The sequence below is a fragment of the Mesorhizobium sp. LSJC280B00 genome (assembly GCF_000502835.1).
GTDB lineage: Bacteria > Pseudomonadota > Alphaproteobacteria > Rhizobiales > Rhizobiaceae > Mesorhizobium.
In genome coordinates this window covers 1-55752 of record NZ_AYVL01000010.1, presented here as the reverse complement: position 1 = coordinate 55752, position 55752 = coordinate 1, and the positions used below count along the sequence as shown (strand labels likewise).

The following is a 55752-nucleotide window of genomic DNA, read 5'->3' as shown; positions in this document are numbered from 1 at the left end:
TTTTCGTCGCGCTTTGCGTCATTGCGATCCTGCTGCGCGACCGCCGCTTTCACATCGCCTTTGTCGCCGGCGCGCTCGTCTATCAGATATCGTTCATCCTGCGGCTCTTCGACACGATCGTCTGAGCCCCATTGGGGCGGCGGACGCGATAGGCTAGGCTTTTTGGGAGAGGCAGTTTTTACATGAAGCTCGATATTCGCACCGACTTCACCAAATTCCCGCGCGCCGTCTCCGTCCTGGCCGCGGGCGAAGCCGGAACCACCACGCCATACGACAGTGCGGTGCTTGCCCATGACGAGCGGCATCTGCGCCGTCGCGCCATCGAAACGGCCCGTAGCGACAAGGTGCTGGTCGACCTGCCCGAACCGGTGACCTTGAACCATAGTGACCGGCTGGTGCTGGAGGATGGCCGCCACATCGAGATCATCGCGGCCGAGGAGGCGCTCTACGACGTCCGGGCCAGCGACCCTGTCCATCTGGCAGAGCTTGCCTGGCACATCGGCAACCGCCATCTCGCAGCCGCCATCGAAGCTGGGCGCATCCTCATTCTGCGCGACCATGTCATCAAGGCGATGCTGGAGGGATTGGGCGCCACCGTTAGCGACGTCTCCGAGCCGTTCAAGCCGGTGCGCGGCGCCTATTCCGGGCATGGCGGCCACGGCCACGCTCATGCCGAGGCGCATGCGCACAGCCACGCCGAAGCGCATTCCCATACCCATAGCGAATCGCATTCCCACAGCCATTCGCATGACCATGACCATGACTGACCAGCCTTCCAACGTTGCCCAGCCTTCCAATATTGCTTTGTTGCGGCTGATGGCGTGGCTGTCGCCTTCCTTCCCGGTCGGCGGCTTTTCCTACAGCCATGGTCTCGAGCAAGCCGTGCATGCCGGGCTGGTTGCCGACAGCAAAGAGCTCGCCGCGTGGCTGGAAACGCTGGTCGAGATGGGTTCGGGCTGGAATGATGCGGTGCTGTTTGCCGAAAGCTGGCGCAGGGGGCGCGAAACCGGCGATCTCGATGAAATCGTCGCCCTTGCCGAAGCTCTGGCAGGCTCGCGCGAGCGCCATGCCGAGACCATGCTGCAGGGCGCTGCTTTCCTGAAGGCGGCCTTCGCCTGGCCGTGCCAGGTGCTGGATCGCCTGCCGGCCGAATGTGCCTATTGCGTTGCCGTCGGCGCCGTTGCCGGCGATCACGGCATTGCGCTGCGGGACGCCCTGGCGGCCTTTCTGCAGGCCTTCTTCTCCAATCTCGTCCAGGCCGCGATCCGGCTCGGCATCGTTGGCCAGAGTGCCGCGATGACGCTACTGGCCGCCTTCGAACCGCTTGCCCTGGCCACGGCCGACCGCGCTGCCGGCTCGACCCTCGATGATCTCGGCGGCTGCGCTTTCATCTCCGACGTCACGGCGATGAAGCACGAAGCCCAGTATTCGCGGCTGTTCCGCTCATGATCGTCCTCGCTTTCGCGCTCTCGCTGGTCCTGCTGTTGATCACAGCACTGCATGTCTATTGGGGCATTGGCGGCATCTGGCCGGGCAGGGACGCCGCCTCCTGCGCTCGCGCGGTCATCGGCTTTCGCGGCGTCGACGAGATGCCGGCACCCTTCGCCAGCTTCGCCGTTGCCGCCTGCCTCGGCCTGGCGACGCTGTGGCCGATGGCGCTCGAAGGCGTGTTCGCCACGCCCTTTCCCAAGGCCGGGCTGGCCGCCACGGCGCTGCTCATCGCGCTGGTCTTCCTGGCGCGCGGCATTGCCGGCTTCACGCCGTGGTGGCGCCGGCTGGCGCCCGAACAGCCTTTCGCGCGGCTTGATGTCAGCTACTATTCGCCGCTCTGTCTGTTGATCGGGCTCGGCTTCGCCATTCTTGCCATCACGGAGTTCCCTAGATGACACAAGCCAACGGTCCTCTTCGCATCGGCATCGGCGGCCCGGTCGGCTCCGGCAAGACGACGCTCACCGAAAAGCTCTGCAAGGCGCTGCGTGACGAGTTCTCGATCGCCGTCGTCACCAACGACATCTACACCAAGGAAGATGCCATGATGCTGGCCCGGCTTCAGGCGCTGCCCGAGGATCGCATCATCGGCGTCGAGACCGGCGGCTGCCCGCACACCGCCATTCGCGAGGACGCCTCGATCAATCTGCAGGCGATCGCCGAGATGACCAAAAAATTCCCGGATCTCGACATCGTCTTCATCGAATCGGGCGGCGACAACCTCGCCGCCACCTTCTCGCCGGACCTTGCCGACCTGACGCTCTATGTCATCTCGGTTTGCCAGGGCGAGGAGATTCCGCGCAAGGGCGGACCGGCGATCACCCGGTCCGATTTCCTGGTCATCAACAAGAGCGACCTTGCGCCCTATGTGAACGTCAATCTCGACATCATGGAACGCGACGCTGCCCGCATGCGCGGCAAACGGCCGTTTGGCTTCACCGACCTGTCGCGCGGCAAGGGCCTGCAGGAGGTGATCGATTTCATCGTCGAGCATGGCGGGCTTCGGGTCGGCGCGGCCACCAGCACGGCGGCATAACGGCGCTCGCCTGTACCAAACGAAACCGGTTGCGCGTGTTCCAGCCGCGCGGCATCCTTGCTTCTTTCACGGAGGTTACGATGAGCATCACGCGCCTGCAGAAGGAAGTGCTGACCAACCTGCCGTTCTATGAGGAGCGCGTCGATCTGGCTTGCGCCTTCCGCTGGACGGCGCGGCTTAACATGCATGAGGCGGTGGCCAATCATTTTTCGCTGGCGGTCAACGACGATGGCTCGCAATTCCTGATGAACCCTAACCAGGTGCATTTCTCGCGTATCAAGGCGAGCGATCTGCTTCTGATCGACGCCAATGATCCCGACACGCTGGTCGGCCCGAATGCGCCCGACCCGACGGCGTGGGGCCTGCATGGTGCCATCCATCGCAACGTGCGTCATGCACGCTGCGTCATGCATGTCCACTCGATCCACGCCACCGTGCTTGCCTCGCTCGCTGACTCGACGTTGCCGCCGATCGACCAGAACTCGGCGATCTTCTTCAACCGCCATGTCGTCGACGCTCATTATGGCGGGCTGGCCTTCGAGGAAGAGGGCGAGCGCTGCTCGCAGCTTCTTGTCGACCCGAAGGTCAAGGTGATGGTGATGGGCAACCATGGCGTGCTGGTCATCGGCGACAGCGTCGCCGACACCTTCAACCGCATGTTCTATTTCGAGCGCGCCGCCGAAACCTATATCAAGGCGCTGTGGACCGGCCGGCCGCTGCGGGTACTGTCGGATGAGATCGCGGAGAAAGCGGCAAGGGAACAGGAAGACTATCCCGGCCAGGCCGAGCGCCACCTTTCCGAACTGAAGGCGATCCTCGACGAGCAGGAGCCTGCCTACCGGAGTTGAGCGCGGTCCCGCCGGGCCTGGCTTAAAGCCCGAGTTCGGCCCGCAATTCGCCGGCGCTGTTGATGACAATCGCCCCCGGCGGCCCCTCCATGGGCACCTCTGGCCAGAAAATCGTCTTCATTCCAGCTGCCAGCCCCGCCGTGGCGCCGGTCACGCTGTCGTCGACCGCCACGGCCTCGGCGGGATCGACGTCGGCCAACCAGGCGGCGCGCAGGAAAGGTTCGGCATGCGGCTTGCCTTCACGCACGTCGTTGCGGCTGACCGTCTTCATGCCGGGATATACGAGGCCTACGGCGCGCAGATTGGCATCGACGATCAGCCTGTCGGAGTTGGACACCACCGCTTGCGGCACGCCAAGCGCGAGCAGCTCATTGAAAATCTCGATCGCGCCGGTGCGTGGCGTCAGCGTTTCGGCCATCGGCAGATAGTGATCGTATTTGCGCACGATCCAGTCGTCGAAAGGCAGGTCGAGGCCGAACTCGTCGCGCAGCATTTCGTAGACCGGCCATGCGGCGATGCCGAGCACGCGCTCATGCAGGTCGGCCGGCGGCGCGATGCCGACGCTGTGCAGCGCCGCAATCAGCGCCGCCTCGTGCAGCGGCTCGCTGTCGACCAGCGTGCCGTCCATATCCCAGAAAACCGCTTTCGGCGTCATGCAAGGCTCCATTCTCAAAAAATTCCTTAAAGCGTTTAGCGCGCGAGATAAACCGCCGCGTCCCCGCTAATGCATGTCGCGCAAAGTGTGCAGCGGTTTTGCGATGACGACATGCATAAAAAGGAATCTAAAACGCGTCGCATGGGGCCGATCGAACGCAACGCGCTTTAGAACCGGGATTGGTGCGACCTCGACAGCCTTGCTGTTGCAACGAGACTGGGTCGACCTGTCACTTCGCTCCAAACACCACGTTTCATCACTAAGCAATTGCTCTTACAATAGGCAATTGCGCGCAAGTTCATTCCCTGCGAAACTACTGCGCTCCGCCTCTTATGCTCGGCGGGGTTGGGAGGCAGGAACTTGAATTCGCGGCAGGACAGCGGCGGCAACAGGCTGGACGACGCGGCGCGTGCCGGCTGGCTCTATTATGTCGCAGGCAACACCCAGGACCAGATCGCCGCCACGCTTGGCATCTCGCGGCAGACGGCGCAGCGGCTGGTGTCGCTCGCAGTCTCCGAAGGGCTGATCAAGGTGCGCGTCGACCATCCGATCGCCAATTGCCTCGACCTTGCGGCACGGCTGAAATCGCGCTTTGCGCTCGATCTGGTCGAGGTGGTGCCGAGCGACCCTTCTTCTTCCTCCACCGTCATCGGCGTCGCCGAAGCGGCGGCGGCCGAGATCGAACGGCGGCTGCGGTCGCCGGTGCCGATCGTCATGGCGATCGGCACCGGCCGCACGCTGAAGGCCGCGATCGAGCAACTGCCGCCGATGGAATGCCCGCAGCACAAAGTGGTGTCGCTGACCGGCAACATCTCGCCGGACGGCTCGGCGGCCTTCTACAACGTCATCTTCACCATGGCCGACAGGGTCAAGGCGCGTTCGTTTCCGATGCCTTTGCCGGTCATCGCTTCCTCGCCCGAGGAGCGCGAGATGCTGCTCAGCCAGCCGATGATCCAGCCGACGCTGGCGCTTGCGGCCGAGGCCGACGTCACCTTTGTCGGCATCGGCGATCTCGGCCCGAAGGCGCCGCTTTACGAGGACGGCTTCATTTCGGAGGGTGAATTAAAGGCGCTGCAGAAGGCCGGCGGCGTTGCCGAGATCGTCGGCTGGGTATTCGATCGTGACGGGCGCATGATCGAGGGCATCACCAATGATCGGGTGTCGTCGGCGCCGCTGCCGTCGCGCGAAAAGTCGCTGGTGATCGCGCTTGCCATGGGCGACCGCAAGCTGCCGGGCATCTTCGCCGCCGTCAACCGGCGGCTGGTCAACGGCCTCATCACCGATGAGCGGACCGCCGCCGCCTTGCTGGCGGGCGCATGATCTCCGAGCCGCTGGCGGTCGGAAACGATCATGTGAAGTCGAAACGCATCTGAATCCCCGATAAAACGAGCGTCACTACTGGTGCCGGCCGCAAGGATCGTTGCCGTCGAGAAAGCCCATGTCGCGCTGCAGATGCGGCGGCAGCTCCCGGACGTCGAGATAGGCCCGTTTCCGCGCCGCGTGCCTTGCCAATCCCCGCGCCAATTGTGAAAACCAGCCATGGGCTGGAGCAAGAAGCAGCTTTTCCTGTATTGTGGTCATGATCGTCAGCCTTCGCTATCTCTAGGCGTAATTGATCTTCAATACGAAATATCGGTAGGACCGGCCGGTGCCGCCAATCAAACGTCGATCACTGCCCATAAGGAGGGCTTATGCCGGAGCTCAATTCACGACAGCTGGTTTCGCAGCTTCCTCCGCTTCAGGCGATCCGGGTGTTCGAGGCGGTGGCGCGGCATCTCTCGTTCACCAAGGCCGCCCAGGAGCTTGGCATGACGCAGGCGGCGGCAAGCTATCAGATCAAGCTTCTGGAGGAGCGCATCGGCGCGCCCCTGTTCTTGCGCCAGCCAAAACAGATCGTGCTGACCGAACCCGGCCAGCGCCTGGCGCCCGCGGTCAGCGAGGCGTTCGCGCTGTTGAGCGGCGCCTATGCCGCCGCGCGCACCGGCGCCGACGGCGTGCTTTGCGTTTCGACGCTGCTGACATTTGCCTCCAATTGGCTGGCGCAGCATCTCGGTTCGTTCCAGGTCGCGCATCCGTCGCTGGCGGTGCGCGTCGATACTTCGAACAGGGTTGTCGACTTTGCCAGAGAGGATATCGACATCGCCATCCGCTCCGGCGGCGGCAACTGGCCGGGCGTCGAGACCCATATGCTTTTCAGGGCCGATTTCACGCCGGTCCTTAGTCCAAAGCTCGCGGCAAGCATCGGCGGCGTCAAGGAGCCGGCCGACCTGCTGCGGCTGCCGATCCTCGACCCGGGTGACATCTGGTGGCGGGACTGGTTTGCCGCCGCCGGCCTGCCGGTCGAGGAGCTGTCCAAGCGTCCCGGCACCAGCATGGGCGCGCAGGCCTACGAGGCCAATGCCGCGATTGCCGGCCACGGCGTGGCGATCGTTACCAAGGCGCTGTTCAAGACCGAACTTGCCGACGGCCGCCTGATCCAGCCCTTTGATCTGGTCGGTGACGACGGCCACGCCTATTGGCTGGTCTATCCGACGGCACGACGCAACGTGCCGAAGATCCGCGCCTTCCGCGATTGGATCCTGAGCGAGATCGCTTGCCAGTAGGCTGAATCCCAGCAAGCCCGAGCAAAGCGCCGGGCCCAATCAGCCCGGCCGAATCCTTCGTCAGACATGCCGCAAACGTCCCAGGCTTGCCGCTGCACGAGACCCGGCGTGCTGCGCTGCAGCAACGAATCCGTCTTGACATAATTCATCGCAAGTGAGTAATTGCTCACAGCCAAGGCAAATGCTCATCTTGGTTTATGGGAGGAATTTTGATGAAACTTCGCACGTTCACCCTAGGCCTGTTCTCGGCCAGCGCCCTCGCTTTCGCCGCGCATGCCGAATCCATCACCATCGCCACGGTCAACAATGGCGACATGGTCCGCATGCAGAAGCTGACCGACGACTTCACCGCCAAAAATCCCGACATTCAGCTGCAGTGGGTCACGCTCGAGGAAAACGTCCTGCGCGAGCGCGTCACCACCGACATCGCCACCAAGGGTGGCCAGTACGACGTGATGACTATCGGCACCTATGAAGTGCCGATCTGGGCCAAGCAGAACTGGCTTTTGCCGCTCGACAAACTCGGCGACGATTACGACGTCAAGGACATCATCCCGGCCATAGCCGGCGGCCTGTCGGTCGACGGCAAGCTCTACGCAGCCCCGTTCTACGGCGAAAGCTCCTTCGTCATGTACCGCAAGGACCTGATGGAAAAGGCCGGGCTCAAGATGCCCGATGCACCGACCTGGGACTTCATCAAGCAGGCCGCCGACAAGATGACCGACCGCGCCAACGGCGTGAACGGCGTCTGCCTGCGCGGCAAGGCCGGCTGGGGCGAGAACATGGCCTTCCTGACCGCCATGTCGAACTCGTTCGGCGCGCGCTGGTTCGACGAGAACTGGAAGCCGCAATTCGACCAGCCCGAATGGAAGAACACGCTGCAGTTCTATGTCGACCTGATGAAGGCCGACGGCCCCGAGGGCGCGTCGTCCAACGGCTTCAACGAAAACCTGGCGCTGTTCCAGCAGGGCAAATGCGGCATGTGGATCGACGCTACCGTCGCTGCCTCCTTCGTTTCCGACCCGAAGAACTCCACCGTCGCCGACAAGGTCGGCTATGCGCTGGCGCCGGACAATGGCCTCGGCAAGCGCGGCAATTGGCTGTGGGCATGGTCGCTAGCCATCCCCGCCGGCACGCAGAAGGCCGACGCCGCTCAAAAGTTCGTATCCTGGGCAACCAGCAAGCACTATGCCGAGCTCGTCGCCTCGAAGGAAGGCTGGGCCAACGTTCCGCCGGGAACGCGCTCGTCGCTCTATGCCAATCCCGAATACCAGAAGGCAGCACCTTTCGCCAAGATGACGCTGGACTCGATCAACTCCGCCGATCCGACGCACCCGACCGTCAAGCCGGTGCCTTATGTCGGCGTCCAGTTCGTCGCCATTCCTGAGTTCCAGGGTCTCGGCACCACCGTCGGCCAGCTCTTCTCGGCGGCACTTGCCGGCCAGTCGAGCGTCGACGATGCCTTGAAGCAGGCGCAGGACGCCGCCACCGCGACGATGACCGAGGGCGGTTACATCAAGTAAGCTCCTCCGGGTGCCGGTTGCCAATGGCGACCGGCAACGGCCGCCCGAATCCCAGTTCGGGCGGCCAGCTTTCACACCGCTGAAAAACTTGGCCGACCTCGAAGGGTGACCGTCATGGCTACTCAGCAGACCCGTTCGCTTGCCCGTTTCATGATGGCGCCATCCGTGGTGCTGCTGCTGGTCTGGATGATTGTGCCGCTGGCATTCACGCTGTGGTTTTCCTTCCAGCAATACAACCCGCTCAATCCGATGCGCGACGGCTTCGTCGGGTTTTCGAACTACGCGCTGTTCTATTCCAACCCGGCATTCCTGCAGTCGATCCTCAACACGCTCACCATCGTCGTCAGCGTGCTTTTGATCACGGTGATCGGCGGTATTCTGCTCGCCCTTCTGCTCGATCAGCCGATGTGGGGACAGGGCATCGTCCGCATCCTTGTCATCTCGCCGTTCTTCGTCATGCCACCGGTGGCAGCACTGGTCTGGAAGAACATGATCATGCATCCGCAGTACGGGGTTTTCGCCGATATTGCGCGCTTCTTCGGCGGGCAGCCGATCGATTGGTTCGGGCAGCACCCGCTCCTGGCGATCATCATCATCGTTGCCTGGCAATGGCTGCCGTTTGCTACGCTGATCCTGTTGACCGCGCTTCAGTCGCTCGACGTCGAGCAGAAGGAAGCCGCCGAAATGGACGGCGCCGGCTTCATCAGCCGCTTCATCTATTTGACGCTGCCTCATATGTCGCGCGCCATAACCGTCGTCATCCTGATCCAGACGATCTTCCTGCTGTCGGTCTATGCCGAGATCCTCGTCACCACCAATGGCGGCCCGGGTTACGCCTCCACCAACCTGCCCTTCCTCGTCTATCAGAAGGCATTGCTGGAGTTCAAAATCGGCCAGGCGTCCGCCGGCGGTATCATTGCCGTCATTCTCGCCAACATCGTTGCCTTCTTCGCCATGCGCGCTGTCGGCAAGAACCTGGATAAATAAGGGAGGATAAGATGGCACGTGCGCTGAACCACCCCCACTCCGTCCCGCTGCGCGGGACACCTCTCCCCCTGCCCGGGAGAGAGGAAAACGCCTGCATCGAAGCCGCGCCCTTCCTCTACCCCGTCGATCGGGGGAGAGGTGGTTTGCGCAGCAAACCGGAGTGGGGGTCGACCCTGCCGCCAACATCGCCGATAGGGAGGACCTGACCATGGCACGTGCAGTCACCACCCAGCACAAGACGATTGCTACCGCGGCCGCCTGGATCGTCGCGCTGCTGATCTTCTTCCCGATCCTCTATACGATCATCACCTCGTTCAAATCGGAGCAGGAGGCTATCCAGGGCTTCAACCTGTTCCCGTCGGGAACCACGGAGAGCTATTCCGAGGTCCAGGCGCAGAACGGCTATTTCAAATTCTTCCTGAACTCGGTGTTCCTGTCGGTCGGCTCGACCATCCTGGCTCTGCTCGTCGCCATACCGGCGGCATGGTCGATGGCGTTTTCGCCGGGCAAACGCACCAAGGACATCCTGATGTGGATGCTTTCCACCAAGATGATGCCGGCCGTCGCCGTGCTGTTTCCGATCTATCTGATCTTCCGCGATACCGGTCTGCTCGACAGCCGCATCGGCCTGATGGTCATGCTGATGCTGATCAACCTGCCGATCGTGGTCTGGATGCTTTACACCTATTTTCGCGAGATCCCGGGCGAGATCCTGGAAGCGGCGCGCATGGACGGCGCATCGCTCTGGAACGAGATCATCTACGTGCTGACGCCGATGGCGGTCCCCGGCATCGCCTCGACCATGCTGCTCAACATCATTCTCGCCTGGAACGAGGCGTTCTGGACGATCCGGCTGACCACCACCGAGGCCGCGCCGCTCACCGCTTTCATCAGCTCCTTCTCCAGCCCGCAGGGGCTGTTCTGGGCCAAGCTTTCGGCCGCCTCGACGCTGGCGATCGCGCCGATACTGATCATGGGCTGGTTCAGCCAGAAGCAGCTGGTCCGAGGCCTGACATTCGGCGCGGTAAAGTAGCGGGCATCGCCTGACGCAAAACGAAAAGATAGCCCTTCGGGGGAGGAAACCATGGGAAACATCACGCTCAAGAACGTCTCCAAATCCTTCGGGGCGACGTCCATCATCCCCGGCCTCGATCTGGTCATCGAGGACGGAGAGTTCGTCGTCTTCGTCGGCCCGTCGGGCTGCGGCAAATCCACCCTGTTGCGTCTGATCGCCGGTCTCGAGGATACCAGCGGCGGCACCATCATCATCGATGGTCGCGACGTCACCGGCGAGGCGCCGGCCAAGCGCAAGCTGGCTATGGTGTTCCAGTCCTATGCGCTCTACCCGCACATGACGGTGGCCAAGAACATCGCCTTCCCGCTGAAGATGGCGGGCGAAGACCAGGCGACCATCGACAAGAAGGTGAAGGACGCCGCGCGGATCCTGAACCTCACCAACTACCTCGACCGCCGCCCCGGCCAGCTCTCCGGCGGCCAGCGGCAACGCGTCGCCATCGGCCGCGCCATCGTGCGCCAGCCGTCGGCCTTCCTGTTCGACGAGCCTTTGTCCAATCTCGACGCGGCGCTGCGCGGCACCATGCGGCTGGAGATCAGCGAGCTGCATCACCAGCTCAAGACCACCATGGTCTACGTCACCCACGACCAGATCGAGGCGATGACCATGGCCGACAAGATCGTCGTGCTCAATGCCGGCAATATCGAGCAGGTCGGCTCGCCGATGGAGCTCTATAAGACACCGAAGAACCTGTTCGTCGCCGGCTTCATAGGTTCGCCGAAGATGAACCTGATCGAAGGCGCGCCGGCCGCCAAATATGGCGCCAAGACAGTCGGCATCCGCCCGGAGCATATGAACATTTCGAAGACGTCAGGCGACTGGAAGGCGACGGTCGGGGTTGCCGAGCATCTCGGCTCCGACACGTTTTTGCACGTCCAGGCGGATGGTGTCGGGCAGCTGACGGTGCGTGCCGACGGCGAGTTGGCCGCCCATCACGGCGACACGATCTACCTGACGCCGGAAAAGGCCAAGCTGCATCGTTTCGGCGCCGACGGGAAGGCGATGCTGCAATGAGGCTCCGGGGCAAATCGGCGCTGATTACCGGATCGGCGCGCGGCATCGGCAGGGCGTTTGCCGAAGCCTACATGCGCGAAGGGGCGACGGTCGCGATTGGCGACATCAATCTCGAAGCCGCCGAGAAGACGGCTTCGGAAATCGGCCGCAACGCCTACGCGGTAAAGCTCGACGTCACCGATCTCGCGTCTATCGATGAGGCCGTCAAGGCGGTCGAAGCCAGGGCCGGCGGCCTGGATATCTTGATCAACAACGCTGCTTTGTTCGACCTGGCGCCGATCGTCGAGATCACCAAGACAAGCTACGACAAATTGTTTTCGGTCAACGTCGCCGGCACGCTGTTTACGTTGCAGGCCGCCGCCCGTTCGATGATTGCCCGGGGCAAGGGCGGCAAGATCATCAACATGGCAAGCCAGGCCGGGCGCCGCGGCGAGGCGCTGGTCACCGTCTACTGCGCCACCAAGGCGGCGGTCATCTCGCTCACCCAGTCGGCAGGGCTCGACCTGATCAAACACCGCATCAACGTCAATGCCATCGCCCCGGGTGTCGTCGACGGCGAGCATTGGGACCATGTCGATGCCTTGTTCGCCAAGTTCGAGAACCGGCCGAGGGGCGAGAAGAAGAGGCTGGTCGGCGAAGCCGTGCCTTATGGCCGCATGGGCACGGCGCAAGACCTCACCGGCATGGCGGTGTTCCTGGCCAGCGATGAGGCCGAGTACATCGTCGCCCAGACCTATAATGTCGATGGCGGCCAGTGGATGAGTTGAGGGGGCGAAGGCGCTCTTCCCCCCGTCTCCTCCACGGGGGGAAGAGCCGTCCCGCTAAAGGGTAAAAGCAGATGACCGTGAAACTCTCTTCTTCCATCCTCGCCAAGCTGCCGCCCAAGGTCGCCGGCCCGAAATATGATCGCGCCGCGCTCAAGGCCGGCATCGTGCATTTCGGCGTCGGCAATTTCCATCGCTCGCACCAGGCCGTCTATCTCGACGACCTGTTCAATTCGGGTGTCGGCCACGACTGGGCCATTGTTGGCGCCGGCGTCTTCGAGGGCGAGAAGGTCGGCCGCGGCAAGTTGCAGGAGCAGGACTGGCTGACCACCGTGGTCGAGCAGGACAGCGGCCATATGAGCGCGCGCGTCACCGGCGTCATGATCGACTTCCTGGTGCCGGGCGATGCGGCCGCAATCGTCGAGCGGCTTGCCGATCCGGCGATCAAGATCGTCTCCCTGACCATTACCGAGGGCGGCTATTTCATCGATCCGGCATCCGGCGTCTTCAATCCGACACATCCCGACATCGTTGCCGACGCTGAGCCGGGGGCGACGCCGAAGACCGTCTTCGGCCTCGTCCTCGCCGGGCTGCTGCGCCGCCGCGCCGACGGTATCGTGCCCTTCACAATCATGTCCTGCGACAACATCCCCCATAACGGCCACGTCACCTCAGATGGCGTCATCGGCCTTGCGCGGCTGATCGACGAAGGTTTGGCAAACTGGGTGAGCGAGAACGTTGCCTTTCCCAATGGCATGGTCGACCGCATCACGCCGGCCACCACCGACCGCGAGCGCGGCATTCTCTCCAGCGAGTTCGGCCTCGACGACAATTGGCCGGTGTTTTGCGAACCGTTCAAGCAATGGGTGCTGGAGGACCGTTTCACCGACGGCCGCCCGCCGCTGGAAAAGGTCGGCGTGCAGTTCGTCAGCGAAGTCGCGCCCTATGAGCTGATGAAGATCCGCATCCTCAATGGCGGCCATGCGACCATCGCCTATCCGGCCGGGCTGATGGACATCCATTTCGTCCATGAGGCGATGCAGGAGCCGCTGGTACGCGGCTTCCTCGACAAGCTCGAGTATGACGAAATCATCCCGACCGTGCCGCCGGTTCCGGACACCGACCTCGAAGATTACTACCAGCTCATCGAGCACCGCTTCTCCAATCCGAAGATCGGCGACACCATACGCCGGCTTTGCCTCGACGGCTCCAACCGCCAGCCGAAATTCATCATCCCGACCATCGCCGACCGGCTGAAGGCTGGCAAAAGTGTCACCGGCCTTGCGCTGGAATCGGCGCTCTGGTGTCGCTACTGCTTCGGCACGACGGATTCCGGTGCCGTCACCGAGCCCAACGACCCGAACTGGGGCCGGTTGCAGGCGACGGCCAAGGCGGCCAGGGACATGCCTGCCGCCTGGCTTGCCATGGAGGACATCTATGGCGATGTCGGCCGCTCGCCGCCGTTCGCTGAAGCCTTCGGCCAAGCGCTGAGACTGCTGTGGGCGGACGGCGCGCGCGCGACACTGACGCGCTATCTCGCCGGCGACCTCTGAAGCCGATCCAGCGCGATGACGCCTGAACTGGTCATTTTCGACTGTGACGGCGTGCTGGTGGACAGTGAGATGCTGTCCGTCTCGGCATTGCTGGAGATGATCGCGCTTGCCGGCGGCAACGTCAGCGAGGACATTGCCTACGAGCACTTCCTCGGCAAGAGCATGAAGAGCGTCCGCGAAATCCTCGCAAGCGACTTCGGGCTCGATCTCACCGACCAGCATCTGACCGAGATGCGCTCCGAACTGATGCGCAGATTCCGCGAGGAGCTGAAACCGATGCCAGGTATCGCACAGGTCCTGCCGAGGCTCGGCGTACCGTGCTGCGTCGCCTCCTCCGGCACCCTGGAACGCATCCACTATGCGCTCGCCGTCACCGGGTTGCTTGGGCTGCTGGAGCCGCATTTGTTCAGCGCCGCCATGGTGGCGCGGGGCAAACCGGCGCCCGATCTCTTTCTCCACGCAGCAGATAAAATGAGAGCGGCCCCGCGAAACTGCCTCGTCGTCGAGGACAGCCCGGCCGGCATCGAAGCGGCGCGGGCGGCCGGCATGCGCGTCCTTGCCTTCACCGGCGGCTCGCACACCGGCAACCCGGCATTGAAAGCGCGGCTTGCGTCGAGTGAGCCGGACTTTATATTCGCTGACATGCTGCAATTGCCCGATCTGATTGCAGGCTTGGGAGCGAGAGCAAGAACACCTTGACCAACAGTTTCGTTTGCGCGGTCGATGTCGGCACCGGAAGCGCTCGTGCCGGCATTCTCGACACCAGTGGCGCCTTGCTCGGCCGCGCCGAGCACCCGATCGCAATGCAGCAGCCGAAGGCCGACCATGCCGAGCACGATTCGCAGGATATATGGTCGGCGGTGTGCATGGCCGTCCGCGCTGCCCGCGAAAAGGCGGGCGTGCGGGCCGAGGATATCGTCGGCATCTCCTTTGATGCCACCTGCTCGCTGGTGGTGCGAGACCGGCATGGCGGCCAGCTCAGCGTGTCCGTCACTGGTGAAAGGCGCTGGGACACCATTGTCTGGCTCGACCATCGCGCAATTGCCGAGGCCGACGAATGCACTGAAAGCGGCCACGCTGTGCTCGACTATATCGGCGGCGTCATGTCGCCGGAAATGGAGACGCCGAAGCTGATGTGGCTGAAGCGCAACCTGCCCGGAACATGGAACGAAGCCGGCTATCTATTCGACCTCACCGACTTCCTCACCTGGAAGGCAAGCGGCTCGCTCTCCCGTTCACAATGCACGCTGACCGCCAAATGGACCTATCTAGCCCATGAAGCGACCGGCTGGCGGCGCGACTTCTTCGAAGCCGTCGGGCTCGGCGATATCTTTGAGCACGGCAACCTGCCGGAAAAGGCAAGCCCGGTCGGTGCCGATATCGGCCCGCTCGGCGCGCAAGCCGCGACGGAGCTTGGCCTCACCGAAAAATGCCGGGTCGGCGCCGGCGTCATCGATGCCTATGCCGGCGCGCTTGGCGTGCTCGGCGGTTTCGCCGGTGACGCGACGAACATCGGCCGCCATCTGGCCCTGATTGCCGGTACGTCGAGTTGCGTCATGGCGATGTCGCCCGATCCGCAGCCTTTCGCCGGTGTCTGGGGCCCATATTATGGCGCAGCCCTTCCCGGCCTGTGGCTGTCGGAAGGTGGCCAGTCGGCCACCGGCGCGCTGCTCGACCACATCATCCGCTGGCATGGCGCCGGCGGCGAGCCGGATGCCGCCATGCATGCCAGGATTGCCCACCGCGTCGCCGAGCTGCGCGCCGCCGAGGGCGACAACCTCGCCGCAAGGCTGCACGTACTGCCCGATTTTCACGGCAACCGCTCGCCGCTCGCCGACCCGCATGCCGTCGGCGTCATCAGCGGGCTGACGCTGGATGCCTCCTTCGACAGTCTGTGCAAGCTCTACTGGCGCACCGCCGTCAGCATCGCGCTTGGCGTCCGTCACGTGCTGGAAGCGCTGAACGAGAACGGCTATCTGATCGACACACTGCACGTCACCGGCGGCCACACCAAGAACCCGCTGTTGATGGAGCTCTATGCCGATGCCACCGGCTGCACGGTGGTCGAGCCGCTGGCGGACGAGGCGGTGCTGCTCGGCACCGGCATGATTGCCGCCACCGCGGCCAGGCTTTTTCCCGATTTGAACGCTGCCTGCGTCGCCATGCAACAGGGCGGCAGGACGCGAGAGCCAAATCCGGCTGCCGCCGGCCGGTTCGATCGCGACTACCGCGTGTTTCTCGAAATGCACAGGCAAAGGCAGGCGCTGGACGCGATCCGATAAATCGGGATCGGTTGCTATCTCTGGTTCCAGCGCCGGATGACCGGCTCGTCAAGGTCGTGCTCATAACCGAGCCCGCTTATGCTGGCGGTATCCAGCACGAAAAACGTGCCGGCTTGCGGCGGCAGGCCGAGCCAGCGTGCGGCCAGCACCCTAAGGAAATGCGAGCTTGAGAAGACCAGGACATTGCTGTCGACCTCGCGCAACTGGCTGACGATCCGGTCCGCCCTCGAGCCGACATCCGTGGCGGACTCGCCGCTCGGGCAGCCGTCGCGAAAGAGACGCCAGCCGGGGCGCTCGGCGAGGATTTGCTTGGTGGTCAATCCCTCATAGGCACCATAATCCCACTCCGCCAGATCGTCCTTCTTCACGCCTGACGAGCCGAAGCCGGCCAGCGCACAGGTGTTGAAGGCGCGCTGCGACGGGCTCGACCACACCGCCGAGACGGAGAGGCCCTCGAGCCGCTCAGCGATTCGCCTTGCCGCTTCCTCGCCGGTCGGCGTCAGCGGTATGTCGGTTCGGCCGGTATGTTTTCCGGACGCACTCCATTCCGTCTCGCCATGCCGAACCAGATAGATTTCGGGAAACGCGCTCATCAGGCTGCCTTTCAAATGGATCTGCCGCGACCATAGCGGCTTCCATAGCCTCTCCAATAGCCTGCATTGAACCGACTGGCTTAACCCTTCCGCAAGTCAGCCTCTTGCCACCGGTGCCCATTTGATAGACAAACCCGTCGTAATGCGGAATCCGGCCGGTCTTGGCCATTTTCCGCGCTGAGACGCGGCTTCCGGCTCTTGCCGACGTGCCGCAATCGGATAGGCGGAAAACTAGAATGTCTGCGATCGAAGCCGACGCTCGCGCGCCGGAAAACCTTTGGCGTCGGGAAATCAGGGCGATGCTGGCGCTCGCCTGGCCGATGGTGCTGACCAATCTCGGCCAGACCGCGATGACCGCTACCGACGTCATGATGATGGGGCGGCTGGGGCCGGACACGCTGGCCAGCGGTGCGCTTGGTGCCAACCTCTACTTCATGCCGCTCATCTTCGGGCTCGGCCTGATGCTGGCGACCTCGCCGATGATGGCGACCGAGCTCGGCCGTCGCCGGCACTCGGTGCGCGACCTGCGCCGCACCGTGCGCCAGGGTCTGTGGCTGGCGATCCTCATTTGCATTCCGATATGGGCCCTTCTCTGGCACGGCGAGAGCGTGTTGCTGGCCATGGGTCAGGAACCGGCGCTGGCGCACCAGGCGGGCATCTATCTGCGCTGGCTCGAATGGGCGGTGCTGCCCTTTTTCGGCTACATCGTCCTGCGCTCGTTCATTTCGGCGCTGGAGCGGCCGGGCTGGGCGCTGATCATCGTCTTCGTTGCCGTCGCCTGCAATGCCTTCTTCAACTGGCTGTTCATGTTCGGTAATCTCGGCATCCAATCGATGGGCATCGCCGGCTCCGGCCTCGCCACCACTCTGTCCAGCACGTTGATGTTCGCCGGCATGGCGGCGGTGGTGATGCTTGAGAAGGAATTCCGGCGCTATCGTCTGTTCGGACGCTTCTGGCGCGCCGATTGGCCGCGCTTCAAGGGCCTGCTGCGGCTCGGCCTGCCGATCGCCGGCCTGCTGGCGTTCGAGGTGACGATCTTCAACGCGGCGGCCTTTCTCATGGGCCTGATCGATGCCGCTTCGCTTGCCGCCCATGCGATCGCCATCCAGATTGCCTCGATCACCTTCATGGTGCCGCTCGGCCTCAACCAGGCGGTGACTGTGCGCGTCGGACTTGCCCACGGCGCCGGCAATCCGGAAGGTGTCAGCCGGGCTGGCTGGACCGCCTATGTCGTCGGTGTCTCCTTCATGGCGCTGATGGGGCTGGTGATGATCCTGTGGCCGCATCTCTTGATCGGCGCCTTCATCGATCTGGGCAATCCGGCTAATGCCGAGGTGGTGGCGCTTGCCGTGTCGTTCCTCGCCTTTGCCGCGCTGTTCCAGGTTTTTGACGGTGCGCAGGCGGTCGCCAGCGGCATGCTGCGCGGCCTGCACGACACCAAGGTGCCGATGATCTATGCCGCGATCGGATATTGGGGCATCGGGCTGCCGCTCGGCGTGCTGCTGGCCTTCCGTTTCGGCTTCAACGGCGTCGGCATCTGGATCGGCCTGTCGTCGGGACTGGCGGTGGTTGCGGCGCTCTTGCTAGGGCGCTGGCTGCGGCGTGACAGGATCGCGCCGCCGCTGGTATTCGGGCGTTGAATTGCTGGTCGCCCGCTCAGCGGGCCGCCGCCCGCTGCTCGAGCAAACGTGCGTATTGCGTCAGCGGAAAGCACATGACGAAGAAGATCAGCGCTACCAGCCCATAGACTTTGAACGGTTCGAAGGTCGCATTGTTGATCGCGTTGGATGTCCTCACCAGCTCCTCGAAACCGATGATCGACGTCAGCGCGGTCGACTTGATCAGCTGCACCAGAAAGCCGACGGTCGGTGCGCGGGTGATCGAAAACGCCTGAGGCAAGATGATCAGCCGGAGTTCCTGCAGATAGTGCAGGCCGAGGCTGGCGCCGGCGTCCCACTGGCCGCGCGGCAGTGCATCGACGCCGCCGCGCCAGATCTCGGCGAGATAGGCGCTGGCAAAGAAGGTCAGGCCAAGCACCGCCGCGGTCCACGGCTCGATGCGCAGGCCCAGCATCGGCAAGCCGAAGAACATCAGGAAGAGCTGCATCAGCAGCGGCGTGCCCTGGAAAAGCGCGATGTAGCCGGAGGCAAACCGGCGCGCCCATTTATTCTTGGCGATCCGGAAGAACAACACGATCATGCCGACCACGGCCCCGCCGACAAAGGCGGCCAGCGACAAGAGCACCGTCCAGCGCGCCGCCAGCAGCAGGTTGCGCAGAATGTCCCAGAAGGTGAATTCGATCATGACACGCCGGCTCCGAGAAGCCGGCGCCCGCCGCCGACCAGCAGCCGGCGCAGCCCAATCGACAGGATGAGATAGACCATCGTCACGATGAAATAGGTCTCGAAAGCCCGGAACGTGCGCGCCTGCAGCATGTCGGCTTCATAGGTCAGCTCGCGAACGGCGATCTGCGATACCACGGCGGATTCCAGCATCATGATGACGATCTGGCTGGTCAGCGCCGGATAGATCACCTTGAGCGCCTGCGGCAGCACGATCTTGATGAAGACCTGGCGCGGCCTGAGCCCAAGCGCCAGTGCCGCTTCCGTCTGCCCGGGCGGCACCGCGTCGAGCCCGGCGCCAACGATCTCGATCGTATAGGCAGCCATGTTGAGCGTCATCGCCAGCATGGCTGCCAGCACCGGATCGAGCCTGACGCCGATGCTGGGCAGCCCGAAGAAGATGAAGAATAGCTGCACCAGGAACGGCGTGTTGCGGATCACCTCGACATAGACGCCGATCGCCCGCTTGAGCAGGAGCGGACCGTTCCGCCGCCCTGCGGCGCCGAGGATGCTGAGCAACGTTCCCGCCAGCGTGGTCACAGCGATCAACAGGATCGTCGTGGCCGCGCCGCGCGCGATCGCCCCTGTCGCCCCGGCAAGCCAGCCGAAGTCGAGGCTATAGGTCACCGGCGATCAATCCTTGAGATTGGCGGGATCGAGCGGCGTCTTCAGCCAGGCCTTCGAGCTTTCGTCCAGTCTGCCTTCGGCCAGCATCTTGGCAACCGCATCGTTGACCGCTTGCTTGAGGCGGTCTTCCTTCTTGTTGAGGCCGATATGCGAGGGCGAGGTGAGAAGCTGGAATTTCTGCTCCGGCTTCAGCGCCTCTTGGCGGGCGAGCACCTGGGCGCCGACATCGTTGCCGACCACCATCAGCTGGGTCTGGCCCGAAATGAAGGCCTGGATGACGGAATTATAGTTGTCGAAGCGGCGGATGTCGGCCGAGGCCGGTGCCGCCTCGGTCAGCGAGGTATCCTCCAGCGTGCCGCGATTGACGGCGATCGACTTGTCGGCGAGGTCTTCCTTGCCTTTGACCGCAAGAGCTGCCGGGCCGATGACGGCGATGTAATAGGGCGCGTAGGCGGCGGCGAAATCGATCACCTGCTCTCGCTCCTTGGAATAGCCGACGCTCATCAGCAGGTCGACGCGCTTGTCGGTAAGGTACGGGATGCGGTTCTGGCCGGTCACGCTGACCAGATTGAGCTTGACCTTGAGCTGGTCGGCGATGAACTGCGCCACGTCGATGTCGTAGCCCTTGATGCTCATGTCGGCGCTGGCCGAGGAGAAGGGCGGGAAGTCGGAAAAGATACCGACATTGATCGCGCCTGCCTTGGTGATGTCGTCGATCGCGTCTGCATTGGCGGCCTGAGTGAAACCGAAACTGGCCGCGCCGAACATCAGCATGGCGGCGAAGGTTGATTTTAGCTTGATGTGAAGTGTCTTCATGTGAAGCGTCATTGTCATTCCCCTGCTGGAAGCTTGTTTGTTTGAGTGCAACCGCCGGCTCCAGCGCGGCGGTCGCCTTTGGATTCTCTAGTGGACCATGATCTTCTCCGAAAACCGGTTCCCACTTTTCGGGCTCATGGTCGAGCGTGTCAGCCCGCCTTGCCGGTGATTGCCGGGCTGAAAACCATCAGGCTGAGGATCTCGAACAGCACCTGCGCGCCGGCATGCGCCGTGTTGGTGGTCGCGTCGTATTGCGGCGCCACCTCGACCACGTCGCCGCCGACGATGTTGAGTCCCTTCAGGCCGCGCAGCAGCTCGAGCACTTCGCGCGTCGTCAGCCCGCCGACTTCCGGTGTGCCGGTGCCCGGCGCGAAGGCCGGATCGATGCTGTCGATGTCGAAGGAGACATAGGTCGGGCCGTCGCCGACTATCCTGCGCGCCTTCTCGATAATGGCGGGAATGCCGAGGCCGGTCACCTCTTCGGCATGCACGACGGTCATGCCGGACTCATAGGTGAACTCCCACAGATATTCGGCCGAGCCACGAATGCCGATCTGGATGGTGCGGCTCGGATCGAGCACGCCGTCCAGCACCGCGTTGCGGAACGGCCCGCCATGGTGGAACTTGGTCATGTCGAAAAGGCCGCTGGTATCGCAGTGCGCGTCGATATGGATCATGCCCACCGGCGCCCTCTTGCCGACAGCCTTCAGGATCGGGTGGCTGATCGAATGGTCGCCGCCGACAGACAAGGGCAGGACGCCGGCGTCGACGATCTGGTTGGTGCGGCGTTCGATGTCGTCATGGCTGGTCTCCAGCCGGTAGCGGCTCTGGAACGGCACGTCGCCGATGTCGGCGACCTTCAGCTCATGCGTCGGCGCGCATTCCAGCACATGGTTGTAGGGGCCGATGCGCTCGATGGCGCGCAGCGCCCTTGGCCCGAAACGGGCGCCCGGCCGGTTGGTGACGCCCAGATCCATCGGCACACCGATCATCGCCACCTGCAGATCGCCGAAATCCGGATTGTCGGCGGCGATTTCACGATAGGGCGCCGCGAGGAAGGTCGGGATGCCGGAATAGGGCGCCAGTCGCGTGCCGGTCTTGGAGAAGATCTTGTCGGCGACACGCTGGAATTTCGGGTCGAACATTTCGCCGCCATGGCTCTCGCCGTATTTGCGGCGCAACGCTTCGAGCTTGCCGCGGTCGTAACCCATGTCGGTCCTCCATGGCTGGTGCGGCGCGCGGACAGCGGCCCCGATAGCCGCGGCCGTCGGCTGCCTGCAGATTTCACGTCTTGATGCAATGCCTGGGCAAAGTGTCCCGTAGCTGCATTGAAAAATCAATTGATATTGTTAGTGTGTTATCTGTGAGAAAATCTCACAGAGCCTAGGGTCCAAATGGCCAAGCGTTTGCCACCGCTCAACCCGCTGCGCGCCTTCGAGGCGACGGCGCGCCACGCCTCGCTGAGCAAGGCGGCGGCTGAGCTCAACGTCACCCACGGCGCCATCAGCCATCAGATCAAGGCGCTCGAGCAATCGTTGGGTGTCAAGCTGTTCGAGCGTGCCGGTCAGCGGGTGAAGCTGACGCCGCACGGCGCCGAGTTGCTGCCGGCGGTGTCGACCGCCTTCGACGGCATTGCCGCCGCCACGCAGCGCATGACGAGGCCGGCCAGCACCGGCGTTCTCTCTGTATCCTGCGTGCCGGCGCTACTGTTGCTGTGGATGATCCCGCGGCTGGGCAGCTTCACCTCGCAATATCCGGATATCAGGCTGACGCTGATCCCATCCAATGATGCCAAGGATGTCCGCGCACCGCATATCGATGTCTGCGTGCACTATGGTGACGGCAGCTGGACCGACTGCTGGATGCGCAAATGGTCGGGCCTCGAACTGTTCCCGGTGGTCAGCCCGACGCTGATCAACAACCGCCCGATCCGCACCGTCCGCGACCTCGCCGATCACGTCTTCCTGCATGGCGACGACGGCCGCGAATGGCATACCTGGCTGGCCGCCGCCGACGCGCTGGACCTGGAGCGCGGCCGCCGCCATCATCTCGGCGATGCGCGCATGGCGACCGAGGCGGCTGTCCACGGCCATGGCGTGGCGCTCGGCGATACGGTGACGGCAAGCGGACTGCTCGCCAGGGGCCTGCTTGTCGCCCCGTTCAGTCTTTCCGTGCCGGCCGTCGACGATTTCTACGTCGTCTGCCGCAACGAGATGCGGTCGGCGCCGATCGTGCAATTGTTCATCGACTGGCTGTTTGCCGAGAAAGAGCAGGCCGACCGCCGCGCCGACGCGCCGGTGGCAGGCCGCATCGGCATTCGCCGCAAGCGTCCAGCGCTCAAGGTGGTCGGCGCCAAGACCGCATCCTGAGGCCGAAACTGCCGTAGGCGCCGCTTGCCGCAGCGGCTTCTTTTTGTCGGGCCAGCCCGCAAAGCGGGAGGCGCGTTCAAAAATTCGATGCTAAGAGGCATTTGGAGCAATTCCAGGAAAAGTGCGCAGCGGTTTTCCGTCCGGAATTGCGCTAGACAAAAGCTAGAGCGAGCAGCGAAGGCGCATTGAGCGATGGCAAAGACCGATATAGCGCGGCGCGTCTACAATCACACCTGGAAGCTCGACCCGATCGTCCGCAGCTTGCTCGACACCGATTTCTACAAGCTTCTGATGCTGCAGATGATCTGGGGCATGTATCCCAAGGTCGACGCCACCTTCTCGCTGATCAACCGCACCACCTCGGTCCGCCTTGCCGAGGAGATCGATGAGACGGAGCTGCGCGAGCAGCTCGACCATGCCCGCACCTTGCGCTTCTCTAAGAAAGAGATGATCTGGCTCGGCGGCAACACCTTCTATGGCCGCAAGCAGATATTCGAACCGGAATTCCTCGCCTGGCTGGAAAATTTCCGGCTGCCCGAATACGAGCTTTCCAAGCGCGACGGCCAATACGAACTCGTCTTCAGCGGCCCGTGGATGTACACGACGCTGTGGGAGATCCCGGCGCTGGCAATTATCAATGAACTTCGATCTCGCGCGGCCATGCGGGCGTTCGGGCCGTTCGCGCTCGACGTGCTCTATGCCCGCGCCAAGGCCAAGATGTGGGCCAAGACCGAGCGGCTGAAGGCGCTGCCCGGCATCCGCATCTCGGATTTCGGCACCCGCCGCCGTCATTCTTTCCTGTGGCAGCGCTGGTGCGTCGAAGCGTTGAAGGAGGGCATCGGCGAGGCCTTCACTGGCACCTCCAACGTGCTGCTCGCCATGGACAACGATCTCGAGGCGCTCGGCACCAATGCGCATGAACTGCCGATGGTGTTCGCCGCGCTCACCAATTCGGAAAAGGAATTGAAACAGTCGCCCTACAACGTGCTGCAGGACTGGCAGCGCTACTACGGCGGCAACCTGCTGATCGTACTGCCGGACACCTTCGGCACCGCGGCGTTCCTGCGCGATGCACCGGACTGGGTCGCCGACTGGACCGGCTTCCGCCCCGATAGCGCGCCGCCGATCGAAGGCGGTGAGAAAATCATTTCCTGGTGGCGCGAAAAGGGCAAGGACCCCAAGCAGAAGCTGCTCATCTTCTCGGATGGGCTGGAGGTCGAGACCATCGAGGAAACCTACCGCCACTTCCGCGGCAAGGTGCGCATGTCCTTCGGCTGGGGCACCAACCTGACCAACGATTTCGAGGGCTGCGCGCCGACCGAGACCAACCGGCTAGACGCCATCTCGCTGGTCTGCAAGGTCACCGAAGCCAACGGCAGGCCGGCGGTCAAACTTTCCGACAATCCGGCCAAGTCGACAGGCGACGAGAAAGAGATCGAGCGCTATTTGCGCATCTTCGGCCAGAAGGACCGCGTGGAGCAGTTGGTGAAGGTGTGAGGTAGGGGAACTCTTGCGTAGTATGAGTTCCTTCGCGCCCCCCTCTGTCCTGCCGGACATCTCCCCCACGAGGGGGGAGATTGCGCCCTCATTGCTGCTTTCGCCAATCGCTAAAGTTGCAGAAGGAGAGCCGACGGCGGAACCGCCGATCTCCCCCCAAGTGGGGGAGATGTCCGGCAGGACAGAGGGGGGCGCCGTAGAGCGCCGTCGTTACAGTTTAGCTCTCGTCATTGTTGCCTTTGCATTCTTGCCCACGCCCGCCTTCGCCCACGCCTCCGACCGCGGCCACGTCCTGCTCCTTCCCACCCGCTACTACCTTGCCGGCGGCGCGCTCGCGGTTGCCGCCAGTTTCCTTGTCCTGGCGCTACTGCCGCCGGACTCCCTCGACCGCTTCTGGCGCAAACGCCTGCCGCTGTTCACCTTCGGTGACACCGCGCGGACTGCCGTCAGCCTGGTATCCTTTGCCGGCTTTGCAATTCTGATTGCCGCCGGCCTGTTCGGCAGCCGCGATCCGCTTTCCAATCCGATGCCGCTGACCGTATGGACGCTTCTCTGGGTTGGCCTGGCTCTGTTGCAGGGGCTCGCCGGCGATCTCTGGTCGTGGCTCAACCCCTGGTACGGGCCATGCCGCGTCGCCTCGCGCCTGTCCGGCAGAACGCAGCCGTATCTGCTCCCCCAACGGCTCGGCTATTGGCCGGCTTTCCTGCTGTTCTTCGCCTTCGCCTGGTTCGAGCTGATCGACCCTGCGCCCGACGATCCGGCGCGGCTGGCCTGGGCCGCCGGCCTCTACTGGCTGCTGAGCTTCGCCGCCATGCAGGTCTTCGGCTACCGCGACTGGACCCTGCGCGGTGAGTTCCTGACCGTGTTCTTTTCCATGGTGGCGCGCTTCGCCATCGTCGAACGTATTGCAGACGGCCGGCTAAAACTCTGCTGGCCGGGCGCCAAGCTGCTCGCTGCCGCGCCGCTACCGCTCAGCGGCGTCGCTTTCCTGCTGCTTGCGCTGTCGTCGGTGTCCTTCGACGGCCTGTCGAAAACCTTCTTCTGGCTAGGCTGGTTCGGCATCAATCCGGTGGAATTTCCGGGACGCACCGCTTTGATCGGCATCGGCAGCTTCGGCCTTGTGATGACCTTTGCCGTGCTTGCGGCCGTGTTCGAGCTCGCCGTCTTTCTTGGCCAGAACCTTGCCGGCAGCAAGCATTCGCTCGGTCACGCCGCCGGGCTTTTGGTCTGGTCGATCGTACCGATCGCGCTCGCCTACCACTTCGCGCATTATCTGACGGCGCTGCTGGTCGACGGCCAATATGCGATTGCCGCTCTCTCCGACCCGTTTGCGCTGGGCTGGAACCTGTTCGGTACCGCCGACATGTCAATTGAAGCCGGCGTCGTCGCCGGTGCCGGTTCGGCGTGGTGGCTGTGGAACCTCCAGGCCGGCGTCATCATAGCCGGCCACATGCTTGCTGTGCTTGTCGCCCATGGCTTGGCCTGGCGGCTGCACGCCATTCCGGCTCGCGCCGCGCTCAGCCAGTTCCCGCTCACCGTGCTGATGATCGCCTACACCGTCCTCGGCCTATGGCTGCTTGCGACGCCGAGCGCCGGATGAACGAGGTGTGCGATGCCCGTCAATCGAACCTTGGGGAAAGCTCGCTTGCCACGTCAGAGCTTTGGTGATTTAGTTTGTACACATGCAATTTTCGCCCCTCTTAACAAGAGTGGCCTGCCTGCTACAGCCATTGGTCAAAGCTCAAAAACAAGGGGAACTGCCGTGACTGACAAGAATGGGTTTTTCGATCTCTCCAGATCCGCTCTCACCCGCCGCACGGCGCTGAAGGGCCTTGCCGCCGGCGCCGGTCTTGCCGTCGCGCCGGGTTTCGTGCGTTACAGCCAGGCGCAGAGCTCGGCGCCGATCAAGATCGGCTTCCAGTCGCACCGCACCGGCATCGGCGCCGCCTATGGCCGCTGGTACGAGAAGACCACAGCGGCTGCCGTCAAGGCGATCAACGATTCCGGCGGCATCAACGGCCGGCCGGTCGACGTGATCATCGAGGATGACGGCACCGATCCCGGCCGGGGCGCCGAAGTCGTCGGCAAGTTCGCCTCCCAGCACAAGACCGACATCGTCTACGGCACGCTGTTTTCGCATGTCGTCATCGGCTCGGCGCCGGCCGCCGGCGAGGCCAAGATGCCCTATTTCGTTGTCAGCGAAGGCCACCACGTCGCCTCGACCAAATTGAACCGCTACATCTTCCAGCCCGGCATCACCGATGTGAAGAGCCAGATCCAGTCGATGGCACCGTGGATTGCCGCCAATGCCGGCAAGAAGGTGACGCAGATCTTCCCCGATTTCGCTTTCGGCTATGACCATCGCGACTACCTGCCGCCGGCGCTGAAGGCGCAAGGCGCCGAGGTCATTGCGCAGATCGCGATTCCGCCGACGGAATCCTCCTTCACCAAATATTTCCCGCAGATCCCCGCGGAGACCGAGGTGATCTACCACGTCATGGTCGGCCCGGCGGTGCTCACCTTCGTCAAGGAGCTCGGCGAGTTCTACGGCTCCAATCGGCCGCAATTGTTCGGCTTCATCGATTCGCTCGAAGCCACCGACATCAACAGCCCCGGCCTCGAATTCCTCGACGGTAGCCATTTCTGGGAAGGCTCGCCGCGCTACGCGCAGCCCGATGATTCCCCCGCACAGAAGGCCTACCGCGCCGCCGTCGGCATCGATGACAATGGTGCCGCCGTCGGCGACCCCAAGGACGTCTCCACCGCCGCGCACATGTTCGGCTGCTGGGAAACGCTCTACGTCGTCAAGAAGGCGATGGAGGATGCCGGCTACAAGGGCCCGGAAGACCGCGCCAAGCTGGTCGAGGCGACCGAGGCGTTGACCGAGTTCGCCGAGGGGCCCGAGCATCCGCAGGGACCGAAAACCTTCAACGGCAAGATCCACCAGTGCTTTGGTATCCAGAACATCTCCAAGGTCGAAGGCGGCCGGCTGAATGTCGTCCACAAGACCAAGATCGAGGACGGCCTCTATGAGCCTGAGGGGGATTACACGACGCAGACGCTGTGAGCTTGGTTTCATTAAGCACAGTGCGCTTCGGCCCACCCCCCTCTGTCCTGCCGGACATCTCCCCCTCAAGGGGGGAGATTGGCTGTCACCAGCGCTTTCGCCAATCGCAAAGGCCGGTAGGTGGCCGCCTTCGCGGGAACTGCCAATCTCCCCCCTTGAGGGGGAGATGTCCGGCAGGACAGAGGGGGGTGCGCCTCGCACCTGCGATGGGTGTGTAACCGATGCACTTCGGACCCCACCTGCTCCTCGCCGCCCTCGAAGGCCTCGTCACCTCCGCCGTGCTGGCGCTGACGGCGCTTGGCCTGTCGCTGGTGTTCGGCGTCATGCGCGTCGTCAATGTCGCGCATGGCGAGTTTTTCATGCTCGGCGCGGTGCTTGCCTGGGCGATCTCTACGGCGATATCCGGCCATCCGGCGCTCGGCTTCCTGGCCGCCCTGGTGCTGGCGCCGCTGATCGTCGGCCTGATCGCGCTGGTCGCCGAACGGCTGGTGCTGCGCCGGCTCAACTACAATCCGGAAGCCACCATCGTCGCCACCATCGGCATGCTCTACATCATCCAGCAATTGGCGCTGACCTTCTACGGCCCGGAGGCGCGGCCGGTGGAGCCGCCGTTCAGCTACCGCATCCTCCTGCCGTGGTTCGGCTATTCCGGCTACAAGCTGTCGATCATCGCCGCGTCGGCGCTGCTGCTGGTCGCGACCTGGCTGGTGCTGACGCGCACGAAAATCGGCCTCGTCATGCGCGCCACGCAATATGACAGCGAGACGGCGCAGGCCTTCGGCATCCCGGTGACGAGACTCTATGCCGGTGTTTTCGCGCTCGGCGCCATGCTGGCTGCTGTCGCCGCGGTGCTGATCGTGCCGATCAGCCAGGCCCACTATCTGATGGGACAGGACCCGCTGTTGCTGTCGTTCATCGTCGTCATCATCGGCGGCCTCGGCTCGCTGCGAGGCACGGTCGTCGCCGCGGTGCTGATCGGCCTTTCCGACGGCATCATCTCGGTGTTCTTCTCACCGACGCTGGCCAAGATCATCGCCACCTTGCTCGTCGCCATGGTGCTGGTGTTCCGGCCGCAGGGCCTGTTCGGGACGACATCGCGATGAAGGATGCTTCGCCGGCAAAGCCATATGCGCTGCACCTCGGCGTCATCGCCCTGCTTTTCGGGCTTAGCTTCGTCCTGCCGGAATACCATCACGGCCTGCTCGCCCGCATCATGGTGCTGGCGGTCTTCGCCATGGGCTACAATCTGCTGTTCGGCTATGTCGGGCTGCTTAGCCTCGGCCATGCCATGTTCTTTTCAGCCGGGCTCTATGGCGCCGGCCTTGCCGTCATCCATCTCGGCTGGAGCGTGCCGGCCGCCTTCGCAGCCGGGCTTGCCTGCGGCGCGCTTCTCGCGCTGGTGATCGGGCTGCTGGCGCTGCGCACCTCCGGCGTCGCCTTCATGATCGTCACTATGATGTTCGCGCAGGTATTCTATCTCGTCATCCTCTATTTCGCTGCCTGGACCGGTGGCGACCAGGGCATGGTCGTGCCGCAGCCGATGCGTGTCCTTGTCCTGGGCAGCACGTCGCTCGACCTCACCAACCCGACCGTGCGCTATATGAGCGCGCTGGCACTGTTCTCGATCGTGCTGCTCATAAGCCTGGCGATAGTCCGCTCCGGCTACGGTCGCGTGCTGGTCGCCATCCGCGAGAACGAAGAGCGGACCAAAATGCTTGGCTATGATACATTTTCCAACAAGCTCGCCGCCGTCGTCATCTCAGGCAGCATCTGCGCGGCTTCCGGCGCGGCCTATGCGCTGCTGTTCGGCTATGTCGGCTCGAGCTTCGCTTCGGTGCAATATTCCATCCTGCCGCTGCTCTGGGTGCTGCTGGGCGGTGCCGCTACCACGCTCGGTCCGCTGATCGGCACGCTGTTCATGTATTATGTCATCGATGTCGCCAGCGGCTACACCTCGGCCTATCTGCTGATCGTCGGCATAGCGCTCATCCTGCTGGTGCTGTTCTTCCCGAGAGGCATTCTCGGCAGCATCCGCCAGCGCTGGCTCGGGTGGTTGCCATGATGCCGCTGCTCACCACCAAAGGCCTGTCGCGCAGTTTCGGCGGCTTGCGCGCCGTCGACGGCGTCGACTTCGCGCTGATGCCGGGCGAGATCCGCGCTGTCATCGGCCCCAACGGTGCCGGCAAGACCACCTTCGTCAGCCTGGTCAGCGGCCGTATCCAGCCCTCGTCGGGCATGATCGTCTTCGACGGCGCGGACATCACCAATCTGCCGGCCTACGCCAGGGTTCGCCTTGGCGTCGCCTACACTTTCCAGATCACCAGCGTCTTTGCCAATCTCAGCGCCTACGACAATGTTGCCCTGCCGGTGCAGCGCACGCTGACCGACGGCCGCTCGAAGGGCGCGGTTCACACCGGCGTCATGGCCGCGCTCGAGCGTACCGGCCTTGCCGACCGCGCCGACATGCCGGCCGGGCAGCTGTCCTACGGTCACCAGCGGTTGCTGGAAGTGGCGATGGGACTGGCACTGAAGCCGCGGCTGCTGATCCTCGACGAACCGACGCAAGGGCTGGCCGACAGCGAGATCGATAATTTCATCGAGCTGGTGCGCGAGATCGCCGATAGCGCCACCGTGCTTTTGATCGAGCACAACATGCCGGTGGTCATGCGGCTCGCCGACCGCATCACCGTCTTCAACGCCGGCAGGATTTTGGCTGAAGGCACGCCCGAGCAGATCCGCGCCAATGCCGCGGTGCAGGACGCCTATCTGGGGACGACCCATGGCTGAGGCCCAGTCCAAGGCACTGACGATCTCCGGGGTCGACTGCTTCTATGGCGAGGTCCAGGTGCTCTATGGCCTCGATCTTGTCTTGAACGAGGGCGAAGTGCTCTGCCTGTTCGGCCGCAACGGCGCCGGCAAGACGACGACGCTGAAGGCAATCATGGGCCTGGTGCCGGTAAGCTCAGGCTCGATCCGGCTCGAAGGGCGGGAATTGACCGGCTTGCCGGCGCACGAGGTGCCCAAGGCCGGCCTCGCCTACGTGCCGCAGGGCCGGCGGCTGTTCGCCGAGATGACGGTGGCTGAAAACATCGAGATCGGCCTGATGGCCCGCAACAAGGGCAAGGCGACGCGCGAAAACGTGCTCGATCTTTTTCCGCTGCTGCGCCAGCGCCTCAGGCAGCGTTCCGGCACGCTGTCCGGCGGTGAGCAGCAGATGCTGGCCATGGCCCGCGCCCTGTGCCTGGAACCACAGGTGCTTCTGCTCGACGAGCCGACCGAAGGGCTGATGCCGTCGATGATCGCCAAGATCCGCGAAACGGTGTCGAAGCTGCGTGCGCTTGGCGTGTCGACAATTCTTGTCGAGCAGCGCGTCGATGCCGTGCTCTCGGTCGCAGACCGCGTTTGTTTCATCGAAAACGGCCGCAACCGCGAGACGGTCGACGTTGAGGAGCTGCGTGCCGATCCCTCGGCGGTCCGTCGCTATGTCGGCGTCGGATGATCAGGCAAAGAACAGCAAGCCGGCAAGCAGGAATGTCGGGATCAGCACCGCGCCCGACCATGCCATATAGCCAAAGAAGCTCGGCATCTTGATGCCGCGATGCCTGGCAATGGCATAGACCATGAAATTCGGCGCATTGCCGACATAGGTGTTGGCGCCCATGAACACCGCGCCTGCCGAGATCGCCGCCAGCGTCGAGGCGAACTCGGTCATCAGATGCTGCGCATCGCCGCCAGCCAGCTCGAAGAACACCAGATAGGTCGGCGCATTGTCGAGGAAGGACGACAGCGCTCCGGTCAGCCAGAAATAGGCAAGGTTGTCCGGCGCGCCGGTCGGCGAACTGACCAGCAGCACCAACGGCGCCAGCGCGCCGTCGAGCCCGGCCCGCAATATGGCGACGACCGGCACGATGCAGATGAAGATGCTGGCGAACAGCTTCGCCACCTCGGCAATCGGCCCCCAGTTGAAGGCGTTTGCGCCGCGAAACTCCTTCGGCGAGACGACAAGCGAAGTGAAGGCCAGTATCAGGATGGCGGCGTCGCGCACCAGATTCTGCAGCTCGAGGCTGACGCCCTGAAAAGAGAAACTCACTCCCGGCTTCCAGGCAGCGGAAATCAGGATCGCGGCGATTACGCCGGCCAGCAGCGGGATGTTGGCCAGGCCGCGAATGCGCACCTTGCTGTCGGGCGTCGGATCCTTGATCTTCGGCGCGCCTTCCTCCCGGCGATGCATGATGATGTCGATCGCCAGGAAAACAGCCAGCACCACGCCGGCGACGAACAGCGTCTCGGGCAGCAGGTGAACTGTCGTCCAGAAGAAATCGACGCCGCGCAGAAAGCCGACGAACAGCGGCGGATCGCCCAGCGGCGTTAGCGACCCGCCGATGTTGGAAACCAGGAAGATGAAAAAGATGACGACATGGGCGTTGAAGCGCCGGTTGTCGTTGGCGCGGATGAGCGGCCGGATCAGGATCATCGAGGCGCCGGTTGTGCCAATGATCGAGGCAAGCAGCGCCCCTCCCAGCAACAGCCCGGCATTGACCAGCGGCGTGCCGTGTATGTTGCCGGCAACGAAGATACCGCCCGAAATGGTGAACAGCGCAAACAGCAGGATGATGAACGACATGTATTCGGTGAGCAGCGCATGCAGCACCGCCTGCGTGGCGGACGGGATGCCGAAGGCGATGGCCAGCGGCCCGATCACCAACGCTGCCCAGAAGGCAGCGATCTTGCCGTAATGGTGCTCCCAAGCATGATGGAACAGCAGCGGGCCGGTCGCGATGCAAAGCAATAGCCCGGCAAACGGCAGCACCCACCAAAGCGACATGGCGGCGCCCGGCAATTCGTGCGCTTCGGCCGCGAGAACCGCTCTCGGAGAAAAGATTGCTGCAATAAGTGCAGCACTTGCCGTCAACGCCGCAAACCGCATGAAGCCCCTCAAAAGTCTGTCAGGTTCGGGTGGATGACGTTCAAATCAGTGTCACGCCGGCATCGCGCATCCGGCCCAGCATCCTCTCCACGGAGCCGTTGAGATCGATGCCGCGGCAGGCGTCGAGCCGCACGGACGTCTCAAAACCGAGCTTGACTGCGTCGAGCGCCGAAAAGGCGACGCAGAAATCCGTCGCCAGGCCGACCAGGGTCAGCGTCTCGATGTTCCGATCCCGGAGATAGCCGGCAAGGCCGGTCGGCGTCGTCCGGTCGTTCTCGAAGAATGCGGAATAGCTGTCGATCGCAGGACGGAACCCCTTGCGGATCACCAGCTCGGCCTTGCTCCAGGCGAGGCCCGAATGGAAATCCGATCCCAGGCTGCCCTGGATGCAGTGATCCGGCCACAGCGTCTGGTGGCCATAAGGCACGTCGATCGTTTCGAACGGGTGCTTGCCGGGGTGGCTGGAGGCAAAGCTCGAATGGCCGGCAGGGTGCCAGTCCTGCGTCAGCAGGACGTGCTCGGTCCGCCGGATCAGGTCATTGACCAACGGCACGATTTCGTCGCCACCGGCCACTTCAAGGGCGCCACCCGGGCAGAAATCGTTCTGCAGGTCGATAACGACAAGCGCTTCGTCGGCCATGGAGCCTCCTTATTTTCTTGGTCTTGAGCTTAGGCTCCAATGAAAACGCGACCGGACGCAGAAACTTGACCAGATGGCCGGCTGCGTCAACCTCTCATGGCATAACAAATGCGTTCCGGGTGCACCGGTGCCAACAGCCGTGCAAACTCTGGCTTTGACAATTCCTGCCGGCTTGATATCATTTGCATACGAATGAATTTCCTGCCTTGAATGCTCGGGAAAATCTTTCGGCAGGATCCCCTCTCGGGAAGCCCATTCTGGGAAGGCAAAGCGTGATCCGTTACGCAAAACCCACCACGGTCGACGACGCCCTCGCTTTGCTGGGCGAAGGGCAATGGCGCATCCTCGCCGGCGGCACCGACTTCTATCCGGCACAGGGCAGCAAGCCTTTCCGCGACAATGTCCTCGATATCAATGGCCTGGTGGCATTGCGCGGCATTGCCGAAGCCGAAAACCATTGGCTCGTCGGCGCGCGCACCACCTGGACCGATCTCGTCCGCCATCCTCTGCCGGCGGCTTTCGACGCGCTGAAGCAGGCGGCGCGGGAAGTCGGCTCGGTGCAGATCCAGAACGTTGCCTCGATTGCCGGCAATCTCTGCAACGCCTCGCCGGCCGCCGACGGCGTGCCGCCGCTGCTGGTGCTCGATGCCGAAGTCGAACTGCGTTCCGCTGTGGCGACCCGGCATCTGCCCCTTGCAGAATTCATCCTCGGCAACCGTCGCACCGCACTGCAGCCCGGCGAAATGGTCATGGCAATCCGCATTCCCAAACCCGCGACCGCCGGCAGCTCCGCCTTCGTGAAACTCGGCGCGCGGCGTTATCTCGTCATCTCCATCGCCATGGCCGCCGCACGCCTGGCCGTCGAAGATGGTAGGGTCAGGAACGCGGCCGTCGCCGTCGGTTCCTGCTCGGTTGTCGCCAGGCGCCTGGCGGGTGTCGAGGCGGCGCTACGCGGCCGGCCCGTCGGCCACGCGCTGGCCACTGCGATCCAATCCGCACCGATGGACGAGCTGTCGCCGATCGGCGACGTGCGCGGCAGCGCCGAATATCGGCTGGACGCTGCGCGCGAGATCGTCGCCCGCGCCGTGCTTGGTGCGATGGGCGCTGTTCCCGACGAAAGGGCGGCGGCCTGATGGACATGGAGCGCGCCGACATCGCCTTCGAAGTCAACGGCGCCGCCGTCAGCGTTTGCGTGCCGCCGGTGCGGCGGCTGTCCGCGGTGTTGCGCGACGAACTGCGGCTGACCGGCACCAAGATCGGCTGCGATGCCGGCGATTGCGGCGCCTGCACGGTGCTGGTCGACGGCGAGCCGGTCTGCGCCTGCCTGATGCCCGCGGCTTCCGCCTCCGGCACCGTGGTGACGACCGTCGAAGGCCTCGCCAATGGCCGGTTGTCGGCGCTGCAGGCTTCGTTCCTCAGCCATGGCGCAGCGCAATGCGGCGCCTGCACGCCCGGCCTGCTGGTCGCGGCAACGGCACTCCTGGACAGGACGCCTTGCCCGAGCGAGGCCGAAACGCAGGATGCACTGGGCGGCGTGCTCTGCCGCTGTACCGGCTACCGCAAGATCGTCGCCGCGGTGATGGATGCTTGGCGCCACGCCGACGGTCTCGATCAGCGCATGCCATCCTCTGGCCATGCCGTCGGCTCCTCCCCGATCCGCCTCGATGGCCTTCCGAAAGTCACTGGCGGCGAAAAATTCGGCGGTGATTCATTCCCGGCCGACGCATTGTCGGTGTTGGTGGTCCGCTCGCCGCATTATCATGCCGCTTTCACTTTTGGCGATCTCGGCAGCTGGGTGAAATCCCGTCCTGGCATTGCCGGCGTCTTCACCGCCGCCGACATTCCGGGAAAGAATTGTTTCGGCGTCATCGCGCCCTTCGCCGACCAGCCGGCGCTGGCCGAAGGGGTTTCGCGCTTTCGCGGTGAGGCGGTGGCGCTGGTCGCCGGCGAACGCGAGGCTATCCTCGATCTCGACCTAGCCGATTTCCCTGTCAGTTGGACCGAGTTGCCGCATTTTCTGGAAACTGGCGAAGCGCAGGCCGGCGGTGCGCAACTAGTCCATGAAAACCGGCCCTCGAACCTGCTCACCTCCGGCTTCGTGGAGCGTGGCGACCCCGAAGCCGCGCTCGCCGGTGCGGCTTTCGCCGTTTCCGGCGCCATCCACACTTCCTATGTCGAGCACGCCTATATCGAACCGGAAGCCGGCTATGCCTTCATGGACGGCGACACGCTGGTCGTCGTCGCCTGCACGCAGGCGCCCTATATGGACCGTGACGACACGGCAAAAGTGCTCGGCCTTGCCCCGGAACAGGTGCGCATCGTGCCGACCGCCACCGGCGGCGGCTTCGGCTCCAAGCTCGACGTCTCGCTGCAACCGCTCATCGGCCTCGTCGCCATGAAAACCGGCCGGCCGGCGGCGCTCGCCTACAGCCGCACCGAATCGATGATCTCGACCACCAAGCGCCATCCCGCTCAGATGAGAGCGAGCATCGGCGCCGATGCCGACGGCCGCATCACCGGCATGGTCTTCGCCGGCGATTTCAACACCGGCGCCTATGCCAGTTGGGGGCCGACGGTCGCCAACCGCGTGCCGGTGCACGCCTCCGGCCCCTATGCGACGCCGAACTATCGGGCCGAAGGCCGCGCCATCCACACCAATGGCCCGATTGCCGGCGCCTTTCGCGGTTTCGGCGTGCCGCAGGCGACGATCATGCAGGAGACCCTCTATGACGACCTGGCCGACAAGCTCGGCATGGATCGGCTCGACTTTCGCCTGAAGAACTGCCTTCGGAACGGATCCGAAACAGTCACCGGCCAGCGGCTCGAGTCGGGCGTCGGCATCGCCGACTGCCTCGAGGCCCTGCGCTCACATTGGCGGCGTGCCCTAACTGACGCCGACGCGTTCAACGCCCGTAGCAGCGGCGAAAAAAAACGCGGCGTCGGCGTCGCCTCTTGCTGGTACGGTTGCGGCAACACCTCGCTGCCCAATCCGTCGACTATCAAGGTCGGCATCTCGGCATCGGGCGAAGTCGTCCTGCATCAGGGGGCGGTCGATATCGGGCAAGGTTCGAACACTGTCATCGCGCAGATCTGCGCCGACGCGTTGGGTCTTCCGCTTGAAAAGCTGCGGCTGAAAGGCGCCGACACGGCGATCACCCCCGACGCCGGCAAGACGTCGGCCTCGCGCCAGACCTTCGTCACCGGCAAGGCCGCCGAAAAGGCCGGCCGCGCCTTGCGCGATGAGATCTTGCGTTTCGCCAATGTCTCGGAAAAGGCGGCGATTGCGCTGGACGGCACAAGTCTGAGCATCGGGGAAGGCGAAGCGACGCGCCGCATCGATCTTTCCTCGCTGAAGGCAGACGCCGAAGGCTTTGTCTTCCGTGCCGAGGAAAGCTATGACCCGCCGACGCTGCCGCTCGATGCCAAGGGCCAAGGCAAGCCTTATGCCGTCTATGGCTATGGCGCCCAGATCGCCGAACTGGAGGTCGACCTCAGGCTCGGCACCGTGAAGCTTATAAAAATCACCGCCGCGCACGATATCGGCAAGGCCATCAACCCTTTACTGGCAGAGGGCCAGATCGAGGGTGGCATCGCCCAGGGCATCGGCATGGCGCTGATGGAAGAATATATCCCCGGCCGCACCGAAAACCTGCACGACTATCTGATCCCGACGATCGGCGACGTGCCACCGATCGAGACCATCCTGATAGAAGTTCCGGATCCGGAAGGACCCTTCGGCGCCAAGGGTTTGGGCGAGCATGTGCTGATCCCGACGGCGCCGGCGATCCTCAACGCCATCCGCCACGCCACCGGTGTGCTGGTCACCAAAATTCCGGCGACGCCGACCCGCATTCGCGCCGCCATCCTCGACAAGGAGGCGCGCCGATGAGCGAGCTTGCCGAACGCTTCGAGACACACGATCCCGGCGAGAAGCTGGTGGCCGAGAAGATCCGCTGCGATGCCTGTCCGGTCATGTGCTACATCGCCGAAAGCCGCACCGGCGCCTGCGACCGCTACGGCAATGTTGGCGGCAGGATCGTGCGGATGGATCCACTGACCATCCTCGACCACGCGGCCGAGACCGGCGCCGCAATCGTACCCTTTGCCGAAGAAGGCGAGACATGGGACGGCGAACTGGTCAACACCGGCCGCCGCTTCGTCACCGCCATCGGCGCCGGCACCACCTATCCCGATTACAAGCCGGCGCCCTTCATCGTCAGCCAGGAGGTCGAGGGCGTCGATCTGGTCACCGTCGTCACCGAGGGCATCTTCTCCTATTGCGGCGTCAAGGTGAAGATCGACACCGACCGTCATATCGGCCCCGAAACGGCGACGGTCCGTGCCCAAGGCGAGGCGATCGGCCATGTCACGACCGGCGAATACGGCTCGCAGATGCTGTCGCTGGGCGGCGTACATCATTTGACCGGCGGCTCGAAGGCTGAAGGGCGCGCCACCTGCGACGCCATGCTCGCCCTGTGCAACCGCAAACCGGTTGAACTCGTCATCGACGGCGGCGCCACCGTCATCGTCGAAGCCGGCAAGCCGCCGGTCATCGACGGCAAGCTCGAGCAGCGCATGCGCGTCGGCTGCGGTTCGGCTACCATAGGCATGTTCGCGACCCAATGGCGCGGCCTTGTCGACGAGGTGGTGGTGGTCGATGACCACATCACCGGCGTCGTCTCCGAGCATCAGGCCGGCAAGGTGCTTGGCTGGCAGGATACCGGCATCAAGATCATCGGCCGCCGTTCGACGCCGGGCCGTTATTTCAAGGTGTCGGAGCCCGGCCTCGGCTGGGGCGGCACCAGCATTTCCGACCCGCTGTCGATCCTTGGTGAATGGAACGCCAAAAAGGGTGCGCGCCCCGGCATGTCGCTGCTGATGGTCTCGACCACCGGCGAGCAATTCGCCTATTACGAGCTCGACGACGAACTGAAGCCGGTCCAGAAACCGTTCCCGGAGCGGCTGCGGAAGTCGGTCGAACTGATCGAGGACAATTGCGAGCCGGCGCTCTGCACCGTGCTTTTCGTCGGCGGCGCCGGCGGCTCGCTGCGCGCCGGCGTCACCGAGAACCCGGTCAATCTGACCCGCTCGGTGCAGGGCTTGACGACCTATGTGACGGTCGGCGGCGCGCCGGTCTATGTCTGGCCGGGCGGCGGCATCACGCTGATGGTCGACGTCACCCGCGTGCCGGAAGGCGCCTTCGGCTATGTGCCGACCCCGGCGCTGGTGGCGCCGATCGAGTTCACCATGCGCCGCGACGATTATGTCAGGCTTGGCGGCTACGAAGGCGAAATCCGCAGCGTCGACGATATCCTGGCCAAGGGCGGCGAATATCTCAATCCGCGCCGCGGCACGGCCGCACCCCGTGACAATCCCTGGCCGCCGCTGGCGCAGTTGCGTCGCGCGGCCGCAAACGGGGCCGGGCGATGAACGGCCCGCAGGCGCATTGGCTCGAGGACGGCCGGAGGCTTCACCTCAATCATGGGCCGATCGACCTGATCGTCGAGGCATTCGGCGAGGCGAGTGAATGCAGCGCCGCATATCGTCAGGCAGTGGCGCGCTTCCAGACAATCCTGCCCGAACTGGTCGAAGAGTTGCCCGAACTGCGGCGCCCGGCCGCCTCGCGGCCACGTGCTTTCGCTGGCCCGACGGCGCGCCGCATGGAAGCGGCGGTCGTTCCGCTAGCGAAACAATTCATCACACCGATGGCGGCCGTCGCCGGCTCGGTAGCCGACGAAGTGCTTGGCGCGCTGCTTGCCGGCCGCCGGCTCGAGCGCGCCTATGTCAACAATGGCGGCGACAGCGCGATCTATCTCGGCCACGGGCAGTCGATGACGCTTGCCATTGCCGGGACAGGTCATGGGTTGGTAGATCGTCTCACGATCCGCCCCGAAGACGGGATCCGCGGTGTCGCGACAAGCGGCTGGCGCGGCCGCTCCTTTTCGCTGGGCATCGCCGACGCGGTCACGGTGCTGGCGCGAACGGGTGCTGAAGCCGATGCCGCCGCGACCTTGATCGCCAACGCCGTCGACCTGCCCGGTCATCCGGCCGTTAGGCGCGTACGGGCGCGCGATCTCGCACCTGACAGCGATCTCGGCGACCGTTTGGTGACGCAGGGCGTGGGGCTGCTTTCCGCCGCTGAAATCGCTATTGCGCTGGAAGGCGGATTTGCCGTTGCCGAGGAGTTTCGGCGGCGCGGCCTGATTGCCGCCGCGGCGCTTTTCCTCGGCGGTCAGGCGCGCATCGCAGGTCCGATGGCGCTCGCCAATAAAGTTTTAGAGAGGGAAATTGCTCATGCCTGAGTTTCCGATCCGCAAGATCGCCGTGCTGACCGAAGAGATTTTTCACGAAGGCGGGCCGGTGGCGAAGGTGCCGCGGCGCCGTGCCGCGGCAATGGCTGTGGTCAAGAACCCGTTCGCCGGCCGTTACGTCGAGGAACTGCAGAGCGCCATGGAGGATTTGAAGCCGCTCGGGCTGCTGCTCTCCGACAGGCTTATTGCCGCATTGGGCGGCGACGTCAAACAGATCGACGGTTACGGCAAGGGCGCCATCGTCGGCATGGCGGGCGAGCTGGAGCATGGCGCGCTGTGGCATGTGCCGGGCGGCTATGCCATGCGCGAACGGCTCGGCGACGCCAAGGCGATCGTGCCCTCGGCGAAGAAGGTCGGCGGCTTCGGCGCGCGGCTCGATGTGCCGCTCGGCCACATCAACGCCGCCTATGTGCGCAGCCATTTCGATGCCATGGAAATCGGCATTAGCGATGGCCCCCGTCCCGACGAGATCCTGTTTTGCCTCGCCATGACCTGCGGCCCGCGCGTGCACGACCGCATGGGTGGGCTGGCGGCCAAGGACATTAAGGCATGGGATGGGCTGCGGTGAGCGCCGAGGACAATCTGCTCGAGCTGGTCGAGGCCGAGGAGCCTGACGAAAACGACTATCGCTTGCAGGAGCAGGTCGGCTTCATCCTGCGCAAGGCGCATCAGCGCCATGTCTCGATCTTCGCCGCACACATCGCCGATCTGACGCCGCCGCAATTTGCAGCTTTGGCCAAATTGCGCGACGTCGGCGAGACCTCGCAGAACCAGCTTGGCAGCCTGATCGCCATGGATGCGGCCACCGTGAAGGGCGTCATCGACCGGCTGAAAGCGCGTGGCTTTGTCGAACTTAGCAAACACGAAATCGACAAACGGCGCCTGCTGGTCAATCTGACCGCCGAGGGGCGCGACGCGATCGAGCGGCTGATTCCGCTTGCCCGTGAGATTACGCAGGAAACGCTGGCGCCGCTTTCCGCCAAGGAAGCGGCCATTTTCATGAAGCTGCTGGCCAAGCTGGCTTAATCTGCTGCCTGCCGGCGTTTGGTTGTTGTTCCTGCCGGGCGCTGAACGCCCGGCAGGAAAGCCTCGTCTCAGAGGCCGTTGTCCTTCAGGATCTGGGCGGCATTTTCCTTGGTGATCTTCTGCGTCGGCAGGGTGATGGTCTTTTCCACCTTCTCCCCGTTCAGGAACTTGATCGCCTGCCGCAGCCCTTCGGCGCCCGGCGTCACATAAGTGAACGTCGCCGTCAGCTCGCCATTGGCGACCAGCTGCACGCCTTCATTGGGCAGGCCGTCGATGCCGATGAACTTGATGTCCTTCTCACGTCCGACGTCCTTGGCGGCAAGATAGGCGCCATAGGCCATCGGATCATTGTGGCCGTAGACAAGATCGATTTTCTCGTTGTTGCGCAACGCCGTCGCCATGATGTTGTAGGCCTGGTCCTGCTTCCAGTCGCCCGACTGCTGGTCGAGCAGGTATTTTATGCCTGGCTCCTTATCGGTGAATTCATGGAAGCCGTCATGGCGGTCGTGTGCCGGCTGGGTGCCCATGCCGCCCCAGATCTCGACGACGTTGCCGGCGGCCTTGCCCTTGCCGCCAAGCAGCTCGACGGCATATTCACCGGCAGCCCGGCCGATCAGCTTGTTGTCGCCGCCGACGAACTGCGTGTAGTCGTTGGTTTCGACGTTGCGGTCGAGCACGAAGACCGGGATCTTGGCATCGATCGCCTGCTGCACGACACCGGTCAGGCCGGCGGATTCTTTCGGTGATACCAAGAGCGCATCGACCTCCTGACGGATAAGGTTTTCGACATCGGCGACCTGCTTCTCGGTCTTGTCCTCGCCGTCGGTGATGATCAGCTCGAGTTCCGGATGCTTGGCCGCTTCGGCCAGGATGTCCTTGTTGAACTGGGCGCGCCAGGGTTCGATGGTCGTCACCTGCGAGAAGCCGATCTTCCACTTCTTGTCCTGCGCATGGGCGCCGCCGGCAAGCATGGCGGTCGTGGTCAGGAGTGCCGCTGTCAGCCCGGCGAGCTTCAACAATTCACGTCGTTTCATTTCTTGTTTCCTCCAATATTCAGAGACGCGGTCTCTTGCGACGGCCGCTTTGCCGCGGCCGTTTCCTTGTGCGCTTGCCCGCCGGGCAGTCGCAGATAGAAGAGAAGATCACCGGCACTGCGCTCCTGTACGAGCACGGTACCGATGATGATCATCCCCTTCAGCACCAGCTGAAGGTTCGAATTGATGTTGTGCAGTTGCAGGATGTTGGAGAGCAGCCCGAAGATCAGCACGCCGCAGAACGTCCCGGTGAGGCTGCCGCGTCCGCCCATCAGGCTGGTGCCGCCGATGACCACGGCGGCAATGGCGTCGAGCTCCAGCCCGGCGCCGGCGTCCGGCTTGCCTTGCCGGTACTGCGCGACATAGAGCACCGCCGCGATGCCGGCCAGCAGCCCTGACACGGCATAGGTGGCGATCTTCACGCGGCCTGCGGCGATGCCCGACAGCCGCGCCGCCTCCTCATTGCCGCCGATCGCATAGACATAGCGGCCGAACGGGGTGAAGCGCAGCACGGCGCCGTAGATCAGGATGGCGCCGAGGAAGAACAGGCCCGGCATCGGGATCACGCCGAATACCAGAGAGCGCAGCATTTCGAAATCGGCGGTGGCATTCGAGCCGGTGTAGACCGGCAGCACCGCATTGTTCTGGCCGGCTGTCAGCCGGGCGATGCCGAGCGCAGTGACCATCATCGCCAGCGTCACGATGAAGGGCTGCAGCCGCCCGGCGACGATGATGAAGCCGTTGAGCGCGCCGAACAGCAGGCCGACGCAAGGCGCCACCAGCAGCACGCCGAGCACGCCGAATTTTGAGCCCACCTGCGGCAGCAGGAACCACAGCACCAGACTGCACAGGATCACCCCGACAATGCCGGGCGTCACCAGCCCGCGAACGCTGTCCAACCTGATGTCGTGCGTGGCCTGCGCGCCGGCGCGGGATTTTTCGATGTTCAGCAGGATGAAACGAGTGACGAGAATGCCGAGGCAAAGGGCTGCCAGGGCAACTGTCGGCACCCCCAGCACCACCGCCGGCGTCACGCCGGGGACCGTCAGCAGCATGGCACAGACGACCGTGCAGATAGCCATCAGCGAGCCGACGGAAAGGTCGATACCGCCGGTGATGATCACCGCAGTCATGCCGGTGGCAATCAGCCCGGTGGTCGACACCTGGCGCAGCACATCGAGCAGGTTGCCGTAGGACAGGAAGATGTTGTTGCCCTTGGAGCTGATCGGCGAGCCGAGCACGCCGATCAGGAAGATGGCGATCAGGCCCCAATAGAGCTTCGTCCGGGACAGGATATGCAAAATGCTCATGCGGCAGGCCTCGTCATCGTCCGTCGCGGCGCCGCAAGCCGCATGATGGCCTCCTCGCTGGCTTGCGCGCGGGACAGGATTCCCGTCTGGCGGCCGTCGGCCATGACCAGGATACGGTCGGAAAGATGCAGCAGCTCCGGCAATTCCGAGCTGATGACGGCGATTGCCAGCCCGTCTCGCGCCAGCTTGAAGATGAGATCGTAGATTTCCCGCTTGGCACCGACATCGATGCCGCGCGTCGGCTCGTCGAGCAGCAGCACCCGCGGCCTCGTCGCCAGCCATTTACCGATGACGACCTTCTGCTGGTTGCCGCCGGACAGCGTGCCGGCCGGCTGCTCGACGGTCTCGCAGCGAATTCCGAGCGCCTTGACGGCGTCCCGTGCCAGCCCTTGCTCGCCGGCCAGCGAGCGCAGGCCGAACCGCGCCAGCGCGCCGACCAGCGGCAGTGCGACATTGTCGGTGATCGAGGCCTCGAGGTGCAGGCCTTGCGTCTTGCGGTCTTCGGTGACCAGGGCGATGCCGAGCCGGCGTGCGTCGCGCGGCGAACGGATTTCTACTGCCTCGCCATCGAGCCAGATCTCACCGCCGGCACGGCCGCCGCTGGACCCGAAGATGGTTTCCAGGATTTCGGTACGGCCCGAGCCCAGCAATCCGCCGATACCGAGAATTTCTCCGGCGGCAAGATCGAAGCTGACGCCGTCGAGCACGGTGCGCCAGCCATGGCGATTGGGCTTCGACAGCGACAGCTCGCTTACGGAAAGGACGGTGTTGCCACCGGGAATGCGGTGTTCCTGGGAGGAAGCAAGCAGGTTTCGCCCGACCATCGCCGAAATTATGGCGTCTTCGTCGAGCTTGTCCATCGCCTGCGTCAGGACGTGGCGTCCATCGCGAAACACGGTGACGCGGCTGGCCAGATGCATAACCTCGTCGATGCGGTGCGAAATGTAGACGATCGCCACGCCGCTGTCGGCGAGCTGGCGGATGATGCGGAACAGCCGCTGGCATTCGGCCGGCGAAAGCGCCGAGGTCGGCTCGTCCATGATCAGAATGCGCGCCGACATCGACAGCGCCTTGGCGATCTCGACCAGCTGCTGTTCGCCGACGCGCAAGGCACCGACGCGCGCATCCGGGTCGAGCTGGATGCCGAGCCTTTGCAAGAGCGTTCCGGCGGCGCGGCTGCTCGCCTTGCGGTCGACGATCAGTCCGGCGATCAGCTTCTCGCGGCCGAGAAAAATGTTGTCGGCGACGCTGAGTTCGGGGACGAGGTTCAGCTCCTGGTGGATGATGGCGATGCCGGCGCGCTCGGCTTCGCGGACGCCGGTAAAGCGCACCGGGTGGCCATCGATACTGACCGTTCCGTTATAATCCGTGTAGACGCCGGACAGGATCTTCATCAGCGTCGACTTGCCGGCGCCGTTCTCGCCCATCAGCGCATGGACCTCGCCGCGCCGCAGTTCGAAGCCGACATCGACAAGCGCGGCGATACCGCCGAAGGACTTGGAGATGTGCTCGGCGCTCAGTACGACAGCCGAGCCGTCCGCCATAACGCCTTGCGCAGGGATGGAATTGCCGTGCTGCATGACAAGGACGGCCTCCCTCCGTCGTCACCGAACACCTCAAACGCTAATCTAAACGTTTCGATCATGTCAAGGCAATATCTGGAGCCTGAGATTGTTCCATTTCAATTCTTGCGCAAAATCATAAGATTCCGTACGTATTGCTACCGTGGAGTGGTGAAACGTTTCGAAAATGACAGCGTCAGGACGAAAAAAGCAGCGCAAATTCACTGCTCCGACTATGCTTCATGTGGCCGAGGCCGCGCGTGTTTCCGTGGCCACCGTATCGGCGCTGATCAACGGCACCGCGACCGTCAGCCCCGAGCTCAGCCAGCGCATCGAACAGGCGATCCGCGACATCGGCTACAAGCGCAACGCCATTGCCCGCAGCCTGAAGATGGGCACCACACGCACCATCGGGCTCACCGTCCCACACATCACCAATCCGTTCTTTACCGACGTCGTTTCGGTCATCCAGCAGGCTTTCGACAGGGCCGGCTACGCCGTCATGCTGTGCTGCACCGACGAGCACCTGAACACGCAGGACGACCAGATCAGGCTGCTGCTCGACCGCATGGTCGACGGACTGATCGTCGCGCGTGTCGGTGACGGCGCGATCCTCAAACGGATTGTCGACGACGCCAATGTGCCGGTCGTGCTGCTCGACCGTGTTTGCCAGGGTGTCGACACCGATGCCGTCGTTCTCGACAATCAGCGCGCGGTGTTCGACGCCATCACTTACCTGATCGATCTCGGCCATCGGCGCATCGGCTACATCTCCGGCTCGTTCGATATCTCGCCGATGCATGACCGCATGGCGGGATACCGCGAGGCCCTCCAGGCCGCCGGCCTGCCGGCCGAGACCGAACTCGTCCGCTTCGGCAACTTCCACGAAGTCGATGGCTACAACGCAACCATGCAGCTGCTTTCGCTGCACGACCGGCCGAGCGCCATCTTTTCGGCCAACAACCCGATGGTGATCGGCACCATGAAGGCCATTCGCGATATCGGCCTGTCCTGTCCGGAGGATATTTCGGTCGCCTGCTTCGACGATTTTCCGTGGTCGGATGTGTTCCGGCCGCAATTGACCACGGTCGCCCAGCCGGTGCAGGCGATTGGCGAACAGGCGGCCAATCTGCTGCTCGACCGGCTCGCCGGAAACAGGGATGCGCCGCCGCGCAAACTGACGCTCAAGGGACGCTTGATGATCCGCAATTCATGCCGTCCGCCAGGTGCGATCGCGCAGAGCGTCAGCGCGTAGCGCTTGGGCTCTGTTCAGAAACTTTGCAATGCCGGACGGACAGCGCTCCCTCTGTCCTGCCGACCCCGGGCCTTCGCAGCCACTACGGGCGTTCGTCTTTCGAAAACCGAGCAATTGAAGGACGCGGCGCCGATCGAGCCAAGTGGCCAACAATCAGCCAGCCGACAGTCAGGAAAATCTTGGCAATCGAAGCATGTCGGTTTAGGAATATGACGAGATGCGGCTGATCGCCCACACGGGCGCCGGCTTGAGTCATGCGCGTGAGATCGATCCTAATCGGGCTGGTACTTGCTGGGATGGCCGCATTCTTCGGCTGCACCACCGGCGGCGCATTAAAGACTTTCCCCTCGGCCTATGGCGGCCTCACCGACGCCGGTTTTCGCGTTCCGCCGGTTCCGATCTACAAGGTTGACCAAAAGTTCCGTCGGCAGACAGTGCCTTATGCGACTGAAGAGGCGCCGGGCACCATCATTGTCGATACAGGAGCGAAGTTCCTCTACTACGTGTTAGGAGACGGTCAGGCACTGCGCTACGGCATCGGCGTCGGCAAGGCGGGCTTCGAGTGGCATGGCACTGCTCACGTTGCGAGGAAGCGCGAATGGCCGGATTGGAGCGCGCCGTCCGCCATGATTGTACGCGAGCAGAAGCGAGGCCGCATCATACCGGCCCATATGGAGGGCGGACTCGTGAACCCGCTCGGTGCGCGGGCGCTTTATCTTTTCAACGAGAAGGGTGACACTGGATATCGCCTGCACGGTAGCCCCGAATGGTGGTCCATCGGCAAAGCCGTGTCTGCGGGCTGCATTCGCCTCATGAACCAGGACATCATCGATCTCTATGACCGCGCCACAATCGGCACCAAGGTGATCGTCATTTAGTGGACGCCGCGTTTCCCGCTAACGGACGAGCATGACGGATCGAAAACCTCCGCGTAAAACGCGCGAAATGTTCGCTATGTCTTCGCACACCTGTTCGCGATGTTCCCTGCCTAAGGCCGGCCTTGCCCGCAACAGTGGCAAGTGGCGAACCAACTCTCAGGCAGCTTCCGACAGCGATTTGTGAGCGTCGGCCAGGATCTCGAACGAGCGCACCCGCGCCGCATGGTCGAAAATCTGCGCTGTGACCATCAGCTCGTCGGCCCCTGTGCGGCGCACAAACGCCTCGATGCCTTGCCTGACCGTTTCCGGGGAGCCGACGACGGCGCAGGAAAGCGCTTGGCCGAGCATGGTCTTGGCCATTGGATCGAGGTCGCGCTCATATCCTTCGACCGGCGGCGGCAATCGGCCGGGCCGGCCGGTGCGCAGATTGACGAAGGCCTGCTGCAGCGAGGTGAACAACAGCCGCGCCTCGGCATCGGAAGGAGCGGCGAAGACGTTGAGGCCGAGCATCACATAAGGCTTGTCGAGCTGCTCCGAAGGCTGGAAACGCGAGCGGTAGATCTCCAGAGCATGGTCAAGCTCGGCCGGCGCAAAATGCGAAGCGAAGGCGTAGGGCAGGCCGAGCATGGCGGCAAGCTGCGCGCCGTAGAGGCTGGAACCGAGAATCCAGATCGGCACCTTTTCGCCTTCGCCGGGCACCGCGCGGATGCGTTGGCCGTCTTCGGCCGGCTGCAAGTAACCCATCAGCTCGACGACGTCCTGCGGGAAATTGTCGGCGCCAGCGTCGAGGTTACGGCGCAGCGCCCGTGCCGTGGCCATGTCGGTGCCGGGCGCCCGCCCGAGGCCGAGATCGATGCGACCAGGATGCAGAGCGTTGAGCGTACCGAACTGCTCGGCGATGACCAGCGGCGAATGATTGGGCAGCATGATGCCGCCGGCGCCGACGCGTATCGTATTGGTGCCGCCGGCCACATGGGCAATGACCACCGAGGTGGCGGCGCTGGCGATGCCCGGCATATTGTGGTGCTCTGCCAGCCAATAGCGCCGGTAGCCCAGCCGCTCGGCATGACGGGCGAGATCGAGCGAATTGGCGAGTGACTGTGAAGCGTTGCTGCCTTCGACGATCGGCGACAGGTCGAGAACGGAAAGAACGGTCATCGGCGCGGGTTTCCTGTGGGCCGAAGGGATGTAGGAAGCCGTTGCCGAGGCGGCAAATTCAAAATGTTGATGGAGCGCTGGGGGAAACGGACGTGCGACCGATGCAAGGTCGTGATCTGCCCCATCGGGGGGACGCTTTTGACCCTTTAAGCCGCTACTTTTTCACCTCGGGAATCTCTTCGTCCTCGATCGCTGCCGTGTGTTGCGCCGCCAGGAAATTGCCGACATGGCTGAGACCGTCGAAATGATCGCAGAACACCTTGATGACGACCAGCAGAGGCACCGCCAGCAGCGCGCCGACAAAACCCCACAGCCATGACCAGAAGGCGATGGCGATGAGGATCGCCACTGCGTTGATTTCGAGACGGCGGCCGACCACCGTCGGCGTCACGAACTGGCCTTCGACGACATCGCACATAAGGACGAAGGCCGGCGCCAGCAGCGCATAGGAAATCGTGTCGAAGCTTATCAGCGCGATGATCGTAACCAGCGTGATGGTGGTCAGCGCCCCGATATAGGGCAGGAAATTGAGCAGAGCCGCTGCCGCGCCCCAGACCTGCGCGTTGGGCACGCCGAGCGCCCACAGGCCGAGCCCGATGACCACGCCGAGACATGTATTGATGACCGTGACAGTAAGCAGATAATGCGAGATTTCACGTTCTACGTCGTAGACGACGCGCAGCGCCCGCTTCTTTTCGCTGAGACTGGGGAAGGACTGGACGATCTTTTCATAGAACATCGTGCCCGAGGCGAGCAGGAACAGCGACAGGACGAAGACGATGGTAACGCTGGCGCCGGCCGACAGCACATTGCCGGCGGCCTGCGAGAGAATACCGGATGGCGCCGTCGCCACCCTCTGAACGCCTGGCTCCTGGGATGTCTGTGTCAGGCCCTCGATCTGGCGCGAAATCTCCACGATCCGTTCGAACGGACGGCGCAGTTGTGCCAAACGTTCGGTAAGCTGCTGGCCGATCGTCGAGGTGTTGTTGATGAGGTCGATGACCGGGCCGCTGAGCAGATATCCCGCGACGGCGACGAGGCAGAACGAAAGCAGCACCAACAGTGTCGCTGAAATGACATCGGGCATGCCATGCTTGCGCAGGAAGCGAACGATCGGCGTCAGCGTCAGCGCCAGCAGGAAAGCCAGAATGACCGGCATGAAGAAGGCGCGGGCGAAGTAAAGCGCGTAGATCGCCATGAGAATGAAGATGCCGACGAGCAGCGAACGCATCAGATGCGCATCCGCCCGCGCCTCGACGCGCGGATCCGGGCTTTCGGCAGCGCTTGCGCCCGAAGCGTCGGGTTCGGCTTTCATTCTGACCCTCGGCGGCACACCGCGATTGGTGCAGACCGTTGGCGAAAACGCCTCTGTCGCTTCAAGGTTCCGTTAGCCGGCGTCACCGGCAAGGCCGCCTCGCGGCCTTGCCAATAAATCAGGTGACTGGGAATCAGGCAACCGGCGCCGCCACGGCGGGAACGGCCTTCGCAGTTTCCCGGCGCACGATCGGCGCCACTTTGGTGCCGTAGAGTTCGATGGCCTTCATCACCTTGGCGTGCGGCATGGTGCCGATCGCCATTTGCAGCAGGAAGCGGTCGTTGCCGAATATCCTGTGCTGGGCAATGATCTTCTCGGCCACCTGTTCTGGATTGCCGACGAACAGCGCGCCGTTTGGGCCGCGCGATTGGTCGAAATGCGCCCGCGATGTCGGCCCCCAGCCGCGCTCGCGGCCGATGCGGTTCATCACCTCGGCCTGCGGCCCGTAAAAATCGTCGGCTGCCTGGTCCGTGGTGTCGGCAATGAAGCCGTGCACGTTGAGACTGGTGGCAAGGCTTGCCGGATCGTTGCCGGCGCGCCTGGCTGCATCCCTGTAGATGTCGAACAGCGGTGCGAACCGCGCCGGCTCGCCACCGATGATCGCCAGTGCCAGCGGCAACCCGAGCACGCCCGCGCGGGCGACGGATTGCGGTGTTCCACCGACGGCGATCCAGATCGGCAATTTGTCCTGCAAGGGCCGCGGATAGACGCCGCGGTCGTTGATCGGCGCGCGCAGACTGCCCGACCAGGTCACCTTGACATGATCGCGGATGGCGAGCAGCAGGTCGAGCTTCTCGGCGAAGAGCTCGTCATAATCTTCGAGATTGTAGCCGAACAGCGGAAAGGACTCGATGAACGAGCCGCGCCCGGCCATGATCTCGGCACGGCCGCCGGACAGAAGATCGAGGGTGGCAAACTGCTGGAAGACGCGCACCGGATCGTCGGACGACAGCACGGTGACAGCGCTGGTCAGCCTTATGCGCTTGGTCCGTTCGGCCGCCGCCGCCAGCGCCACCACCGGAGCCGAGGCAGCATAGTCGGGACGGTGGTGCTCGCCGAGACCAAAGACGTCCAGCCCGACCTGGTCGGCGAGCTCGATCTCCTCGATCAGGTTGCGCATCCGCTCATGCGCACCGATCGCACCGGGACCTGGTTCCGGGCTGACGTCGGCGAAGGTGTAGAGACCGAGTTCCATAGTGTGTCATCTCAGCGTTTTGTCTTGGCGCTACACGTAGCGATCAGTCCGCCGCCCCGCCAGATGCCTGGATGGTGAACAGTGCGGGTGCCTTTCAGCCGAATTCAATCGAAATGGCGTCTCCCGGCTGCAACAGATCAGAATTTCATGGCTGGCATACCGTTTTGGCGCTTGAACTCTCGGTTTTCGCGCGTATGTAAGCCTCGCAAATTGACTTCAGGGAAGTGGACTTGGCTATCTATAGGGAAAAAGACGTTTTCGAGCGGCGCAATGCCGCAAACGAGGCAAAGAAGGCGCTTCTGGAGCGCTTCAAGGCAAAGCCGGCGCCAGATGATCCAGCGGTGCTGGCACGACAGGCCGAGCGCAAGGCGATCCTCGAGGCCCGCGCGATACGCGAGGCCGAAAAGGCCAGGCTGAAGCAGGAAAAGCTGGCGCGCGAAGCGGCCGAAAAGGCCGAGCGCGAGGCAGCTGCCGAAGCGGCACGCATCGCCGCGGAAGAAGCCGCACAGGCCGAAGCGAAGATCCGGGAAGCTGAAGAGAACGAGCGGATCGCCCGTTTTCTTGCCGACGAGGCCGAACGCAAGGCCAAGCGTGACGCACGCTATGCCGCGCGCAAGCAGCGCACCGGCAGGACGCCGCCCGGCTTCTCCGCGCGATAGCGCCTTTCGGCACTGATCAGCCGAATTCAAGAATCAGGGCCGCCTTGCAGGGGCCCTGAACGCGTTCGTCTGTCAGAATCGGCTAAGCCGCGAGCTTCAGTCCCATGATGCCGCAGACGATTAGCGCGATGCAGGCCAGCCTGATCGCGGTCGCTGGTTCCCCGAGCAGCCAGATCCCCAGCAGCGCCGTGCCGACGGTGCCGATGCCGGTCCACACCGCGTAAGCGGTGCCGACCGGCAACGCCTTCAGCGCCAGGCCGAGCAAGGTTAGGCTGACGATCATCGAGGCTACCGTCAGGACGGTCGGCAGCGGCTTCGAGAATCCGTCGGTGTATTTGAGGCCGATCGCCCAGCCGATCTCGAACAGTCCGGCGAACAACAGGAAGATCCACGACATCGGAACGCTCCGTTTCGATGGCTTCCGGCCGATTTCTTGAAAAGCGCAAAAATTGCCTTCGCCGCATCCATAGGGGATGCGCGTGAGCTTAGTGAACAATCATACCGGCCGCGTTTGCGGCCGGTCGAGATAAGCCGAAACGGTAGCTGCGGCCCTACTTGTCCTTCAGCTTCATCGCCTTCACCGGCGGTGCCTTCAGGGCCGGCGCCGGAGCCGGTTTCTTCGCGTCCTTCTTCGGCTTGCGGGCCTCCTTGCCTGCCTTCATCGCACCCTTAGCCATGATTCGTTCCTCCAGTTGATGTCTGGCGAAGTGAAACAAGAGAAAACGCTCGACTGCAAGAGGCCGCTGCCGTGCAGTCGCCCTGGCCGATGGCTGTCAACTGGTTTCTAATTCCCTCGTAAACCGCAGCGGTCCGTGCCATGGTCTTCTTCGCACTGCAGCATCAGCCCTTGCGTTTCGCCGGCTGATGATCAGGCAGGCCGGTCAGGACGACAATGCGGATCCACATCGGTTGCCAGATGAGCTTCGACTTCCCGCAGGAAACACCGCTGATCGCGATGCTAAACGTCCATTATTCGCGCGCATCCGATCTTGAGCGGCCGGACTTCCTGACGTCGAACCCGCCGGTGCCGATCGAAAGCTACCGCGACAGTTTCGGCAATTGGTGCAACCGTTTCGTTGCGCCGGCCGGGCGCTTTGCGTTCGGCACGGACGCGGTGATCCGCGACCCCGGCTCCTTCGAGACGCGCGAGCTGACGGCGTGGCAGCACGAGGTGCGCGATCTGCCGTCGGAGACGCTGCTGTTCCTGCTGCCCAGCCGTTATTGCGAGAGCGACGTGCTGTCGAATGAAGCGTGGCGGCTGTTCGGCAACACCCCGCTCGGCATTCCGCGCGTCCAGGCGGTCTGCGACTTCGTCCATAACCACATCGTCTTCAACTATTTCAATGCACGGCCGACGCGCACCGCCGCCGAGGCCTATCGCGAGCAGAGTGGTGTATGCCGCGACTTTGCTCACCTCGCTGTTGCCTTCTGCCGCGCCCTGAACATTCCGACCCGCTACTGCACCGGCTATATCAGTGATATCGGCCTGCCAAAGCCGTGGTCGGACATGGATTTCGCCGCTTGGATGGAGGTCTATCTCGGCGGCCGCTGGCATGCGTTCGACCCGCGCAATAACGCGCCGCGCATCGGCCGCATCCTGATTGCCTCCGGACGCGATGCCGCCGATGTGCCGCTGACCCACATTTTTGGGCCGGGCGCGCTGGCTGGCTTCAAGGTCTGGACGGACGAGGTCGTCGAATAGCCCCGCGCCGCCCTTTTGAACAACTGACCTTGTGAACAACTGGGCACTTCGGGCGTTGTGGGGACTGTGGAGCGTGGGCGGGCGCTCCGCCAATCTCGGTGCATCAACCAAGGCAGCACACCATGGCGGCGCATGGCGGGTCGAAAAAAGTGATCTATGCGGCGCTCGCCGGAAATCTTGCGATCGCACTGACCAAATTTGCCGCTGCCTTGTTCACGGGCAGCTCGGCAATGCTCTCGGAAGGCGTCCACTCGCTCGTCGATACCGGCAATGGCAGCCTGCTGCTTTACGGCATGCACCGTGCCGCCCGGCCGGCCGACCGCACGCATCCGCTCGGCCATGGCCGCGAGCTGTACTTCTGGAGCTTCATCGTTGCGCTCCTCGTCTTTGCACTGGGTGCCGGCATATCGTTCTACGAAGGCGTGACGCACATCATGGCGCCGGAGCCGATTGCCAACGCCAAGGTGAACTACGCTGTCCTTGGCCTTTCCTTCCTCTTCGAAGGCACCTCTTGGCTGGTGGCGCTGAAGGAGTTCCGCCACCAAAAAGGCAGCCACGGCTGGCTCGAGGCGGTGCAGCTCAGCAAGGATCCGAGTGTCTACACCGTACTCTTCGAGGACAGCGCGGCACTTCTCGGCCTCGTTGTCGCCTTCGCCGGCATATTGGCGGCGGAATTGCTGGACATGCCGAAGCTCGACGGCGCCGCGTCGATCGGCATCGCGCTCATCCTGGGCGGGACCGCGATCTTCCTGGCGCGCGAAAGCAAGAGCCTGCTGCTCGGCGAGCCGGCCTCGCCCGAGGTGCAAACAGAGGTGCTGGCCATCGTCCAGCAGGACCCGGCGGTGCAACGGGCAAATGGCGTGCTGACGCTGCATATGGGTCCGCAGGAGATCGTCGCCGCTTTGAGCATCGAGTTCGAGGATCATTTGTCGGCGCCGGAGATAGAGACCTGTGTCGAGCGCCTCGAGACGCGGCTGAAGGCGGAGATGCCGGAGGTGACGCGGCTCTTCGTCAAGCCGCAGACCACCGGCACCTGGGAACGCCGGAGCAAGACCTTGGCGGCGTCCGGAGGGGAACCGGCCTGAGGAAAATGGCTGCGCCATCGGGCAGTCCCGGTTATGATCGCGGGCAAAAGCTCCAGGAGGAACGAAGATGAAAATCGACGGCGCGTGTCATTGTGGCGCTATCACTTACGAGGCCGAAGTCGATCCGGAAAAGACCACCATTTGTCACTGCATCGATTGTCAGAAGCTAACCGGAACGGCCTTTCGCGTCACCGTGCCGGCGTCCGAGGACAATTACAGGATCACCAAGGGCACGCCGAAGATCTACATCAAGACCGGTTCGAGCGGCGCCAAGCGCGCCCAGGCATTTTGCGGTGAGTGCGGCTCGCATCTCTACGCCACGTCGGCGGGCGAGGGACCGAAGGTTTACGGTATCAGGGTCGGCACGGCACGGCAGCGCGAGCAACTGGTGCCGAGAAAGCAGATCTGGCACCGCTCGGCGCTGCATTGGCTGCCGGAATTCGAAGGCACAACCATCATCGAGGAGCAGTAGCGCCAGACCCGGGCGAAGCCTCCGGTTCCGGCGTAGCTCTCAATCGTCGCCTTCGACGACCCTTAGCCTCAACTGCCCGGTTTTCGAATCGGCGACGCGCGGGCTGATTTCCGCTTTTGCTCCGCTGCCATTCGAACCAGCGGTGTCCTCCGCCGGCTGCACGCCAAACTCCAGCGCCTCGATCTTTTGTCCGCGCCTGGTCACCTTCGATGTCGAGACAAGGATGTCCTCGATATCCTTGGCCGATTGACCGAAATGCGTCTGCAATTTGCGCACCCGCTCGTCGAGCCGGGAGACGTCTTCCATCAGCCGGATAACCTCGCCCTGGATCAGGTGTGCCTGCTCGCGCATGCGGGCATCCTTGAGGATCGCCTGGATGACCTGGATCGACAGCATCAAAAGCGATGGCGAGACGATGACGATCCGCGATCGATGCGCCTTCTGGACAACGGCCTCGAAATTCTCGTGGATTTCGGCGAACACCGATTCTGAGGGCACGAACATGAAGGCGGTGTCCTGCGTCTCGCCCTGGATCAGGTATTTTTCGGAAATATCCCGGACATGCACCTCGATGTCGCGGCGGAAAGCCTGTGCGGCGGACTTCTGCAGGTCGGCGCCTTCGGCGGCACGGATGGCATTCCACGCCTCGAGCGGAAACTTTGCGTCGATGGCAAGCGACGGTGCGCCGTTCGGCATCTTCACCAGGCAGTCGGGCCGGCTGCCATTCGACAAGGTCGCCTGGAATTCATAGGCGCCGTGCGGCAATCCGTCGGCGACGATGGCTTCCATGCGCGACTGGCCGAAGGCGCCGCGCGTCTGCTTGTTGGAAAGGATCGCCTGCAATTGCACGACCTGGCCGGCCAGCGACTGGATGTTGCCTTGCGCGATATCGATGACCGCCAGCCGTTCCTGCAGCTTGGCGAGGCTCTCATGCGTCGATCTCGTCTGCTCGGTCATGGTCTGGCCCAGGCGGCCGGTCATGGCATCGAGACGCTGGCCGATCGACTGTGTCAGTTCCGCCTGGCGCGCCCCGAACACTTCGGCGATGGCGCCCATGCGGCCCTGCATTTCCGCCTGGCTTGCCAAGATACCAGCCATCCGCCCCTCGGCGTCGCGGGCGTGGTCGGCGGCTTCGGCGGCCGCCACTGCACGCGCCTTGGCCGATCGCCAGAGCGCAACGACGAGCGCCACGAACAGGCCGAGGAACAGCATTGCGCCGAAACCCAGGGCTTGGCCGAGCGTGATCGTGGTGGCGCCGAGGCGGGCGACAGGTTCGGACAGGATGGTGGCCAGATCGTTCATGTCGACAGCATAGATGATTCGGTCTGCCGGCACAGATCAAAACGTGAACGACCCGAAGGCGCCCCGGTTGACGCTTTTCCTGCGAGGTCTTAGGTGAGACGCCATGTCGATCAAGCCGCTTATCATCCTCCCCGATCCCGTCCTGCGCCAGGTTTCAAAACCGGTCGAGCGTGTCGACGGCGATCTGCGCAAACTGGCCGGCGACATGCTGGACACCATGTATGACGCGCCCGGCATCGGCCTCGCAGCGATCCAGGTCGGCGAACCCTTGCGCATGCTGGTGATCGACCTGGCCAAAGAGGACGAGACGCCGGCACCGCACGTCTTCATCAATCCCGAAATCCTCGAAAGCTCCGACCAGCGTTCGGTCTACGAGGAAGGCTGCCTGTCGATCCCGGATTACTATGCCGAGGTCGAGCGTCCGGCGGCGGTGCGGGTGAAGTTTCTCGACCGCGACGGCAAGCTGCAGGAGATCGAGGCCGAGGGGCTGATGGCGACCTGCCTGCAGCATGAAATCGACCACCTCAACGGCGTGCTGTTCATCGATCACATCTCCAAGCTGAAGCGCGACATGGTGGTCAAGAAATTCAAGAAGCTCGCCAGGGACAAGGCGCCGGGCAAGATGGTGGGGTAGGCGTCGACGAAATGCCCCTGCGTGTCATCTTCATGGGTACGCCTGAATTCTCCGTGCCGACGCTGCGGGCGATTGCCGGGGCCGGGCACGGGTTGACGGCCGTCTACACGCAGCCGCCGCGCGCCGGCGGCCGGCGCGGGCTCGAACT

56 protein-coding genes and 1 pseudogene (1 of these 57 only partly in view) are annotated in these 55752 nt (G+C 63.6%); 39 read left to right on the top strand and 18 right to left on the bottom strand.

The genetic code is table 11. The features are described 5' to 3' along the window. The 6 genes from X773_RS55405 to X773_RS55380 all read left to right on the top strand — a co-directional run. Positions 1–125 carry the end of a hypothetical protein gene (locus tag X773_RS55405; protein WP_023677004.1) on the top strand. It extends 469 nt beyond the left edge of the window, so only the last 125 of its 594 coding nucleotides appear in the window; its start codon lies off the left edge, out of view; the stop codon is at positions 123–125. A 57-nt stretch (positions 126–182) separates the two neighbouring features. Then, positions 183–767: an urease accessory protein UreE gene (locus X773_RS55400; protein WP_023677003.1), complete on the top strand. Its 585-nt coding sequence runs from the start codon at positions 183–185 to the stop codon at positions 765–767. Further along, entirely contained in the window at positions 760–1449 is a 690-nt protein-coding gene (locus X773_RS55395) for an urease accessory protein UreF (RefSeq protein WP_023677002.1), read from the top strand. Before X773_RS55400 ends, X773_RS55395 begins: the two co-directional genes overlap by 8 nt. Next, on the top strand, positions 1446–1886 hold the full coding sequence (locus X773_RS55390; RefSeq protein ID WP_023677001.1) for a DUF3995 domain-containing protein: 441 nt from the start codon (positions 1446–1448) through the stop codon (positions 1884–1886). Before X773_RS55395 ends, X773_RS55390 begins: the two co-directional genes overlap by 4 nt. Then, positions 1883–2524, top strand: coding sequence for an urease accessory protein UreG (gene ureG / locus X773_RS55385; protein WP_023677000.1), 642 nt, complete (start codon positions 1883–1885; stop codon positions 2522–2524). Before X773_RS55390 ends, ureG begins: the two co-directional genes overlap by 4 nt. Before the next feature lie 80 nt (positions 2525–2604). Continuing rightward, positions 2605–3372, top strand: a complete 768-nt coding sequence (locus X773_RS55380) for a class II aldolase and adducin N-terminal domain-containing protein (protein WP_023676999.1) — start codon at positions 2605–2607, stop codon at positions 3370–3372. 22 nt (positions 3373–3394) lie between these two features. Here X773_RS55380 and X773_RS55375 read toward each other — a convergent pair whose 3' ends face one another. Beyond that, entirely contained in the window at positions 3395–4027 is a 633-nt protein-coding gene (locus tag X773_RS55375) for an HAD family phosphatase (RefSeq protein WP_023676998.1), read from the bottom strand. Between the two features lie 360 nt (positions 4028–4387). Here X773_RS55375 and X773_RS55370 point away from each other — a divergent pair, with 360 nt between their 5' ends. Beyond that, positions 4388–5347, top strand: coding sequence for a sugar-binding transcriptional regulator (locus tag X773_RS55370; protein ID WP_023676997.1), 960 nt, complete (start codon positions 4388–4390; stop codon positions 5345–5347). A gap of 75 nt (positions 5348–5422) precedes the next feature. On the opposite strand, the gene X773_RS55365 is transcribed toward X773_RS55370, so the two are convergent. Further along, positions 5423–5608, bottom strand: a complete 186-nt coding sequence (locus X773_RS55365) for a hypothetical protein (RefSeq protein WP_023676996.1) — start codon at positions 5606–5608, stop codon at positions 5423–5425. 110 nt (positions 5609–5718) lie between these two features. Between X773_RS55365 and gcvA (X773_RS55360) the strand changes: the two genes are divergently transcribed. From gcvA (X773_RS55360) to X773_RS55320, 9 genes are all read left to right on the top strand, one after another. Beyond that, positions 5719–6630 carry a transcriptional regulator GcvA gene (gene gcvA, locus X773_RS55360; RefSeq protein ID WP_023676995.1) on the top strand — a complete coding sequence of 304 codons (912 nt, stop codon included), beginning with the start codon at positions 5719–5721 and terminating at the stop codon, positions 6628–6630. Between the two features lie 212 nt (positions 6631–6842). Beyond that, complete coding sequence (locus tag X773_RS55355; RefSeq protein ID WP_023676994.1) at positions 6843–8153, top strand: sugar ABC transporter substrate-binding protein; 1311 nt, start codon at positions 6843–6845, stop codon at positions 8151–8153. A gap of 114 nt (positions 8154–8267) precedes the next feature. Beyond that, a complete protein-coding gene (locus tag X773_RS55350; RefSeq protein WP_023676993.1) occupies positions 8268–9140 on the top strand; it encodes a sugar ABC transporter permease in 873 nt (290 codons plus the stop codon). A gap of 208 nt (positions 9141–9348) precedes the next feature. Continuing rightward, positions 9349–10173, top strand: coding sequence for a carbohydrate ABC transporter permease (locus X773_RS55345; RefSeq protein ID WP_023676992.1), 825 nt, complete (start codon positions 9349–9351; stop codon positions 10171–10173). 51 nt (positions 10174–10224) lie between these two features. Continuing rightward, entirely contained in the window at positions 10225–11229 is a 1005-nt protein-coding gene (locus X773_RS55340; RefSeq protein ID WP_023676991.1) for an ABC transporter ATP-binding protein, read from the top strand. After that, positions 11226–11996 carry an L-iditol 2-dehydrogenase gene (locus X773_RS55335; protein WP_023676990.1) on the top strand — a complete coding sequence of 257 codons (771 nt, stop codon included), beginning with the start codon at positions 11226–11228 and terminating at the stop codon, positions 11994–11996. The genes X773_RS55340 and X773_RS55335 overlap by 4 nt, the downstream gene beginning before the upstream one ends. 71 nt (positions 11997–12067) lie before the next feature. Further along, complete coding sequence (locus X773_RS55330; protein ID WP_023676989.1) at positions 12068–13546, top strand: mannitol dehydrogenase family protein; 1479 nt, start codon at positions 12068–12070, stop codon at positions 13544–13546. Between the two features lie 15 nt (positions 13547–13561). Further along, complete coding sequence (locus X773_RS55325; protein WP_023676988.1) at positions 13562–14245, top strand: HAD family hydrolase; 684 nt, start codon at positions 13562–13564, stop codon at positions 14243–14245. Then, positions 14242–15828 (top strand): FGGY-family carbohydrate kinase, encoded by a 1587-nt coding sequence (locus X773_RS55320; RefSeq protein WP_023676987.1) that lies wholly within the window; start codon positions 14242–14244, stop codon positions 15826–15828. Before X773_RS55325 ends, X773_RS55320 begins: the two co-directional genes overlap by 4 nt. 14 nt (positions 15829–15842) lie before the next feature. On the opposite strand, the gene X773_RS55315 is transcribed toward X773_RS55320, so the two are convergent. Then, on the bottom strand, positions 15843–16424 hold the full coding sequence (locus tag X773_RS55315; protein WP_023676986.1) for a histidine phosphatase family protein: 582 nt from the start codon (positions 16422–16424) through the stop codon (positions 15843–15845). A gap of 233 nt (positions 16425–16657) precedes the next feature. Between X773_RS55315 and X773_RS55310 the strand changes: the two genes are divergently transcribed. Then, on the top strand, positions 16658–18061 hold the full coding sequence (locus X773_RS55310) for an MATE family efflux transporter (RefSeq protein ID WP_023676985.1): 1404 nt from the start codon (positions 16658–16660) through the stop codon (positions 18059–18061). 16 nt (positions 18062–18077) lie between these two features. Here the strand turns inward: X773_RS55310 and X773_RS55305 are convergent, their stop codons facing one another. The 4 genes from X773_RS55305 to speB form a co-directional block, all read right to left on the bottom strand. After that, positions 18078–18725, bottom strand: coding sequence for an amino acid ABC transporter permease (locus X773_RS55305; RefSeq protein ID WP_023676984.1), 648 nt, complete (start codon positions 18723–18725; stop codon positions 18078–18080). After that, the gene (locus X773_RS55300) at positions 18722–19390 is read right to left on the bottom strand and encodes an amino acid ABC transporter permease (RefSeq protein WP_023676983.1); all 669 of its coding nucleotides are present in this window, start codon (positions 19388–19390) and stop codon (positions 18722–18724) included. Before X773_RS55300 ends, X773_RS55305 begins: the two co-directional genes overlap by 4 nt. A 6-nt stretch (positions 19391–19396) precedes the next feature. Continuing rightward, positions 19397–20218 (bottom strand): transporter substrate-binding domain-containing protein, encoded by an 822-nt coding sequence (locus X773_RS55295; RefSeq protein WP_031211831.1) that lies wholly within the window; start codon positions 20216–20218, stop codon positions 19397–19399. A gap of 137 nt (positions 20219–20355) precedes the next feature. After that, entirely contained in the window at positions 20356–21417 is a 1062-nt protein-coding gene (gene speB, locus X773_RS55290) for an agmatinase (RefSeq protein WP_023676981.1), read from the bottom strand. A 183-nt stretch (positions 21418–21600) separates the two neighbouring features. On the opposite strand from speB, the gene gcvA (X773_RS55285) reads away from it, so the two are divergent. The 8 genes from gcvA (X773_RS55285) to X773_RS55250 all read left to right on the top strand — a co-directional run bounded on the left by gcvA (X773_RS55285) (position 21601) and on the right by X773_RS55250 (position 30638). Then, positions 21601–22575 carry a transcriptional regulator GcvA gene (gcvA, locus tag X773_RS55285; RefSeq protein ID WP_023676980.1) on the top strand — a complete coding sequence of 325 codons (975 nt, stop codon included), beginning with the start codon at positions 21601–21603 and terminating at the stop codon, positions 22573–22575. Positions 22576–22767: 192 nt separating this feature from the next. Further along, positions 22768–24072: a nicotinate phosphoribosyltransferase gene (pncB, locus tag X773_RS55280; RefSeq protein WP_023676979.1), complete on the top strand. Its 1305-nt coding sequence runs from the start codon at positions 22768–22770 to the stop codon at positions 24070–24072. Positions 24073–24241: 169 nt separating this feature from the next. After that, positions 24242–25672 (top strand): hypothetical protein, encoded by a 1431-nt coding sequence (locus tag X773_RS55275; RefSeq protein WP_023676978.1) that lies wholly within the window; start codon positions 24242–24244, stop codon positions 25670–25672. A 162-nt stretch (positions 25673–25834) separates the two neighbouring features. Beyond that, positions 25835–27139: an ABC transporter substrate-binding protein gene (locus X773_RS55270; RefSeq protein ID WP_023676977.1), complete on the top strand. Its 1305-nt coding sequence runs from the start codon at positions 25835–25837 to the stop codon at positions 27137–27139. Positions 27140–27360: 221 nt separating this feature from the next. After that, positions 27361–28242, top strand: coding sequence for a branched-chain amino acid ABC transporter permease (locus X773_RS55265; RefSeq protein ID WP_023676976.1), 882 nt, complete (start codon positions 27361–27363; stop codon positions 28240–28242). Next, positions 28239–29201, top strand: coding sequence for a branched-chain amino acid ABC transporter permease (locus tag X773_RS55260; RefSeq protein ID WP_023676975.1), 963 nt, complete (start codon positions 28239–28241; stop codon positions 29199–29201). The genes X773_RS55265 and X773_RS55260 overlap by 4 nt, the downstream gene beginning before the upstream one ends. Further along, a complete protein-coding gene (locus X773_RS55255) occupies positions 29198–29926 on the top strand; it encodes an ABC transporter ATP-binding protein (RefSeq protein WP_023676974.1) in 729 nt (242 codons plus the stop codon). Before X773_RS55260 ends, X773_RS55255 begins: the two co-directional genes overlap by 4 nt. Then, a complete protein-coding gene (locus X773_RS55250) occupies positions 29919–30638 on the top strand; it encodes an ABC transporter ATP-binding protein (protein WP_023676973.1) in 720 nt (239 codons plus the stop codon). Before X773_RS55255 ends, X773_RS55250 begins: the two co-directional genes overlap by 8 nt. Here X773_RS55250 and X773_RS55245 read toward each other — a convergent pair whose 3' ends face one another. Beyond that, complete coding sequence (locus tag X773_RS55245; protein WP_023676972.1) at positions 30639–32066, bottom strand: sodium:proton antiporter; 1428 nt, start codon at positions 32064–32066, stop codon at positions 30639–30641. A 40-nt stretch (positions 32067–32106) separates the two neighbouring features. Continuing rightward, positions 32107–32706: a bifunctional nicotinamidase/pyrazinamidase gene (gene pncA / locus X773_RS55240; RefSeq protein WP_023676971.1), complete on the bottom strand. Its 600-nt coding sequence runs from the start codon at positions 32704–32706 to the stop codon at positions 32107–32109. A 272-nt stretch (positions 32707–32978) separates the two neighbouring features. Here pncA and X773_RS55235 point away from each other — a divergent pair, with 272 nt between their 5' ends. The 6 genes from X773_RS55235 to X773_RS55210 are packed head-to-tail and all read left to right on the top strand — an operon-like array spanning position 32979 to position 40043. Further along, positions 32979–33839: a xanthine dehydrogenase family protein subunit M gene (locus X773_RS55235; protein WP_023676970.1), complete on the top strand. Its 861-nt coding sequence runs from the start codon at positions 32979–32981 to the stop codon at positions 33837–33839. Further along, positions 33839–36595, top strand: a complete 2757-nt coding sequence (locus X773_RS55230) for a molybdopterin-dependent oxidoreductase (protein WP_031211829.1) — start codon at positions 33839–33841, stop codon at positions 36593–36595. Before X773_RS55235 ends, X773_RS55230 begins: the two co-directional genes overlap by 1 nt. Then, a complete protein-coding gene (locus tag X773_RS55225; RefSeq protein WP_023676968.1) occupies positions 36592–38136 on the top strand; it encodes a hypothetical protein in 1545 nt (514 codons plus the stop codon). Before X773_RS55230 ends, X773_RS55225 begins: the two co-directional genes overlap by 4 nt. Continuing rightward, on the top strand, positions 38133–39008 hold the full coding sequence (locus tag X773_RS55220) for a thiamine biosynthesis protein ApbE (RefSeq protein ID WP_023676967.1): 876 nt from the start codon (positions 38133–38135) through the stop codon (positions 39006–39008). Before X773_RS55225 ends, X773_RS55220 begins: the two co-directional genes overlap by 4 nt. Then, on the top strand, positions 39001–39585 hold the full coding sequence (locus X773_RS55215) for an amino acid synthesis family protein (protein WP_023676966.1): 585 nt from the start codon (positions 39001–39003) through the stop codon (positions 39583–39585). The genes X773_RS55220 and X773_RS55215 overlap by 8 nt, the downstream gene beginning before the upstream one ends. Next, entirely contained in the window at positions 39582–40043 is a 462-nt protein-coding gene (locus X773_RS55210; protein WP_023676965.1) for a MarR family transcriptional regulator, read from the top strand. Before X773_RS55215 ends, X773_RS55210 begins: the two co-directional genes overlap by 4 nt. A gap of 68 nt (positions 40044–40111) precedes the next feature. On the opposite strand, the gene X773_RS55205 is transcribed toward X773_RS55210, so the two are convergent. From X773_RS55205 to X773_RS55195, 3 genes are read right to left on the bottom strand one after another with little or no spacing between them, the layout of a single operon-like run. Next, positions 40112–41077, bottom strand: a complete 966-nt coding sequence (locus tag X773_RS55205; protein ID WP_023676964.1) for a substrate-binding domain-containing protein — start codon at positions 41075–41077, stop codon at positions 40112–40114. Next, positions 41074–42387: an ABC transporter permease gene (locus X773_RS55200; protein WP_023676963.1), complete on the bottom strand. Its 1314-nt coding sequence runs from the start codon at positions 42385–42387 to the stop codon at positions 41074–41076. The genes X773_RS55205 and X773_RS55200 overlap by 4 nt, the downstream gene beginning before the upstream one ends. Next, positions 42384–43967: a sugar ABC transporter ATP-binding protein gene (locus tag X773_RS55195; protein ID WP_023676962.1), complete on the bottom strand. Its 1584-nt coding sequence runs from the start codon at positions 43965–43967 to the stop codon at positions 42384–42386. Before X773_RS55195 ends, X773_RS55200 begins: the two co-directional genes overlap by 4 nt. Before the next feature lie 217 nt (positions 43968–44184). On the opposite strand from X773_RS55195, the gene X773_RS55190 reads away from it, so the two are divergent. Then, complete coding sequence (locus X773_RS55190; RefSeq protein WP_023676961.1) at positions 44185–45204, top strand: LacI family DNA-binding transcriptional regulator; 1020 nt, start codon at positions 44185–44187, stop codon at positions 45202–45204. Positions 45205–45458: 254 nt separating this feature from the next. Then, entirely contained in the window at positions 45459–46082 is a 624-nt protein-coding gene (locus X773_RS55185) for a L,D-transpeptidase (protein WP_023676960.1), read from the top strand. 156 nt (positions 46083–46238) lie between these two features. Here X773_RS55185 and X773_RS55180 read toward each other — a convergent pair whose 3' ends face one another. The 3 genes from X773_RS55180 to X773_RS55170 form a co-directional block, all read right to left on the bottom strand. Then, on the bottom strand, positions 46239–47240 hold the full coding sequence (locus X773_RS55180; protein ID WP_023676959.1) for an LLM class flavin-dependent oxidoreductase: 1002 nt from the start codon (positions 47238–47240) through the stop codon (positions 46239–46241). Between the two features lie 154 nt (positions 47241–47394). Continuing rightward, a complete protein-coding gene (locus tag X773_RS55175; RefSeq protein ID WP_023676958.1) occupies positions 47395–48555 on the bottom strand; it encodes an AI-2E family transporter in 1161 nt (386 codons plus the stop codon). A gap of 133 nt (positions 48556–48688) precedes the next feature. Beyond that, on the bottom strand, positions 48689–49750 hold the full coding sequence (locus X773_RS55170) for an LLM class flavin-dependent oxidoreductase (RefSeq protein ID WP_023676957.1): 1062 nt from the start codon (positions 49748–49750) through the stop codon (positions 48689–48691). Positions 49751–49980: 230 nt separating this feature from the next. Between X773_RS55170 and X773_RS55165 the strand changes: the two genes are divergently transcribed. Further along, entirely contained in the window at positions 49981–50409 is a 429-nt protein-coding gene (locus X773_RS55165; RefSeq protein WP_023676956.1) for a DUF6481 family protein, read from the top strand. A gap of 82 nt (positions 50410–50491) precedes the next feature. Here the strand turns inward: X773_RS55165 and sugE are convergent, their stop codons facing one another. Together sugE and X773_RS79035 are read right to left on the bottom strand one after the other, a co-directional pair. Further along, positions 50492–50806 (bottom strand): quaternary ammonium compound efflux SMR transporter SugE, encoded by a 315-nt coding sequence (sugE, locus tag X773_RS55160; protein ID WP_023676955.1) that lies wholly within the window; start codon positions 50804–50806, stop codon positions 50492–50494. Between the two features lie 154 nt (positions 50807–50960). Then, positions 50961–51086, bottom strand: coding sequence for a hypothetical protein (locus X773_RS79035; protein WP_013528464.1), 126 nt, complete (start codon positions 51084–51086; stop codon positions 50961–50963). Positions 51087–51301: 215 nt separating this feature from the next. On the opposite strand from X773_RS79035, the gene X773_RS55155 reads away from it, so the two are divergent. The 3 genes from X773_RS55155 (at position 51302) to X773_RS55145 (ending at position 53668) form a co-directional block, all read left to right on the top strand. Continuing rightward, a complete protein-coding gene (locus X773_RS55155) occupies positions 51302–52111 on the top strand; it encodes a transglutaminase family protein (RefSeq protein WP_023676954.1) in 810 nt (269 codons plus the stop codon). Positions 52112–52233: 122 nt separating this feature from the next. Further along, positions 52234–53196: a cation diffusion facilitator family transporter gene (locus X773_RS55150; protein WP_023676953.1), complete on the top strand. Its 963-nt coding sequence runs from the start codon at positions 52234–52236 to the stop codon at positions 53194–53196. Between the two features lie 67 nt (positions 53197–53263). Continuing rightward, complete coding sequence (locus X773_RS55145; RefSeq protein ID WP_023676952.1) at positions 53264–53668, top strand: GFA family protein; 405 nt, start codon at positions 53264–53266, stop codon at positions 53666–53668. A 39-nt stretch (positions 53669–53707) separates the two neighbouring features. Here X773_RS55145 and X773_RS55140 read toward each other — a convergent pair whose 3' ends face one another. Continuing rightward, positions 53708–54970, bottom strand: coding sequence for a DNA recombination protein RmuC (locus X773_RS55140; RefSeq protein WP_023676951.1), 1263 nt, complete (start codon positions 54968–54970; stop codon positions 53708–53710). A gap of 103 nt (positions 54971–55073) precedes the next feature. Between X773_RS55140 and def the strand changes: the two genes are divergently transcribed. Beyond that, positions 55074–55604 (top strand): peptide deformylase, encoded by a 531-nt coding sequence (gene def / locus X773_RS55135; protein ID WP_023676950.1) that lies wholly within the window; start codon positions 55074–55076, stop codon positions 55602–55604. A gap of 11 nt (positions 55605–55615) precedes the next feature. Then, a pseudogene (locus tag X773_RS76375) lies at positions 55616–55752 on the top strand (methionyl-tRNA formyltransferase); the annotation flags it as partial.

Excerpts from the sequence above, each read along its gene's own strand:
- X773_RS55260 (WP_023676975.1), top strand. The coding sequence starts at position 28,239 with ATGAAGGATGCTTCGCCGGCAAAGCCATATGCGCTGCACCTCGGCGTC.
- X773_RS55345 (WP_023676992.1), top strand. The coding sequence starts at position 9,349 with ATGGCACGTGCAGTCACCACCCAGCACAAGACGATTGCTACCGCGGCC.
- X773_RS55215 (WP_023676966.1), top strand. The coding sequence starts at position 39,001 with ATGCCTGAGTTTCCGATCCGCAAGATCGCCGTGCTGACCGAAGAGATT.
- X773_RS55140 (WP_023676951.1), bottom strand. The coding sequence starts at position 54,970 with ATGAACGATCTGGCCACCATCCTGTCCGAACCTGTCGCCCGCCTCGGC.
- X773_RS55150 (WP_023676953.1), top strand. The coding sequence starts at position 52,234 with ATGGCGGCGCATGGCGGGTCGAAAAAAGTGATCTATGCGGCGCTCGCC.
- X773_RS55195 (WP_023676962.1), bottom strand. The coding sequence starts at position 43,967 with ATGCAGCACGGCAATTCCATCCCTGCGCAAGGCGTTATGGCGGACGGC.
- X773_RS55265 (WP_023676976.1), top strand. The coding sequence starts at position 27,361 with ATGCACTTCGGACCCCACCTGCTCCTCGCCGCCCTCGAAGGCCTCGTC.
- X773_RS79035 (WP_013528464.1), bottom strand. The coding sequence starts at position 51,086 with ATGGCTAAGGGTGCGATGAAGGCAGGCAAGGAGGCCCGCAAGCCGAAG.
- X773_RS55275 (WP_023676978.1), top strand. The coding sequence starts at position 24,242 with ATGTCCGGCAGGACAGAGGGGGGCGCCGTAGAGCGCCGTCGTTACAGT.
- X773_RS55340 (WP_023676991.1), top strand. The coding sequence starts at position 10,225 with ATGGGAAACATCACGCTCAAGAACGTCTCCAAATCCTTCGGGGCGACG.
- X773_RS55350 (WP_023676993.1), top strand. The coding sequence starts at position 8,268 with ATGGCTACTCAGCAGACCCGTTCGCTTGCCCGTTTCATGATGGCGCCA.
- sugE (WP_023676955.1), bottom strand. The coding sequence starts at position 50,806 with ATGTCGTGGATCTTCCTGTTGTTCGCCGGACTGTTCGAGATCGGCTGG.
- X773_RS55400 (WP_023677003.1), top strand. The coding sequence starts at position 183 with ATGAAGCTCGATATTCGCACCGACTTCACCAAATTCCCGCGCGCCGTC.
- X773_RS55335 (WP_023676990.1), top strand. The coding sequence starts at position 11,226 with ATGAGGCTCCGGGGCAAATCGGCGCTGATTACCGGATCGGCGCGCGGC.
- X773_RS55170 (WP_023676957.1), bottom strand. The coding sequence starts at position 49,750 with ATGGAACTCGGTCTCTACACCTTCGCCGACGTCAGCCCGGAACCAGGT.
- X773_RS55185 (WP_023676960.1), top strand. The coding sequence starts at position 45,459 with ATGCGCGTGAGATCGATCCTAATCGGGCTGGTACTTGCTGGGATGGCC.
- X773_RS55255 (WP_023676974.1), top strand. The coding sequence starts at position 29,198 with ATGATGCCGCTGCTCACCACCAAAGGCCTGTCGCGCAGTTTCGGCGGC.
- X773_RS55380 (WP_023676999.1), top strand. The coding sequence starts at position 2,605 with ATGAGCATCACGCGCCTGCAGAAGGAAGTGCTGACCAACCTGCCGTTC.
- X773_RS55355 (WP_023676994.1), top strand. The coding sequence starts at position 6,843 with ATGAAACTTCGCACGTTCACCCTAGGCCTGTTCTCGGCCAGCGCCCTC.
- X773_RS55190 (WP_023676961.1), top strand. The coding sequence starts at position 44,185 with ATGCTTCATGTGGCCGAGGCCGCGCGTGTTTCCGTGGCCACCGTATCG.
- X773_RS55200 (WP_023676963.1), bottom strand. The coding sequence starts at position 42,387 with ATGAGCATTTTGCATATCCTGTCCCGGACGAAGCTCTATTGGGGCCTG.
- X773_RS55330 (WP_023676989.1), top strand. The coding sequence starts at position 12,068 with ATGACCGTGAAACTCTCTTCTTCCATCCTCGCCAAGCTGCCGCCCAAG.
- gcvA (WP_023676995.1), top strand. The coding sequence starts at position 5,719 with ATGCCGGAGCTCAATTCACGACAGCTGGTTTCGCAGCTTCCTCCGCTT.
- X773_RS55245 (WP_023676972.1), bottom strand. The coding sequence starts at position 32,066 with ATGCGGTTTGCGGCGTTGACGGCAAGTGCTGCACTTATTGCAGCAATC.
- pncB (WP_023676979.1), top strand. The coding sequence starts at position 22,768 with ATGGCAAAGACCGATATAGCGCGGCGCGTCTACAATCACACCTGGAAG.
- gcvA (WP_023676980.1), top strand. The coding sequence starts at position 21,601 with ATGGCCAAGCGTTTGCCACCGCTCAACCCGCTGCGCGCCTTCGAGGCG.
- speB (WP_023676981.1), bottom strand. The coding sequence starts at position 21,417 with ATGGGTTACGACCGCGGCAAGCTCGAAGCGTTGCGCCGCAAATACGGC.
- X773_RS55145 (WP_023676952.1), top strand. The coding sequence starts at position 53,264 with ATGAAAATCGACGGCGCGTGTCATTGTGGCGCTATCACTTACGAGGCC.
- X773_RS55250 (WP_023676973.1), top strand. The coding sequence starts at position 29,919 with ATGGCTGAGGCCCAGTCCAAGGCACTGACGATCTCCGGGGTCGACTGC.
- X773_RS55295 (WP_031211831.1), bottom strand. The coding sequence starts at position 20,218 with ATGACGCTTCACATGAAGACACTTCACATCAAGCTAAAATCAACCTTC.
- def (WP_023676950.1), top strand. The coding sequence starts at position 55,074 with ATGTCGATCAAGCCGCTTATCATCCTCCCCGATCCCGTCCTGCGCCAG.
- X773_RS55395 (WP_023677002.1), top strand. The coding sequence starts at position 760 with ATGACTGACCAGCCTTCCAACGTTGCCCAGCCTTCCAATATTGCTTTG.
- X773_RS55375 (WP_023676998.1), bottom strand. The coding sequence starts at position 4,027 with ATGACGCCGAAAGCGGTTTTCTGGGATATGGACGGCACGCTGGTCGAC.
- ureG (WP_023677000.1), top strand. The coding sequence starts at position 1,883 with ATGACACAAGCCAACGGTCCTCTTCGCATCGGCATCGGCGGCCCGGTC.
- X773_RS55365 (WP_023676996.1), bottom strand. The coding sequence starts at position 5,608 with ATGACCACAATACAGGAAAAGCTGCTTCTTGCTCCAGCCCATGGCTGG.
- X773_RS55220 (WP_023676967.1), top strand. The coding sequence starts at position 38,133 with ATGAACGGCCCGCAGGCGCATTGGCTCGAGGACGGCCGGAGGCTTCAC.
- X773_RS55310 (WP_023676985.1), top strand. The coding sequence starts at position 16,658 with ATGTCTGCGATCGAAGCCGACGCTCGCGCGCCGGAAAACCTTTGGCGT.
- X773_RS55205 (WP_023676964.1), bottom strand. The coding sequence starts at position 41,077 with ATGAAACGACGTGAATTGTTGAAGCTCGCCGGGCTGACAGCGGCACTC.
- X773_RS55305 (WP_023676984.1), bottom strand. The coding sequence starts at position 18,725 with ATGATCGAATTCACCTTCTGGGACATTCTGCGCAACCTGCTGCTGGCG.
- X773_RS55230 (WP_031211829.1), top strand. The coding sequence starts at position 33,839 with ATGGACATGGAGCGCGCCGACATCGCCTTCGAAGTCAACGGCGCCGCC.
- X773_RS55175 (WP_023676958.1), bottom strand. The coding sequence starts at position 48,555 with ATGAAAGCCGAACCCGACGCTTCGGGCGCAAGCGCTGCCGAAAGCCCG.
- pncA (WP_023676971.1), bottom strand. The coding sequence starts at position 32,706 with ATGGCCGACGAAGCGCTTGTCGTTATCGACCTGCAGAACGATTTCTGC.
- X773_RS55325 (WP_023676988.1), top strand. The coding sequence starts at position 13,562 with ATGACGCCTGAACTGGTCATTTTCGACTGTGACGGCGTGCTGGTGGAC.
- X773_RS55390 (WP_023677001.1), top strand. The coding sequence starts at position 1,446 with ATGATCGTCCTCGCTTTCGCGCTCTCGCTGGTCCTGCTGTTGATCACA.
- X773_RS55225 (WP_023676968.1), top strand. The coding sequence starts at position 36,592 with ATGAGCGAGCTTGCCGAACGCTTCGAGACACACGATCCCGGCGAGAAG.
- X773_RS55155 (WP_023676954.1), top strand. The coding sequence starts at position 51,302 with ATGCGGATCCACATCGGTTGCCAGATGAGCTTCGACTTCCCGCAGGAA.
- X773_RS55180 (WP_023676959.1), bottom strand. The coding sequence starts at position 47,240 with ATGACCGTTCTTTCCGTTCTCGACCTGTCGCCGATCGTCGAAGGCAGC.